This is a genomic window from Elizabethkingia sp. YR214, assembly GCF_003058195.1.
Lineage (GTDB): Bacteria > Bacteroidota > Bacteroidia > Flavobacteriales > Weeksellaceae > Elizabethkingia.
Genome location: NZ_QBUH01000008.1, coordinates 57,672 through 115,342, shown reverse-complemented (window position 1 = coordinate 115,342; position 57,671 = coordinate 57,672). Strand labels below are relative to the sequence as shown.

Genomic DNA, 57,671 nt, shown 5'->3' with positions numbered 1-57,671 from the left:
AAAATGACCAAGAAATACCTGGCCATTTTCTTTTTTTATTTTAGCTGTATGCTAAACTTTCCTTTCTGACTGCCATCAGCCATCAGGCTTTTCCCTACAACCAGACTGTAGTCTCCTTTCTGGTTTAGATTGTATTCAATGTCTTGCCCAAAAGGTCCGTCAATACTCTGATTATTGAGTTCAACATTATTGAACCGGATATTCTGATTTCCGGATTCGGAGATAATCTTCCCTGTAATCTTCATATTTCTCATATTTTTCAAATGTATGATCAGCCTTTGATCTTCGTTGGTGAACTCATCTTCAAATGTTATAGGAAATGTTTGTACGTCTACTTCACGGGTAATTGTATTTCCTGTAACCTGTCGGCTCGGGCTGTGATCTTGTTTTATAGTATCAGTTTTGCTTATACTCACAGCGGAAGAGTCCTCTTTAGGGGGTTGCATTCTATGGGGACTTTTTGAACAAGCCACCATTATAAGCATAAGAGGCAGAAAAGAAGCAACTATCTTTTTCATATTATTTGGTATTAATCGTTTCGTAATAAAGCAACTTAGAAAGGAAGGATTTCTTTTGTTCTTTATTCACCTTATCTAAAACGTTAGATCTTAGCAGGTTATTATGAGAATCATCTGCATATTTTAATAAATAACGTTCATTAAAGTTAACAGAATTCTGGTGATAATCAGCAGAAAAGTCTTTGCGTTTCATATTTTCTCGGGTAACGATACCTCCCCAATTAACAAAACTGATTACCAAAACTGTAGCATAGAAAAACCAGAACATGGTATTAAAAAGGAATGCATTGGTTTTCTTCTTATGAATTTTAATAAATGTTATGCATAAACCTATTGTAGCGAGTATAAGAAAGGCATAAACGCCAAGACGTTTGTAAGTGAGTCCGTAATTGACAATATATTCGGTATTCTTCATCATAGCCGAAAACAGTAAAACAGTGTTCAGGACAATCCAAACTTTTGCCAACAGTTTCATTAATCCGGCTTTTGGATCAAAATTAAAAGATGATTTAAAATAAAACATAATCACAAATATCACCATGATAATGGAGAAAATTACTGCGCCTACTCTTTCATGGGTTTCTTCGGAAAGCTGAACAGGAGTTTTAGGAACCTCATAGAACTGCTCATAATTATAGCTCACAATAAAGAAAACAAGCAGAATATTTAGTAACAAAAATGTCATAACTCCACTCATTCTCTCAGCATCCAAACTAAGGAATGAATAAGTAGGTTTCTGATTTTTCTGAATATTGCTAAAGTCATTATCCAGAATAGACTGTTGCTTGTAGATCAGTCTTTCTACTACAAAATTCCAGTAGTTAAAGGCCAGAAAAAATCCCAGTACCCCCAGACAGAACAACTGCCAGAAATTGATATTCCAATTGATATTGGTAAACAGGTTTGCAAACTGATCACTTCCATAGGTATATACCACAAAAAATATAAAAACAAAAAATGCCGGAATCAGAATAACAGCTAATAATTTCTGCCATGTCCCGGATGAGTTTTTTTGAGGAAGCCATTTGTCAAAACTAAAAAAACGGCACAGAAACGTAAAACAGTTGGTAACAACGATCGGTAATATAAAAAGAGTTTTCAGTTTTCTGCTTTTACCACGAAATGAAAGAAGAATCAATGAGCTTACCAATGCAAGAAAGGACGGAAAATCGCCGTACCATGCAAATGCTCCTGCCGAAAGTATGCTTGTAGTAAATAGTATAAAAAATACACGGGTTTTATTGCGTTTTGGTGTATTGAAAAGGGTAAGTACTGCATAAATAATTGCTAACAAACCAAGATTAAGCCCCATATTTTCATTGTAGAAAATTGTCACGAAAAGGAATGTTGTCAGTAATATAAGATGATGTGTTTTCATAATCAAAGGTGTTGGTTTAATAAAATACGGGTGCTTGTTTCTGATAAATAAAGTTTTTCAAATGGTCAAAATTCTGCCAGAGTAAACTTTCGAAATCCCAATAAAAAAAAGGTTTCATTCGTTTTCCTTTCTGGTATGCTCTTATATATATCTTCAGATATTCCGGCAGTATAAGTGTGCCCAGAAATATTGCAGCAAGAAGATGAGCATTTAGCTTTCCGTTGCCTAAAAGAAGATATTGCATGGCAACTTCATCTTCGAAATTGGTTCCACAACCAGTAATAAGATGGTGTACATCGTGATTTTCCATTTTAGGAATCATGGTGAATCCATGTTGTTCATAAAATTCTCCCAGCCTTCGTCCCAGAGAATCTTTTTCAAAAAGTAGCAGTTGCTCTTCGGTGAATTGCCATTGCCTTTTCTTCTTTTTAAAATATTTTCTGTAGAGTTTCTGGGTATAATGGTATACAAATAGTAAAAATTGAACACGTATTTTTTTCATAATCTATAGTTTTTAATTACATAAGGCTGAGACCTATTAATACATAAAAAGCAGCAATAGGAATATTGATTGAAAGAATTAGAATTGATTTTAAGCAGGATTTGCGTTTTGTTTCATTAAAAAGCCCGTAAATAAGTAAGCCAAGAACTATTAATAGGTTCAGTATTGTCGCATAAATCAAAAGTAAATATCCGCTTGAGGCAAATACCTGGTCTTTCGTAAACAGATATCCGAAAAGACATATATTTCCTAATAAAAATGAAACTCCAAATACAAGCTTCCCTAAAATAATAATATCACGATTTTCCATAGTTTTTTAATTTAGGCCTGGGTAAGTGTAAAAACAGTAATCTCTGGACGCACCATAAAACGAACCTGTCGGGAGTGCCCTATTGCCCGGTTGATATACAACATCCTGCCATCTCGCAAGTCGATTTCTCCGGAAATGTATTTTTTATTTCTGACCGGCAAAACCGGTGTTATAACTCCCGGAATCCGACATTGCCCACCATGGGTATGTCCACTGAGAATCCATCCTTTATAACCATTCCATACATCGAGGTCACATACATCTGGATTATGGCACAAAACCAAACTCGCTTTTGTTTTATCATAATCTTTCATCACCTGAAGAGGATCAAAATTTGGAGACCACAAATCTTCAAAACCTATAAAATTCAGTCCTGAAATTTCTGCTTGTGCATTGTTCAGCATTTGGACTCCTGAATTTTTCATAATATCACAAATATTAATAGCAACATCAGTCTCGCTCCAGTTGAATCCGTAATCATGATTTCCCAATATTCCGAAGGTTGCAATTTTTCCTAATACAGCATGTCTCATCACTTTATGAAGTTGTGTATACTGTATTTCGTTTTCCCAACTTACATAATCGCCTGTGTATACTACAAAATCAGGATTGAAAGCTTTTGCCTCCTGAAAAACATCAATCAGGAAATTCCAATCAAAACGGTTTCCTACATGCATATCAGATATTTGCATTAATCTTTTCCCCTTCAGATGATCGGGCAAATTCTTTACTGGTAATTCTCTCTGAACAAACTCTACCCAGAAGGGCTCTATCTGCCAGGAATACAGCACAGGGAATGCACCAATAGCAGATACCTGCAATAATCGTTTAATAAATGTTTTTCTGTTCATTTGTGAATTATACTTATAACGTTAATTCCCGGCTAATGGAGTCCCGAATATCCCGACAGCTAATTCTGCCCAAATAAGAAATAAAACAATTAGCACTAGTGCTATGCAGATAAACTGAAATGCTTTTATTTTCACTCTGCGCATAATAAGATCTATAGTAAAAGCAGTGGTAAAAAGCAGAAAACCAGCAATAATAAAATCCAGAAGAGACCATTTAATTTCTTTTGAAAGCTGCATCCCGATAAGAGGGATGATTAATAGTAAGGTTGCAACTGAATAAATTGCAAAGCTTCTTTGTTTTGGTGTCATAATCATTATTTTAAGTAATTAAAAATATAAAGTACTTTGTATTTCAAAGTTGATTTTCAAAAAAATATAACTTTATCTCCCAAGCAATTTTTCCAGCGCATTCAGATGTTCTGAAAAAGCTTGTCTTCCGGAGTTAGTAACTCTATAAGATGTCTTTGGTTTCTTACCGATAAATTCTTTCTTTATTTCAATATATCCGACTTTCTCCAGTGCTGTACTATGACTGGCCAAGTTACCATCCGTAACTTCCAGCAATCCTTTCATTTCTGTAAAGTCAACCCAGTCGTTTACCATAAGAACGGACATTATTCCCAATCTCACCCGACTTTCAAATTCTTTATTGAGTTGATTTACTTTAATCATTTTAATATTATTCTGTTAATTCCAAAATAGTCATACAAAGTCCTATTTATTGATTACCCTTTTTAGTTCTGTATTTTCTTCAGTTATCCTATATCTGAAAAACATGAACAAACTACTTTACAGAGAATGGCCGCAAAAATAAGGATAAAAAATTTCCACTCTTTTACATTTTTCCTTTAATCGAAGAAAATCTTATTTCTTATACATGAGTATACCATATACAATGTGCAAAACGCCAAATCCTAAAGCCCAAAAAAGTAATCCATGTCCGGAGAAAAAAAGTGCTATAATTCCTAATATCATTTCAGAAATCCCTAAAAACCTTACAACATCCAGAGTATACTTCTCGGCACAAAATAAAGCTGCTCCATATACAAACAACATCATTGGTGCGAGCAATATATAGTATTGCTGTACAACAAGACCTATACAGAATACCCCGCCTAAAGCTAAAGGAACACAAAAATTGAACAATAGTTTTTTAGTCGCTGCTGTCCAGAAAGGCTGATCGGACTTTTTAATATTTCTCCAGGTAAATAATCCTCCGAAAAATATTGCGGACACTAATACAATCAGTGCAACAATAATAAGATGGGTAACCTTATCTTCTGCTGTATGTATGCTTCTTCCTTCATAATCAAATCCGGTGGCACCTAAATAATTATAAGCATAAGCTGCTCCCAATAAAGCAATAACTCCTGCTACTATTCCGGACATACCACTAAGTGACAGGAAACGTGTGGAACGTTCCATCATATGACGGATATGAGACAAATCTTTATGATAATTCTGATCCATATAAAGAACTTTGAATTACAAAGCTACAATTTATTTTCAATTACAAAAATATTTTTTGAAATTTTTAGTATTGTTCAAAACCAATTTCTCAAATCATTAACTTTAGAAAGCTAAACAACACAGAATGAATAAGGAAATTCTAAGATCATCCATCTTCAGACATTTAGATGGTATTGTTACTGCCCCTGTAGCTGTATCACTAAATAAGGAAGGTATCATCGACCATATATTAGAAAAAGAAACAGTTAATCTTTCCGATCTTACAGAACAATTTAAAACTAATGAAGGTTATCTGAATGTTGCCTTACATACATTGGGTTCGCAGGGATTTATCATTTATAATACAGATAATAACAAGAATACCGTCTCCGTTACAGCAAACAGCAATACCATATTATTAAAGAAATTCTCATTCCTGTATGACAAGATTATTCCCTTTCTGAAAAAGTCTACAGATATTAGGAATCAAATTTTGGAAACTTCATTTATAGAAGAATTTAGTCTTCTTGCAGCAGCTATGAAGAATAATTTTGATCTCGACATTTCTGATAATCCTGAGGAGAAAGGTATTCAGGAACAAATATTAAAACATATTGAAGGCTGTATTATAGGCCCTGTAATTGTATATCTAGGTATGACAGGTATGTTTCATAAATATTTTATGGAAACTTCTTTTCAGGCAGCTGAATTTCATAAAAAAGCAGAAAACTTTGAGGTTATCCTGGACTTCCTGACACATTTGGGATGGTTTAGAAAAAACGGAAGCAATTATAAATTTACAGAAACCGGTGTTTATTATGCTAAACGAGCTGCCTCATATGGAGTTACTGTCTCTTATCTGCCAATGCTAAACAGGTTGGATGAATTATTATTTGGAGATGCATACAAAATACGGGAAATAGCAGAAGGTGATGACGAGATCCATGTTGATCGTGCTATGAATGTATGGGGAAGCGGTGGTGCACATTCTAACTATTTTAAGGTAGCCAATGATTTTATTATTCAGGTTTTCAATCAACCAATCCATTTACAACCCAAAGGTATATTGGATATGGGCTGTGGTAACGGTGCCTTTATTCAGCATATTTTCGAAACAATAGAAAGACAAACTCTGCGTGGAAAAATGTTGGAAGAGCATCCTCTTTTTTTAGTAGGAGCGGATTATAATCCAGCAGCATTGAAAGCAACCCGTGCAAATCTCATCAATAATGATATTTGGGCGAAGGTGATCTGGGGAGATATCGGAAATCCAGAGAAGCTGGCGGAGGATCTTAGAGAAAGCTATGAGATTGAACTTTCAGATTTATTGAACATTAGAACCTTTCTGGACCATAACCGGGTATGGAAAACTCCGGAAAATAAAAACCCGGAAAGAATAAGTACCTCAACCGGAGCATTTGTCTTTCGTGGCGAAAGGCTCTCTAACAATATTGTAGAGGAAAGCCTGAAAGAACATTTGGAGCTTTGGCTTCCTTATATTAAGAAAAATGGATTACTCATAATAGAACTTCATTCCCTAAATCCGGAGCTTACCCAAAATAATCTGGGCAAAACTGCTGCAACAGCTTATGAAACTACTCATGGATTCTCGGACCAATACATTCTTGAAGTTGATGTTTTTAGAAAAATATGCACAGAAACAGGATTAAATATTAGTGCGGAATTTTCGAGAAAGTTTCCTGACTCAGATCTGGCAACAGTTTCTATCAATCTTTTAAAAGCTTAGTAAAATAAAAGAGCGATTATCTTTTATAATCGCTCTTTTATTTATTTTGCTCTCAGACGTTCTTTAATTGCCTCTATATTCTTTTTAGCCGAATCTTCTAAAATAAGGCTGGCACTCATGTGAATTCTGTCCGGCATTAGTATATTAAAATAATCGGTACCATCCCAGGAAACTTTCTTAATCAATGCTAATGCTTCATCACTTCTGGTGGAAAGTTTCTGAAGAAAATCGTCGAGTTTTGTATCCATTTCAGCAATATTTTCAGATACTGAATGGTAAATATTATGCTGCTCAGCCCATTCTGCAGATCTAAACTCTGCATCTATTGCCATTGCCGAAAACTGTGATTTTCCGATTTTTCTTTCCACATAAGGGCCTATTACAAACGGACCAATTCCCAGGTTGATTTCAGTAAGTGCAAGGGTTGCATCTTTGGTTGCAAAACAATAATCTGCTCCACAGGTAATTCCTACACCACCACCGGTGGTCTTTCCTTGCACTCTTACAACAACTATTTTCCCACAATTCCTCATTGCATTGAGTACTTTGGCAAAACCTCCGAAGAACTTCTTAGAAACCTCAAGCTCATCAATGGCTAAAAGCTCGTCGAAACTAGCCCCTGCACAAAAAGCTTTTTCTCCGGCGCTTTTTATAAGGATTGCTTTTACTTCCTTTTTTACACCTTCTTCTAAAATGGTCTGAGCTAATTTTTCCAGAATAGCACCAGGCAGTGAATTGCTTTTCGGTGTTCCAAAAGTAATTTCTGCGATATTATTTTTAATTTCTGATATTACGAATTCGTTCATTGCTATTTATTTATAATAACCTCGTCAAGGTTATATCCTTGACATGGCACATAGTTATTCAAAATCTTCTAAGCCAGATTTGTTTTCGTGGCAAAATACAAAATTATCTTTTCCGCTAAAAAGTTCTATAACTTCATTTCTTTTTAAAAATGTTTCATTATCTCCTAAAAGACTCTGATATGAAGAAAATTTATAATTCCTAAAATCATTTATAATCTCATGATTCTGCGGATTTTGATGAATATATAGTATTGTTTTTATCAGATAATACTCAGAATCTATACATTTTCTTTTAAAAGGAGATTCTATCAATTCTCCATGTCTATTATACATTTTATTGAATGCCTGTGAATAAAAATTGAATACTTTAGAAAATTGTTTTGAAAAATATTCTGTGGAGAATGCAATCCTTTTTCATTTGTTAAGCCAGCCTTGTCAAGGTTTGAAACCTTGACAAGGATCTTGAGCCACTCTTCAGATTTAATTTCTACTAATAAATGAAAATGATTTGGTAAAATTGAATATGTATATATATCACAAACAGCTAAAAGATTTTCTGAAATCTTTTTAAGAAAAAAATGATAATTTGATTCTGCTTTAAAAATAACATTACTATTCACACCTCTATTATAAATGTGATAAAACCTGTCTGGCTCAATTGGTAATGTCCTAATATTTATCATTAAAAAAAATTATTTAACTATTAAAAGCTACAATATACTTATCTATATATATTTCTTTCTCTTTTGATTTGTATTGCTGGATATAACGAGGATGTTCCAGAACAGTGATTTTATCAAATAACCTCTCTTCATTGTTTAGCTTGTGGATAAAGTCTGCATTCTTTTTCCCTAATACAAAAACTTCAGAAGTATCCAGTCCCAGGCTTATATGCTTTTTCAGAGAAGCTATCATAAAGCTTTTTACATCCTCAAAGAGCTGTTTATCATCATAATAATTTGCATTCAGCCAACCATTCTTTGTATTTCTTACAATAGCCAAAGGAAAAGGAGAATTGATATAAAATTCTTTATAAAACTTTTCTACTCCGCCAAAAGCATTGATCATATCATATATAAAGACAGATGAAACTTCATGGGTATGAACTGATTTCATTTCAATACCACATTCACTTTTCAGCCGTTTGGTATCTGTAAAAGGAACTCCTGTTACCCCTGCACCATGTCGACTGGGATTGATTCCAATTATAAATCTGCGCTGGTCTGAATCATTATAATATTTATGATAAAACTTTTGCATCACAACCATCGTTTCAGGATTGTCCAGATAAGGATTTAGTACATTAAATCCTTCCGGTAGTTTTCCCGAATATCGAAGGGTTTTATTAAAATCTATGACTTTATCTGCAAAAGTTTTCTCCACTCTCCAAATATATTAATTTACAATGCTTCGACTATGCTCAGCATGATTCCTGTACTATATTAATCCGAACTGTTCGAAATGATGGGTGAAATGCTTTCTGTGCATTAGCTCCCACATTTCTTTATTGATTTTACCAAATACAAAATGGATATGCTCTGCCTGTGGATTCTCTCTGTAATAGATCAAGAATTCCTGAACTGCATTAAGAAAAGCTTCTTTTGCGGCCTCCAGATTTTTATGCTTTAATTCCGGTAAACTTCCATCCTGAGGAAGGAATGGCGCCGGAAAATCTTTTGGCATTTTTCTGTGATTGTATAAGGAATCCTGATACTTTTCAAGATGTTCATCAGGCGTATAATACTTTTCTGCTTCAGGTTTTCCCATACCATGGTTAACAGTAGTTTCAAGATGTTCCAGCATTTCCTGCGGAGACATTTTACCCCATTGAGGTTTTGAACTTTCCGTTAAGCCATTTAGTATTTTTTTGATATCTCTTACATTCAGATCAATAAAAGGAGACTTTTTAGCTACCAATGTCAGAATTGTTGCCACGCAAACAACTTCTTCTCTTTGATTTACGACCTCAACCAACCACTTTACAACACCACTAGGAATGTTACGGCCTTTTACACCTCTGTTAATTCTCTCTTTGGCAGTCAGATATACAGTAATGGTATCTCCTGCATATACAGGCTTAAAGAAAGCACAATTCTCCAATCCGTAATTTGCAATTACAGGTCCTTTTTTACCGGAAACAAATAATCCTGCTGCAGCAGAAAGGATAAAATAACCATGAGCTACAGTTTTGTCGAAAATTGTTCCATTCAGGCTTGTAGCATCGGTATGCGCATAAAAATGATCCCACGAAACGTTAGAGAAGTTTACAATATCTGCTTCAGTAACTGTTCTTCCGGCTGTTTCCAGTGAGTCTCCAATTTCTACCTCCTCGAAATATTTACGGAAAGGATGCTTATCTGAGTATTTTTTCTCCGCTCCTTGCTGATAAATCTTTGTTATAGCTGTCAGGATATCTGGTGATCCCTGAATAGCCGTTTTTTGCAGGAAGAAATGAAGTCCGCTTAGTCCACCCATTTCTTCTCCACCACCGGCTCTTCCCGGGCCTCCATGCATCAGTGTCGGAAGTGGTGAACCATGTCCCGTGCTTTCTTTAGCATTATCTCTGTTCAGTACATATATACGTCCGTGCTGCGAAGCCATCTTCCAGGAAGTTTCAGCAACGAATTTATCATCGTAAGAAACAATAGAACCTACTAGACTTCCTTTTCCTCTTTTTGCTAAAGCGGCAGCCTCTTCTGCATCTTTATAAGGCATTAAAGTAGAAACTGGTCCAAAAGCTTCTACATCATGAGAGATATTCTTTTCAAAAGGTTTATCATTCAGGAATAATTTAGGACTCATAAATGCTCCTTTCTCATAATCGGCATCTATTAGTTCTTGTTTACCATCGTATACCAGTTCTGTTTCTGCTTTTAGCAGGTTTACTTTTCTCAGAACCTCATCATATTGTTGTTTTCCTACCAGAGATCCCATTCGGGTTTCCCTGTTTAGAGGATTTCCTATTTTTGTCTGATCCAATGCTTTGGAAAGAGCACTCTGAACATCATCAATTAAATGCTCAGGTACAATAATTCTACGGATAGCAGTACATTTCTGTCCTGCTTTTGTTGTCATTTCGTTACGAACTTCTTTAATGAACAAATCGAATTCAGGAGTTCCCGACTTGGCATCCAGTCCTAAAATTGAGCAATTCAGAGAATCTGCTTCCATATTAAAACGAACTGAATTTCCGGCAACCGAAGGCAAGGCTTTCAGTTTTCTTCCGGTACTGGCAGATCCGGTAAATAGAACAGAGTCTCCATCCTGTACATAATCCAGAATATTCCCAGGTTCTCCACAAACCAACTGAACTGCACCTTCGGGCAAATAGCCACTTTCAATCATATCTTGAAAAACTGCATTGGTAAGGTAAGAGCCAGGAGTAGCCGGTTTTACAATACTTGGCACACCTGCCAATAAAGATGTGGATAACTTTTCCAGCATTCCCCAAACCGGGAAGTTATAAGCATTGATCTGTACAGAAATCCCTTCACTTGGTGTAAGGATATGTGTTCCCAGATGTGTTCCGTTAGCTGAGATTTTCTGTGTATCACCATCTACCCAAAATGGTGTATTCGGAAGCATTCTTTTTGCTAGACCTGAGTAAGTGAAAAAAGTACCGAAACCTCCTTCTATATCTACCCAGGAATCCACATGGGTTGCTCCTGTTTTATATGATAATTCGTAATATTTTTTCTTTCTCTCTAAAAGGTAAAGCGCTACTTTTTTCAGCATTTCCCCACGATCATAAAATGTCATAGAGGAAAGGTTTTTATAACCAACAGTTCTTCCGTAGTCAAGAGCCTGTTCGAAGTTTAGCCCTTCTGTATCTGAAACAGCAACCTGCTCTCCTGTAACGGCATTATAAAGCGGAATTTCTTTACCGTTTCCTTCTACCCATTGTCCGTAAATGTAGTTCTTTAGTTTTTCCATATCTATTTTGGATATTTAATACTTAATTTTTTGATTTTTATTAACCTTAGGGTGTTTATCCAATAAATAAAGAATTCTATCAGATTGAGAAAAAGGAATTTTATAGTTATCACAAACACTTTTCAAGTAAACAATATATTCTTTATACAGATTAATTTTCTTTGATTTACTAAATGGAATTTTTAGCTCTTCACCATATAACAGTCTATAAACTCTCTGATCAATTATTTGAAATTGGTCTGGGTTTATGAATCTCAAAAGAGTTGAGGCCATTGGTAAATCAAAACCTTTTGCCTCTAATAATTTAATTAAAATATCATCCGCTAGTGCTTCATCATATTCTTTTCTTAATTTATTAATTTTAAAAATCAAATCATTATTAACTTTAGGGTACCTATTAGTCTTCCAAAGAATAATTTCTAAAAAAGTTTCGTAAGTAAACTCATCTTGCTTATTATCTAATTTTTTAGTTAGTTCTTCTTGATAATTAAAATCCGGAAGATCATCAAGTAATTCTTTTATATTCTGTAAATCATGTATACTCTTGATTATCATATTTCCAAATATATTTTGGTTAATTCATTCTTTGATAATATTAATTATTTGATGTTTCTTTTTTTAATACCAATTGCAAGACTTTTTTACCTCCCAGATATACAAGAAAGAGTACTAATGCAAAATCAATAATAAAGATTGAATCAATAAGAATTGTATAGAAAAAATCTTTTGATTTGAGGTGTCTTTCTATTCTATCGGAATCCACATGTTCCAATGCATCCGAAATGCCGACCATAGCTTTTATTACGAAGTATCCCAAAAAGTGAAGTACACTCAATACAATCAGAACAATATACCAATATCTTTTTAGGAAATTCTGCATTTTAGGCTATAATTATTTTATGTTTTAAACCTCACAGGTTTTAGAGACCCATGAGGTTTAAATTTACTACTTTATTTCAGATCGGCCCAGATGCTATAATCCACTACTTTTGTTGGGGCTTGCTCTGTAAATTCTGTAAAAGGTTCACAAGGAACAATAGCTTCTTTTCCTTCTCTTGCTAATTCCTGATACAGCTTTGTTCCTTCGGTTTTCCAGTGAATCATTTCATCTGAAACATCACGTATAATTTTTGCAGGGCTGCCTACAATCAGCTTTCTTGGTTCACATTTAAAATTAGCGGGAACAAAAGCTAACGCACCAATAATACATTCATCACCAATTACGGCCTTATCCATTACAACCGCATTCATTCCTACAAGACAATTTCTACCGATATGTCCGGAATGGATAATAGCTCCATGTCCTATGTGTGCTGATTCTTCCAAAATGGTTTCAATATTTGGGAATACATGAAGTGTACAGTTTTCCTGAACATTGGCGCCATCTTTTATAATAATCTTTCCCCAGTCACCGCGAATAACAGCATTGGGACCTATATATACTTCTTCACCAATTTCTACATTTCCGATAATCACTGCCTGAGGATGAACATAGGCTGAAGATTTTATAACCGGACGAATACCATGATAGGAGTAAATGTTCATAATATTTAATTTGAAAATTTGAAAATGAGGTAATTTGAAAATGAATAAGACAGTAACTATTCTAAATTTAATGTCTTTGTGCTTTCAATGTCATTGAAAAACAATTTCAAATTTTCAAATCAAACTATTTTCAAATCGATTTATACTTTTTCAATTACCATTGCATAACCTTGTCCGACACCGATACAAAGTGTACACAAAGCATATTTTTTATTTTGTTTCTGTAGTTCCAGAGCTGCCGATCCAATGATTCTGGCTCCTGATACTCCAAGCGGATGTCCTATCGCAATAGCTCCTCCATTTGGATTAACCCTCGGATCATTGTCCGCTATACCTAAGCTTCTGGTTACGGCAAGTGCCTGCGCAGCAAATGCTTCATTTAATTCAATAATATCTATATCTTCCAAAGAAAGATTTAGTCTTTTTAATAGCTTCTGAGTTGCTTCTACCGGACCTATTCCCATAATTCGGGGCTCTACTCCGGCTACAGCAGATCCTACTATCCTTGCTTTTGGTTTTAAACCATATTTTTTCACAGCTTCTTCGCTTGCTAAAATAAGAGCAGCAGCGCCGTCATTCATTCCGGAAGCATTTCCGGCTGTTACAGTTCCTTCTTTCCTGAAAGCAGGACGTAACTTTGATAATACTTCTATAGTTGTTGTCGGCTTAATAAACTCATCTTTATCAAATACAACAGGTTCTCCTTTCCTTTGTGGAATTTCGACTTTTATTATTTCTTCAGCCAATCTTCCGCTATCTTGTGCTCTTGTTGCTTTCTGTTGTGACCACAGTGCGAATTGATCCTGATCTTCTCTGCTGATATTATGCAGGTCAGCCAGATTTTCAGCTGTTTCGCCCATTCCGTCCACGCCATACATTTCTTTCATCTTTGAGTTTACGAAGCGCCACCCGAAAGTGGTATCATACATCTGACTGTCTCTCCCATAAGCTACACTTGGTTTCGACATTACATAAGGAGAACGAGTCATGTGCTCTACTCCACCTGCAATGTAAATTTCTCCCTCGCCTGCAGCTATTGATCTAAATGCATTGGCAACTGCAGACATTCCTGAAGCACAAAGCCTGTTCACTGTTTCACCGCCTGTTTTATAAGGAAGTCCGGCTAATAAAAGTGCCATTCTTGCAACATTACGGTTATCTTCTCCGGCCTGATTAGCACATCCTAAAATAACATCCTCTATTTCCTCAACAGGGACTTCCGGATTTTTTGCAACAATTTCTTTAATGACTACAGCTGCCAGATCATCTGCGCGCATTTCGGATAAACCTCCCTGTAATTTTGAAATGGGAGTTCTTATATAATCTATAATATATACGTTATTCATTTTTTATTTAATTAAGAATTTTCGAAATGTGTAATTCTTTCATCAACCCATTTATCATACCACTGTCCAAAAGTCATTCTATCGTAATTGGCACTTTGTAAAGGAAAAATCTCATTAGTAGAAGCCCTATCATCAACCCACATATTTCCATATTCTTCGCCATTTACAACTAAGAAAATAAAATTACCACATCCAATATGACAAATTCTTATAGTACCATTAATTATAGAATTAGAATTTGATTCAGTAGGTACAAAGTCCTCTTGAAAAATTTTATCTTTTAATAAAAATGGTTTAGTCAAATTATTACCTAAGCTATCTAAATAATGTACATTATGAATTGAATCCCAATATTGTAATGGCATAATTTGAAATGGTCCAACTCCACCATCGAATAATTGCGTAATAAATATTCGAAAATCTGAAGGAAGTTTTATTTGGTATTTTTTTTCAAAATCATAAACTTCATTTTCTGTTAGTGGTTCATTAATAAATTCATACTCACCTTCGGTATCTAATTCTATTAATCTTACTAATTTTTCTTTCAGTTTCTCTATATCCATTTTATATAATTATAAATTGATCACTTTTTTTCCAATTTTATAAACTGTTCCTGTGAATTTTGCTACCAGTTTTTGCTCCTGATTGGTGATATGAATATCGTAAACAGCAGTCTTTCTGGTTTCATTTACCAGTTTACTTTCCGCACGAAAAACATCACCTTCTTTTCCGGCAGTTGTAAAGTTTATCACACAATTCAGTGCTACTGCTGCATCTCCAGAATTATTGGAAGAAAAAGCCAATGCTGAGTCCGCAAAAGCGAAAGTAACCCCACCGTGAACGGTTTTCAAACCATTAAACATTTCCTGTCTGATTGGCATTTCTATTAAACAATAATTTTCTTTTACCTCTATCAGTTTTATTCCCATCCATTTGGAGAATTCGTCCTGAGCGAGCATATAATCTGCGACTTGTTCTGGCTTCATTATTTATTTAATTTAACAATAGATGCTTCGACTACGCTCAGCATGACATATGTTTATTATACTCTTAATTACTTTTATATTTTACTAAACAAAGGGCTTTGTCTGTAGCGTTCTTCCTGGTATTCGTTATAAAGATTCCGGAGTGTTTCAGATATAGCTGTATATCCGATTTCCTTACCCCAGCTTAGTAAGCCTTTAGGATAATTTACGCCTTTCTGCATAGCCAATTCTATATCTTCATCATTTGCAATACCTAATCTCTTCGCTTCTACAGCTTCATTGATTAACATTGAAATAATTCTTATAAAGATTTGCTGATACAACTCTTCATTCTTCTGAGCAATAGGTTTGGAAGCTCCTTCCCGATAGTCATAAAACCCACGGTTTGTCTTTCTACCCAAAAGCTTGGCTTCGGCCATACGCTGTTGTAGTAATGACGGTTTATATTTAGGATCGTAGAAGTAGTCTTTATAAACTGTTGTTGTAACAGCAAAGTTCACATCGATTCCGATAAGGTCCATTAATTCGAAGGGGCCCATTTTAAAGTTCCCAAGACCGGTCATCGCATCGTCCACCTGCTCGGGTGTTGCAATATTTTCTTCAACTATTCTCAGTGCCTCACCGTAATATGGACGTGCAATTCTGTTGACAATAAAGCCGGGAATATCTTTAGCAATCACCGGAACTTTGTTCCAGGATTTCATTAAGTCGTAAACTTTTTGTGGTAATTGTTCATCGGTAAGTAACCCGGGAATTACTTCCACTAAAGGCATCAAAGGTGCCGGATTAAAAAAGTGAATACCTATGAAGCGGTTCGGATTTTTCAGCTCTGATGATAATGAAGTAATAGAAATGGAGGATGTATTGGAACTAATTATACAAGTGTCGGATACATATGTTTCTAACTCAGAAAATACTTTGGTTTTGATCTCTTTATTTTCGATAATTGCTTCAATAACTAAATCAGAATCTTTTAGCTCTTTTAGCTCGGTGCAGAATTTCACTCTGTTGAATATCTGCTCTGATTCCTCGAATGATATTTTCTGTTTTTCCGCAAGTCTTGTCAGTATCTTCTCAAGGTTTTGTAATGCTTTTTCGGTTTGCGATGCATTTGCATCAAACAAAAACACATTACATCCGTTGGAAGCTGCCACCTGAGCTATTCCGATCCCCATCGTTCCTGAGCCGATTACTCCTATATTCATAGTTAAAAATAATGTAGCAATGTATCAGTTTACCAATGTAACAATTTTATAAAAAATTGAGTTTTGCCGAAGCTTATATTTCTATTGGTAATTGTTACATTGGCAGATTGTTATATTAATTTTATTTTCCTTTATAATCTGGTTGCCTTTTTTCCAAAAATGCTCTCACACCTTCCTTGAAATCTTCAGTTTCAGCAGCATCCTGCTGATAAATACCTTCCAAATCCAATTGTTCGCTCAACGTATTGTTATAGGAATTATTGAATGCTTTTTTGGTCAATCCTATTGCCTTTGTTGGCAGATTAGAAATCTGAGCCAAAACTTCACCTGCTTTTGCTTCAAATTCTTCGTCTTTGAAAACATCAGCAATTAATCCTAATTGTTTAGCCTCAGCTGATGAAAGTTTTTTCCCAGTAAATGCCAAATAGCTGGCCAATTGTTTACCTAATAATTTTGGCAGATAATACGTTCCTGCTGTATCCGGGATTAATCCAATATTTACAAATGCCTGAGAAAAGTAAGAACTCTCAGTTGCCAAAGTAAAATCACAGATAAGTCCCAACATCGCACCTGCACCTACTGCTGGCCCGTTGACTAAAGCAATAACAGGTTTTGAGTTTTTTACAATGGCTTTTACCATTGGGTTATAATAATCGATAACCATACGTTGTATGATTCTTTCGTCTTCAGCTTCTTTACCTAATGATAACGCTTCTTTAAGATTCTGTCCGGAACAGAAAGCTTTTCCTCTTCCCGAAATAGCAATACATCTTACCGTTTCGTTTTTATCACATTCCTCCACAAAGTGGCGTATTTCACTCAACATTTTTTTGTTAAGCGAATTATAACTTTCAGGTTGGTTGAGATAAGCTATTTTTAGTTTTCCATCTAGTTTTGATTCAATATCAATTTGAGTATATTCCATAAAATATTTTTTTAGTGTACCAATATAACAATCTAAGTTAATGTAACAATCTAATAGTTCAGTAATCTGGCAACAACATCGTTATGCTCCACATATTCATAAGTTCTATTGGTAAACTGGTACATTGCTATATTGTTACATTAATGGCATTTAAAATAATCAAAAGGTTCCAGACAATCTAAACACTGATAAGATGCTTTACACAATGTAGACCCGAATCTACTGATCTGTTTGGTATGCATAGAACCACATCGCGGACATTCTTTAGGTTTTCCAATATGGTGTTCGTCTGCACCTCTCTCGGGTGGGGTAATTCCGTAAGCTCTCAGTTTTTCTCTGGCTTCATCAGTTAACCAATCGGTTGTCCATATCGGAAACATTTTGGTTACTACTTTTGCATCCCAGCCATTTTCTTTCATGACTTTGGTAATATCTTCTTCAATAGTAAACATAGCTGGGCAGGCAGAATAAGTAGGTGTAATAGTCACTTCGCAAGTACTGGCACCAAGCATCTTTGCCTCTCTTACAATACCCAGTTCCACAATATCGATTACCGGAATTTCAGGATCTGGAATTGTTTTTAATATGTCTAAAAGTTCATTCATTTTCTTATTTTTTATCAAAGTCAAGGACTTTCGCCATTGTTTTTTGATAATCTGCATTATCTGTCATCCCGTTATGTCCCTGATTATTTAGTATAATCAGGCTGTCTCCCTGTTTAAAATTGTTTTTCAGTTTTAGAGAGGCTTTATAATTAATCACCTCATCGGCATTACCATGAAATATAATAACCGGAGATTTCACAGTTTTCAGATACTGATAGGTTTCAAAATTATATTTGAGTAAAAATCCGGGAAGGAAAGAAAACTGTTGCTCCATCTCATCCCTCAGACTATAGTAGGGTGCCTGCAATATCAATAAACGGGCATTACTAACCGAAGCCAGTTTTGCCGCTAATCCGGTTCCTACAGAATATCCCAGGATAATAATTTTATTTTCGGGATACCTTTTCTTTATTTCTTTATATGCGAGTTCTACATCCGAAAATAGCTGATCTTTACTTTCTATATTTCCTTCGCTTTTCCCATAGCCTCTGTAATCCAGTATGAAAACATCATAATTCATACTGTTATAAAGTTTGGCTACTTCGCCCCAGCCTTTTATTGAGCCACCATTACCATGAAGGTAAAAAATAACACCTTTGGAATCCGGGACTCTGAATAATACAGAGCTTAGCTCTTTATTGTCTTTTGTTACAATTGGTATTTCTTGTGTATTTCCTTCAAAATTATAAGTATAGTTCTCCGGCAGTTTTTCCGGATGGAATATTATTTTCTCCTGATAATAGTATACAGCTGCACATAGCACTAAATATACTATCGCAAAAAAAATAATTATTTTCAGAAATACCTTCATTGCTACCTACCATGTACAACCGGGATAGGCTCTTTGCAAATATTGTAATTCACAAAGTATAAAGCCAAAGTATTCTGTATGATATCCGGTTCTGGATTTAAGCTGCATAAAAGGATTTTCCGGATACTCTAATCCAAAATCCTGAAAATCTTTCTGAGTAATACTTATAAATTGTTGGTAAAGTTCATCTGTATTTGGAGCAATATTTAAAGCTATTAAATCTTCTTCTCCTTCTACATGTGCAAACAAACCTTTGGTATATTCCCAGATATTCTCAATAGCATTTGTCAGACGCTCACGACTTTCTTCTGTTCCTTGAGCAAAAATCTTCATCCATGAAGAAGTATGGGTATAATGGTATCTTACCTCTTTCAGAGATTTCTGTGCAATTGCAGACAGTTCTTCATCTACTGATGTGGATAAAGCCTCATACATCAATTTCTGATAGACAGAAAAAACATATACTTTAAGAATGGTTTGCGCATAATCCTCGTTAGGTAGCTCCGTCCAATGCGCATTTACATATTCATGTTCATATCTTAAGAAAGCTATATCATCTTCACTTTTTCCATCATCATTTAGTCGAGATGCATATTGGTAAAAATTATTGGCCTGTCCCAGTTCGTCCAGTGCAATATTTGTCAGCGCAATATCTTCTTCCAGATAAGGCCCTTCACCACACCATTCTGCAAGCCTTTGCCCCATAATAAAGCTATCGTCTGCAAGTTTTAATAAATAGTTATATAATGGATTCATTGTATAGAATTTAGAAACTAGAGGTTAGAAATCAGACTAAATTCTATAATCTAACTTCTCACTTCTATAATTTACATATTTTTTACATCGTTAGGAATTTCATAGAAAGTCGGATGACGGTATAGCTTATCATCCGCAGGATCAAAGAAAGCTTCCTGATCCACTCCTTCGGAGCTTACTATATATTTACTCGGTACTACCCATACACAGGTTCCCTCTTTTCTTCTTGTATAAACATCTCTGGCGTTTTGTAATGCCATTTCCGCTGTGGGTGCCTGTACTGTTCCGGCATGCTTGTGGGATAAGCCCGGTTTTGTCTGAATAAAAACTTCCCACATATCTAATTGACTCATATCTTTATTTAATTTAGCAATGGATCAATGTAACAGTTTACCAATTATTTATTAATACGCATTCTTGCATTGGTACATTGTTACACTATTTTATTGTTACATTGACACGTTATTTTACTGTTACATTGCGATCTGCAAAAGCTGCAGCTGCTTCTTTTACCCAAAGGTTTTCCTGTTGGGCTTTTACTTTAGTCTGTAATCTCTTTTTATTACAAGGTCCGTTACCCTTTAGTACTTCCATAAATTCGTCCCATGGAAGCTCTCCAAAGTCGTAATGACCTTTTTCTTCATTCCATTTTAAATCTTTATCCGGAATGGTCAGTCCTAAAAATTCGGCCTGTGGAACCGTAACATCAATAAATCTTTGACGAAGGCTGTCATTGCTCTCACGCTTTACTCTGTAATTCATTGATAATTTAGAATTTGGAGAATGTTCATCATTTGGACCAAACATCATTAATGCAGGCCACCAGAAGCGATTTAGTGCTGCCTGAGCCATCTCTTTCTGCTGCTTTGTTCCACGACAAAGTGCCATTAGGATTTCATAACCTTGTCTTTGGTGGAAAGATTCTTCTTTGCAGATTCTTACCATTGCTCTGGAATATGGTCCATAAGAATTACCCATCAGCATTACCTGATTCATAATCGCTGCTCCGTCTACAAGCCAGCCTATCGCACCTATATCTGCCCAACTTAGTGTTGGGTAATTAAATATACTTGAATACTTCGCTTTTCCTGACAACATATCATCATAAGTAGCATCCCTGTCGGATCTTATAGTTCCGTTCCCCAATGTTTCCGTAGCTGCATAAAGGTATAATCCGTGTCCGGCTTCATCCTGGACTTTTGCCAATAATGCCATTTTTCTTCTCAACGATGGTGCCCGGGAGATCCAGTTGGCTTCCGGAAGCATTCCTACAATCTCGGAATGTGCATGCTGAGAAATCTGACGAACCAATAACTTCCTGTAATCATCAGGCATTATATCTTTTGGTTCTACTTTATTTTCTTCATGTACGTATTGTACAAATTTTTCTAAATCCATTATTTATATTTTTAACACAATGGCACTAATTATTTTTTTATCCTTAACTACTGTTTTTAAGGCACTAATTGCTTCACAATATTTATATTAAGATATCTTCCCGTTTATAACTCTCTTAATACCATCTTTGAAAATATCTGTCCTAAAATTAAGTAGTAATCCTAATTTTAATCCTGTCATTTTTAAATAGGTTAAAACCTGAGCTTTATGGATATCATTTATAAAATCTACAGTTTTTATCTCCAGAATCAATTTATTCTCAATTATTAAATCTACTCGGAAAGCATTTTCTATCGTGAGAGTTTCATAAACAATTGGCAGATACTTTTGATTTTCAACTTCTAACCCAAAATTTTTAAGTTCATAATACATACATTCTTCGTAGACACTTTCGAATAAAGCTGCTCCTAATTTTTATGGATTTTCAGGCCTAAATCAAATACAATTTTTGACAACTCATTCTCTGTCATATATTTTAAATTTTGAAAATTTTTGATTTTCTTGTGTCTTAAAAAGCATATTTATTTAAAATATAATTTGTGTCTTTGTGTTTATAAGTTCATTCTTTTCCATTTCTTATTTTTAACACAATAGCACTAATCTATATTATTTTGGCAATTAATTATAAATGACCATCACTTAAATCATCTTTCAGATAGATTCCTACCTTAGAGTTGGAAAATTCTCCGGCCACAAAATTTACTTTCTTACCTTTATCTTCAATCACATATTCTTTAAAATAGTAAACATGTCCTTCATAAGGCCCTTTTACTTCTACTTTTTTATTAACACAGTTCCAGTAAAAGCTCCAGATGTTCAGTCCATTAATCTTATATTCTTCATTTTCATCTAATGCTTTTGCGAATTTCCAGTTAGTCATGACTTTTAAATTTAGCGGTTATACTTCTTTACCAATTTAACAATAAACCACTGATTTTCAAGTACAATTAACAGTTTTTAACCGCTATAGCTCACTATTTATAATCAATATAAATTTAAACATCATAATTCAGCATCAATACATTGGTAGTGGGATGGCACTGGCATGTCAGTACAAATCCTCTTTCTACCTCATCTTCTGTGAGTGCAAAGTTCTTTTCCATGAAAACTTCGCCTTCCAACACCTGTGCTTTGCAAGTACAGCATACACCTCCTTTACAGGCAAATGGCACAGGCAGCTGTTCTTTCAATGCCTTATCCAAAATGCTTTCTTTTTTCGAATTAAGATGGAAAGAATATTCATCATCATCAATAATTACCGTTACCATACTCTCCAGATTAGCAATAGCTTTGAACTCCTCACTCATTTCTTCAGCATTTTCGTCATCCGGTGCAGTGAAGTATTCATATAAGACCTGAATTGCAGGAACCTTCTTTTCTTTTTTCAAATAATCGGAAATACTCTTAATCATATCCGCAGGACCACAAATAAAATAAGTAGCCTCCTGAACATCGATATCCGCATATCTTTCAAAAAGTTGTTCCAGCTTTTCGGCTGAAATTCTTCCTTCAAAAACCGGATCCTCGTGTTTCTCCCGACTTACGAGATAAATTACTTTCAGTCTTCCGCCAAAATCTTTTTCCAGCTTATCCAATTCTGCTTTTTTCATCACATGGGCCATACTTCTATTGCTATAAAACAGATAAGCATTACTATTTGGTTCCTGGTAAAGGCTTTCTTTCAAATTGGATAATACCGGACTAATTCCACTACCGGCAGCTAGCCCAATATATGTTTTGGTATTGCTGGGATGGTAAGTTGTATTAAACCCTCCCATAGGTGGCATCACTTCCAACATTTCGTCCATATGAAGATGCTCATTGAAATAGCCGGAAACTTTACCTCCTTCCAGTAATTTCACCAACACCTCCAATACATTGCTTTTCTCACTCGGAGCATTACAAATGGAATAAGAACGACGCTCTTCATTCCCATCAATCATCATTCTGAAGTTGATATATTGCCCCTGCCTGAACCGGAATTTATCTTTCAGTTCCTCCGGAATTTCAACCGCTACATTCACAGCATCCTGCGTATCTTTCTGAACCTTTACGGTTTTTAATTTATAAAATGAGTTCATTCTTTTTTTAGTATTCTTTTTTCAAATTGAGCTATTTTTATTGAAACAGTAGATATGTCTATTTTTTAGATCCCTTTTCTTAGTTTCTCAATTGCACCCTGTGAGACTGTCAATACCGACTTCATGCTCTCCCCAATCCTGCTGATAATATCTTCCCTTGGTCCTTCTTTCCAATCACTACTGGAATAAAAATTCCCTAAAGCAGTCGCCATTGATTTCTCATCATCAAAAGAACGAATCAGATAATAACAGTCTGAATCATGAAGAGAATTTCCATAAGATACTACATCAATCCCATTATGACTGTGCAAAGGGACACTAATCTCCTTCATAATCTGATGAAATTCTTCTCCTGTACCTTTCTTTAAAGTATACTGTAAAATTTCTATAATTTTATTTTTCATAATAGTCAATCAATATTTGCAGAATTGTCTACCGACTATCCTGCATTTTTTATTTCTTCAGAATCCTATTAATTTTTCCGCCTTCGCATTTTGGAAGAGAATCCTGAGCATGGATTTTTACTTTTGTGGTAATCCCTACTCTTCTTTTTATTTCTCCTTCCACACTTTCAGCAAAATTGTGGATAAAGTTGGTATAGTCGTTACTGTTTATTTCAAATTGCTGTGCCTTGATCAGTTCATCATTTATTTCTACATCTACTTCAAGGGCTACACACATATGTTCTTTTTCAATGGGTTTAAGATAATAATTGGGGACCACTCCTTTGATGCCGGAAAATGCATCCTCAATCTGACTAGGATATACATTCACACCTCTTACAATCAGCATATCATCGGCTCTTCCGACTATAGGTTTCATCTTCACCATTGTCCTTTTTGCATTGGTATCGTAATAAAGACTTGTAATATCATTGGTCCAGTAGCGTAAAAGCGGCATTGCCTTTTTGGTGAGAGTCGTAATGACCAAAACTCCTTCTTCACCATACGGAACAGGCAGCTTCGTTACAGGATCCAATATTTCCGGGTAAAAATGATCTTCCCAGATATAAGATCCACCTTTTTCCTCCCAGTCTTCCATAGAAACTCCGGGACCTATAATTTCGCTTAACCCATAAATATTAGTTGCGTGGAGACCCAATCTTTTTTCAATATGTCCTCTGATAATTTCTGTCCAGGGCTCGGAACCTAGTACAGCATACTTCAAGCTTATATCTTCTGCCGGAACTCCTCTGTTAGCCAACTCATCTGCAATTGTAAGGGCATAAGATGGCGAACAGCAAATAACTTCGGGTTTAAAATCCATAATCAGATCCACCTGCCTTACCGTCATCCCGCCTGAAATAGGAAGGACACTCATCCCCAGTTTTTCAGCACCATAATGCAAGCCTAAACCTCCAGTAAAAATTCCGTAACCGTAGGCATTATGCAACAGCATTCCTCGCTGTGCGCCCGCAGCATTCAGAGATCTGGAAACTACTTCACTAAAGAGATTTACATCTTCTTTTGTGTAACCTACAACAGTTGGTTTACCTGTTGTTCCACTTGAACAATGAATTCTCTGCAGTTCACTTTTGGGAACAGTAAATAATCCGAATGGATAACTATCTCTTAAATCCTGTTTGTAAGTTATTGGAAGTTTTGAAATATCTTCAATCGACTTTATATCCTGAGGAGCCAAGCCGGATTCATTAAATTTTCGTTTATAAAACTCCGATCTCTCATCCAGATAAGCAACCAAATTCTTCAGCCTTTCTGACTGAAGTTTCCGCAACTGATCTAATTCTAAATGTTCAACTGAAAAATACATAATCTAACTAACATTCGTTAGTTGTAAAAATAAAAAGAATTTTTATTCTGGCAAATTTTTTATGACTTCCATCATGTTTTTAAATTCCCCAGAAGACCATAAAGTATTTTATCCCTGATTTCATCGGTAATTTCGGATGTAGATTCTATATTTCTTTTGAACCAGAAATAAGAATTATTCAGTGTATGAAGAATAAATTTAGTAGTAAATGTCGGAGATTTTAGCTCCCAGTTTTCTTCCTGATAAATTTCCGATATAAGTTTTTCCACTTCTCTTTGGTATTGCTTTCGGAGTTCTACAAATTCAGAAAGCCTTTCCTCCAAATGCTTCCACTCGTTAGAATAAATGTGGGTAACATCCGGATTTTCCAAGACAATGGAAATGTGCTTTTCGATAAATAGATTCAAGCGTTCTTTAGCCGGAAGTTTTGCATTCTTTACTTCATTTAGTCCTTCGAAAAATCTTCCTGCAATACTAAAGCATATCCATTCCAGCAATTCATCTTTTGAACGAATATGTGCGTAAAGTGAGGCTGCCTTTATATTCAGACTGGCAGCCAGATCACGCATAGATGCGCCAACATAACCTTTTTCTTTGAAAAGTTCTATGGCTACTTCTAATATTTCAATTTGCTTTTTTTTCAGCTGCATTGATTAGTTTTTTTTTGCAAAAATACTAACTAACTATTGTTCGGGCAATGCTCTCCACCTTTTTATGTATTTTGAAAGGAAGAAAAAGGAAATAACAACCAATATAAAGTTATAACCAAACATTTCTGTCTTATTTATATAGAACCAATCTTTCTGATCTGCTAAAAAACAAAAAACAGGAACAAACCACATGAAAGTAAACAAAAACATACAAACAAATATTCCCGAATGTGCCTTTACTTTACTATTAACAAATACCGAGCAGAGATAAACTACAATAACACCAAAAGTAAGCAGCATCATAACCATATATGTTTCCCCTCCGGTAATAGCATTAAACAGTCCGAAAACAATATTCAATATACCCAGTGCTACCAATGCAATAAGCCAACTCCTGCCTGATGTAGTCCTAAAAGCAAAAATCATAAATGATAACACCAGTGAAAAATAGAATATGAAAATAGCAAACTCAGTTTCTATAATAGGTCTGCTGTGTGCCTCTTTTAAAGTTGCAAAGTTACTTTTCAGTAAAGCCTGCTCAACATAAAAATTGGAATAGCTTTTCTCACCGGTGGCATTTCTTACAGCAGACTCCATATCTCGCGGATACATGGGATTGATGAGCTGATAATCCATATAACCACTTTCCGGATGATAATTGAGAGCAAGTAAGCGTTCCGGCGTAAGATTGGTTTTTAGCTTCACCGATTTTACTAATGCAAAATAATTCTGAAACTTCTTTTTGATCTCCACTTCATTTCTGTCTGCCAGTAGCTTTTTCATAATGGCATCATTTGGTTCCGGATTTATGGATGTAAATTTATCGTAATACCTATCCTGGACTTCTCTGTTGATTAATGCATTTTTGTGGTATTTCTTCCCCAGAATTGTAACTGAATCTTTATAGAAGTAACCATTTTCTTTAATACGGGTACCATCTTTTTGCAACCCCATTTGTAATGAATCCAATTCTCCTTCAGCAAACGGAGCATCAATAAAATAATCCATCTGAGTAATCAGATTTCCTTTTGTTACAATATCCTGATAGCTATAATAAGACCTCTGATGGCTTACTTTTCCCCATTGGAAAAAGAAATAAAAAGAAGAAAGCAGTAAGACAATAATGAAAGTATGGATCCATTCATAGAATAAGGCATTATTACTCTTTGGATAAAAAGCCTTAAAACTATTATTTCTAAAGTAGAATACCAGCCATACTATAAGTGCCAGAATGGAAATAATTACAGAAAAAGTAAAAAATGTTACATCATCACTATACTGATAGATTTCCGTAAAATTTACGGCTCCGGTCATATAACCTATTAAGAAATAAATAGCATTGATTACAACGCCCAATATAAGCATCGGAATCAATTTCGTGTTCCACAATAGTGGATATTTTAACAATAGTTTTGTTTGTATTTTATCTAGCATGGCTTTTATTTAATGAAGAAACGACGGGTTGAATGGGTAATATTACGGAAGTATACCAACTGGATATTTTCTTTAAGAACTGTTTCCAGAAAAACTTGAACCGTAGTATGCATCGGAAAATGCGCTACAAAGGTTCCTCCGTTTTGTTCGAGAGATACCAAAGAGATAGAAGATAATTTTTCTTTCAGATTACTCAATGTATCGTCAGTCTCAAATTCAACAATGAACTGTACTTCTTCCGCCTCCTGAGACTTCAGATTTCTTTGAGATCCATTTTTAAGGAAAACAACCTGCTGCGAGGTCTTTTCAACTTCATACAATTGCTGGGAACTCAGTACTATTGCAATAGGACGATAGGGCGAACCTGCAATATTTCGGAAATCATCCAGAATAGTTTGCTGTGCAAGAATATCGAGATTGGCCAAAGGTTCATCTATTAGTAGGATTTTAGGCTTTCTCAACAACATTCTTGCTAATTCAAATCTCATTTTATAACCAGAAGAAAGGCTGTTCCATGAATGCTTACGGAAAGGGCGAAGTCCTAATCTGGTAATAACAAGGTCTACTACAGCTTTGTTTTCTTCAGGTTTATAACCATAATTAGCTGCCGTAAAAACAAGATTCTCATACATACTTCCTCTCCAGGTATCTGTTCTCTGCGGAATATAAACGAGTTTTGTTCTCAGGTCATAATCGTCCTTACACGGAAAATTATATTTAATACTTCCGGAAGTAGGCTTCAGATCGCCACATAAGCTTCGTAGTAAAGTTGTTTTACCATTTCCATTCTCACCTACCAGTCCTATAATTTCTCCGGACTTCACTTCCAGATCAATAGGTCCAAGTGTAAATCCTGCTCCATATTTTTTAGTAAGTCCTTTTACAGAAATTACAGCCTGAGGTTCTGCAATTGGTTTTCCGGATAATTCTTCATTAAGTTTCTGCAGCAAAGCATTTAGCTTTTCTATAACAGCATCTTCAGAAGGCTTTGCATCCAGCCAGTCCAAGAAATCATTTGTTTCTTTATAAAACTGAAGATTCTCGGTATCCAGAGTAATATCTATAATTCTTTTTACTGCCCTATCCAGATCTTTAAAAAGAATTAATTCGCGTATTTCTTCAAAAACTAAGTTTTGTGTTCTCATCATTTTTATTTCTGCGGTGTAAATAACAAATTTTATGGCATATAATAAAATTAATTTCTTCGCTAATTCGGAAAATTTGTCTCAAAATTAACATTTCCAAAATTTAAAACAGGAAAATTTGTCCTAATTTTATAAATAAATCAAAATAGAACACATTTTGAGAATAAAACACCAGAATTAAATGATTAAACCGAAATCTGAGATTTGGTGTAATTACGAGTCGAAACTCTGGCAATAGCTAAAGTGATTCGAAAGAGCCAAATCTCAAGTTTCAAACCCAAAAGAAAAATTACAAAACAATTAACGAATATGAATTTAAATCAATATACCGTAAAATCACAAGAAGCCATTCAGGCTGCACAACAAGTAGCTTTGGAGTTTGGCAACCAGAGTATTGAACCTCAACATTTACTTGAAGGTATTTTTCAGGTAGATGAAAATATATCTCCTTTCCTTTTAAAGAAATCCGAAGCAGACGCTGCTCTGGTAAGGGAAAGAAACCGTGAAAGCATAGAAAGCCTTCCTAAAGTACAAGGTGGAAATATTTATCTTTCTCAGAATGCAAATAAAGTATTGCTAGATGCCCCTAATATTGCAAAGAAAATGGGCGACGAGTTCGTAACCATCGAACATTTGTGGCTAGCATTAATTGAAACCAATTCTCCGGTTTCTCAAATGCTGAAAGACATGGGTGTTACCCGAAAATTACTGGAGGGCGCCATTAATGAACTTAGAAAAGGCAGCAAAGCTACTTCTGCAAGTTCGGAGGAAACTTACCAGTCATTGAATAAATATGCTAAGAATTTCAACGAATTAGCCGCTGAAGGCAAATTAGATCCTGTTATCGGGCGTGATGAAGAAATAAGAAGAGTTCTTCAGATCTTATCCAGAAGAACCAAAAATAACCCGATTCTGATTGGTGAACCGGGGGTTGGTAAAACGGCAATTGCAGAAGGTATAGCACACAGAATAATCTCCGGAGATGTACCGGAAAACCTGATGGACAAAACTTTATTTTCACTGGATATGGGAGCTTTGATCGCCGGAGCAAAATACAAAGGTGAATTTGAAGAGCGTTTGAAATCCGTTGTAAACGAGGTTATAAAATCTGATGGACAAATCATCCTTTTCATTGACGAGATTCACACTCTTGTAGGTGCCGGAGGCGGAGAAGGTGCAATGGATGCTGCTAATATCCTAAAGCCTGCATTGGCGAGAGGAGAACTTAGAGCCATTGGTGCAACTACATTAAATGAATATCAGAAATACTTCGAAAAAGATAAAGCCTTGGAACGCCGTTTCCAGAAAGTAATGGTGGAAGAACCAGATACTGAATCTGCAATTTCTATCCTTCGTGGTATTAAAGATAAATATGAAGCTCACCATAAAGTGAGAATAAAAGATGAGGCTATTATTGCTGCAGTAGAAATGTCACAAAGATATATCTCCGACCGTTTCCTACCGGATAAGGCGATTGACCTTATTGATGAAGCTTCTGCAAAACTAAGAATGGAGATCAATTCCAAGCCGGAAGAGTTAGATGTTCTGGATCGGAAAATAATGCAGATGGAAATTGAACTGGCTGCTATTTCCAGAGAAGGGAATCAGGTAAAAATAGATCATCTGAAAGAAGATCTGTCCAGAATAAATGAGGAGCGTAATACAATAAATGCTAAATGGCTAAAAGAAAAACAAAAATCTGAGGATTTAACTCAGATCAAAAAAGATATTGAGTCACTGAAATTAGAAGCTGAAAGAGCTTCCAGAACTGGTGATTATGCAAAAGTAGCCGAAATCCAGTATGGAAAACTTCGTGAAAAAGAAGAAGAGCTAAGCAAAGTAGAACTCGAAATGCAGAATCACCAGAACGAACTTATAAAAGAGGAAGTTACTGCAGAAAACATTTCGGAAGTTATTGCTAAGTGGACAGGTATACCGGTGACTAAGCTGATCCAGTCTGAAAGAGAAAAGTTACTTCATTTAGAAGATGAGCTTCATAAAAGAGTTGTTGGACAGGAAGAGGCTATTCAGGCAGTATCAGACGCCATTAGAAGAAATCGTGCCGGGCTTAGTGATGAAAAGAAACCTATTGGTTCATTCTTATTCCTGGGAACTACCGGTGTTGGTAAAACAGAGCTGGCAAAAGCTCTGGCCGAATTCCTTTTTGATGATGAGAACAATATGACCAGAATCGATATGAGTGAATATCAGGAACGTCATAGTGTTTCCAGATTAGTAGGTGCCCCTCCGGGATATGTAGGCTATGATGAAGGCGGACAATTAACGGAAGCCGTAAGAAGAAGACCATATTCTGTTGTCCTTCTGGATGAAATTGAAAAAGCTCACCCTGATGTTTTCAACACATTACTACAGGTATTAGATGACGGTCGTTTAACAGATAACAAAGGACGTGTGGTAAATTTCAAAAACTCAATTATCATTATGACTTCCAATCTTGGATCTCATCTGATACAAGAGAATTTTGAAAACCTTACTGATGAAAATCACGAAGAGGTAATTGAGAAAACAAAAAATGAAGTTTTTGATCTTCTAAAACAAAGTCTTCGTCCTGAATTTTTGAACAGGATTGATGAAGTAGTATTATTCCAGCCTTTAAGCAAAAAAGAGATCGGAAAAATTGTACAATATCAATTAAGAGGATTCAATGAGATGCTAGCGAAACGTAATATCATTATGACAGCTACTCAGGATGCGATTGACTATCTGATGAACAAAGGTTACGACCCTGCATTCGGAGCAAGACCTCTAAAAAGAGTAATCCAACAGGAAGTATTGAATAAACTTTCCAGAGAAATTCTCGCAGGAAATGTTAATGAGGGAGACAGAATTACATTAGATTACTTCGAAGAAAGCGGATTGGTATTTAGACCAACAGACCAGTAAGAAAACATTTTTTCATATATCATATTTTATTTATCGGATTACGCCGCAGGCATTGCTTGCGGCGTAATCTTTTATCTATTAAACACTTAACAATAAAAATCTTCAATATATAAACATGATAAATATCATATTTTTACTATATTAGCATTTCATCAAATAACAACCAAATATTTAATTATGAAAAAATTAAAAAGAAATTCACTGAAAGCTATTTCAGGTGGAAAATTAGACTGCTCATGCAGAAGAATTATCTATCCGGACGGTTCCACAAGCGGTAATTGTGCAACTGAATTCTGTACCCAAATAAGTTTTTCTTGCGGGCAAAGAGACTGCTGGCCAACACCTATTGAATAATTAAAATAATCTATCATGAAAAAGTTAGTAAGAAGTTCTTTAAAAACAATTCTAGGAGGCAAACTAGATTGCAGATGTGTCAGAATTATTTATCCAGACGGATCAACAAGTGGAAATTGCGCTACTGAAACCTGTACACAGATAAGTTTTTCTTGTGCACAAAAAGAATGCTGGCCAACGCCTATCGAATAATCAAAAATAAACCCATCATGAAAAAATTAGTAAGAAAAAGTTTAAAGCAAATTAGTGGCGGAGCTGCTATTACAGAATGCCAGGAAGATATGTCTTGTCCTAGAGGACTATGCTGTAGTACAGGCAATATTTGCAGAGATCCAAGAAAATATATGTGCATTTAATATTTCGGATATGAAAGAAAAATCATTAAACCCATTAAAAAGGAATGCACTAAAGGAAATTATTGGAGGATCTGGTCCAACACCCGGTTATCAGATTTGCATGATTATAGCAGATGATGACGGTCACATTATTGATGATAAAGTTTGCCCTGCCAGAACCTGCTGTAATTCAAACAACGAATGTGTTCCATTACGCTTAAATCAATGTTAAACACAAATTCTATTTTATAAAAAACGCTGCCAATGGCAGCGTTTCTTTTATTTTTCAAACTTCAATTCCGCAAGTACCGGAAAGTGATCCGAGGGATAAAGCAGATTTTCTCTTCTGTCATTGATATGTCTTTGTGATAAAACTCTGAAGCCTTTCACAAAAATATAATCGATGCGGTCCTTGGCCGGAACATTTATATTAAAGTCCTGAAATGTTCCTTTCGGGCCATATTGTTTTTTTTCGCTATTGTAAAAAGAATCCTTCATTTCACCAGCAATAATTTTCAATGGCTCCGTTTCTTCGGTAAGATTGAAATCCCCGGAAAGTACTACAGGATAATTTTCCTTATTCAGTTCTTTCATTTTCTTCAGAATTAGCTTTGAAGACTGCTTTCTGGCCTCATTTCCGATATGATCGAAATGCAGATTGAATGCCCAGAATTTCTTTTGGGTTTTCAGATCCTGGAACAGTGCATAGGTACATATTCTGTTTAGTGCAGCATCCCAACCTTTTGAAGGTCTATCCGGAGTTTCCGATAACCAGAAAGTATTTCCCTGAAGTTTTTTTAGTTTCTTAGTATCATAAAAAATTGCAGAAAACTCACCTTTGTCTTTACCATCATCACGACCAACACCTACATAATCATAGTCAGCCAGTCCATTTTTGATATCCTTCATCTGTTCCGGTAAAGCTTCCTGAACGCCTAAGATTGCAGGATGGTAGTAATCCATAAGATGCAAAGCTTCTTCTTTACGATTCTTCCATGAATTATCTTTATCCGAATCCGTAGACATTCGTATATTAAAGCTCATTACTTTTAGCTCCTGTCCAAAAGCTGATAAGGAAAGTCCAAACACTAATCCTAAAAAAATATTCTTCATTTATTTCTCTTTCGTAAATCTGTAATTCTTTTGACTCCTATCTGGTTTACCCTTTCCAAAAATTATTAGAAGGATTAATATCCGGTAAGTTTCCATCCGGATCAATAATCACGGTTTGAATTTCTTTTGTCGTCGGAACTTTAAATGTCCATTCTGTATTTCTTCTCCAGATTTCTACAGGTAAAGACATATCCTGCTGGCTTCCGTCTTTAAACTGAATTCTCAAATCTACAGGCATTGGCATTTTCTCCAGATTCTGGATAGTTATTACAGCACCTTTAGTATAGTTATTATCCACATATTTAACACCTGAGATTGCCTGATCCAGTTTCCAGTTATTTTGGATCCAGCTTCTCCAGAACCAACCCAGATCTTCTCCGGCCACATTCTCCATAGTACGGAAGAAGTCATCCGGAACCGGGTGTTTGTAAGCCCAACGATTAATATATTCTCTGAAAGCTTTATCAAACCTCTCCTTACCTATCACATTATTACGCAAGATCTTAAGTGCTGTTCCCGGCTTGTAATAAGCTAAAGCACCAATACTAGATTCTCTCATTGCATCTGGTGGTGTATCTACAGGTTCCAGTTTATCACTAAACAGATATCCTGTCATACCACGTGCAGAACCTTTTCTATAGTATTCCCCATTATTAAAAGCTTCCGTAGAAATACCATTGATAAATGTATTGAAACCTTCATCCATCCACGCATGCTTTCTTTCATTAGATCCTACAATCATCGGGAACCATGTATGTCCAAATTCATGATCGGTTACCCCCCATAGTCCGGCACCTTTTGAGGTATATTTACAAAATACAATCCCGGGATATTCCATACCATTTGTTATACCTGCGACATTCACTGCATTTGGGTAAGGATATTCGAACCATTGCTTAGAGTAATGCTCAATAGAAGCTTTTGTGTATTCTGTGGACCTGCTCCATGCACCCTGTCCATCACTTTCCACAGGATAAGCAGAAATAGCTAGTGACTTTTTACCGGACGGAAGATTAATTCTTGCAGCATCTAAAATAAATGCCGGTGATGCTGCAAAAGCAAAGTCACGGCTTTGTTTCATCTTAAATTTCCAAATTTTATTCCCACTTTTAGCAGTATTTTCTCCCACCTCTGAGGCTGAGCGAATCACTACAGCTTTTTCACTATTTTTAGCATCATCCCATTTTTTCAACTGCTGAGAAGAGTATACATCTTTAGGATTCTGCAGTTCTCCTGAAGCAACTACATAAAAATTATTTGGAGCAGTAATCGTAACATCAAAATCACCATATTCCAGATAAAACTCTGAAGGCCCTAAATACGGGACTGTATTCCAGCCTTTGATATCATCATATACCTCAACACGCGGATACCACTGTGCCATTGTATAAATCTTACCATTTTTCGTTTTCAGATATCCCATTCTGTCTGCTCCGTCTTCCGGAGAAACAAAAGAATAATCGATCTTAACTTTTACAGAGCCTCCGTTAGATTTCAGTTCCTTAGGCAAATCTACCTGCATTCTGGTATCTGTAATGGTATATTTTACTTCTTTACCATCTACTTTTACTGACTTTATAGCATAACCACCTTCAAAATCTGAGTTACTTGATCCATATCTTGAATTGTTAAGCGGAATCATTGCACTTCCGCGGGATTCTTTTTTGAATAAATTCTGATCGAGTTGAAACCAAATAAACTTCAGTTCATCCGGACTATTATTGGTATACTGAACTTCAGCACTCCCTGTAAAAAGATTTTGGGTATCATCTAAAGTTACATTTAAAACATAGTTAGCATGGTTTTGCCAGTATTTAGTACCCGGCTGGCCACTTGCTGAACGAAACTCGTTACCGTTATAGGTATAGAAAGGCTCTTTAAAAGCTTCTTTATAATCATAATTTGAGGCTTGTTGAGCATTCAAATTTGATACAGCTAAGAAATACGCTGAAATTGTAAAGATCTTAACAATATTTATTTTCATATATTAATTTTCCTCTAAAATTATGGAAGTTATTCTGTTACAACAAATTTTAAAAAAGAATTAAGTAAAATATAAAAACTGCTAATTCCTTATTTCAGAATTTTCTCCTGTAATAATTTCATTTGAGAAGTATTTGTTTTCTTAGGGGCATACATATTCTTTCCTTTAGACCATTCTACTTCCATATTATAAAAAACTGCAGGATCAGTAATTACCCCCGCTTGCGCTTTGTCAATAAATACTTTCCATCTATTATAGTATAAGGAACCCAATAAACCATTCCATTCTTTATGAGCATAATCTCTAAGATCTGTTTTAGGATTATTATCCGGTCCCCAGTAAGTAAGCTGGGACTTGGCATTAAACATTACATTTTGAGCATCCGGAAGTTTTTTTCCGAAGCGGTCCGCTTCTTTCAGCCATCTGTTTAAAGTAAAATGTACATTATTTCCTAAAAGCATATTCTGAGTGGTAATCATTTCCAGAAACTGACTCCCTGATTTCTGAATTTCTGAAGCCTTTTTTGCATTAATGGCTTTTACCAGCTCATCATAAACAACATCTCCTTTATTAGCCCATACCTGTCGCAGAAAATCTGTTTTATCTGTCTGATAAGTTTCCGAATCTTTAAAATCAGTGTCAGCTTTTACAAAGATCTTTACTGCTTCTTTAAATCGGTCTTGATCATAATTTCGTTTTCGTGTACCCCATGAAGATACCGGATTAACATTCAAGGAAGGCCTTGCACAGTAAATACTTTCCGATGGTCCTTCCTGATACACATCGGGACTGCTATAGATGGTCTGGGCAAATTCTTTCCACGCCTGTATTACATTCTGATTTTTCTTCCCATACCTATATTTAGTGTATTCGGCAAGCCATTGGTCGAGGGCAGGCTTCTTACTATACCATGCTATATCCAGCATAAGATCATAAGCCACAGGATTATTAAAAATACCTTCCGGAATAATTCCGATCCCTTTCAGATTTGTACCATAAACACTCTCTTTAGCTCTGAAAACCTCATCGAGAAAACGTTGTAGTTTACCATACAATCCATTTTTCTCTCCGAAGTTACTCACATTAGACCAGATAAAACTGGTTCCACCATATCCTTTTCTCTTTTCCCAATTAGCAGTATTTTCCCCAAAGAGTTCAATAATAAGTGTATTTTCTTTTTTCAGTCCCGACAACAAGCCATCTGATGGATTTTGCTGCCAACCTTGCAGAACCCAGGTACTGTTAGGGTAATTTTTCTGCATAGAGGCCTGAATATTTTCTGCAACATTTTTCAGATCCAGGCCATTTGTTTTTCCACCTTCATGAAATGGCTCACCTCCAAAATAATGAATATCTTCTCCATACAGATTTTTCATTTCAGTATAATAGGTATCTGCAATTTTAGAAAACAATTTGGTTGTAGGGTCTAAAATCCCGGGACGTTGAAATCCTCCGGCCCATTTCCCTTGTTCGATAACTGTTGCCTCACTTATTTTATTATTCAGATCATGTGGTACCATTCCATAGAACCCCTGCAATATTGGTTCAATTCCCAACTCTTTCATTCTTTTAAGAATCTTCTTTTGAAGTTCTGCCTGTTGATTCATCATATCCACACTTACCGGACCGCCCCATCCTTCAAGATTTCCCATAAGCCACCATGCTGTGAAAGCAGGCCCTGGAACAAAAGCTTTTGCTTCTGCATCTGTATAGCCCAATTTTAGTAAAGTATTATACCATACCAACTCTGTTCCCACTGGTGCTAACATTATATTGACTCCATTCAGAGCCATCCAGTCCAGTTCCTTTTCCCAATCCTCCCAGGTGTAAAAGCTGAAAGAATAGTTAATGGTACAATAGTTCAGGGCATAACGATACGGAACTAAAGAAGTCTTTTTCAATAAAGGGCTAACTACCGGAAGCTTATTTATATTTCGGATATTATTTCCAAAATGAGAAATACTCTGATGCACATAATGCTTCACATACCAATCAAGTCCTCTGGATGCTGCGCTGGCTGATGATGCAGAAATATATAATTGATTATTTCGGGTTTCTAAGGTAAAAACATCTGCCTCCTTTTCTTTTGGAATAGATTTCAGAACTAACTTACCCGAAAGCCAGGGAAATTGCCTTTGTGCAAGATTATTCACAGATTTAAAATCCTGAGCCAAACACAGCTGACATATATTCAACACGAAAACGAGTGTGGTTAAAAGAGATTTCATATTGGTTATTAAGTTTTTATGGTTGTCAAAAATAAACAAACTTGTTCAGAATAAACTTACTAACATTTTATAGCCTGCTTAAATCATATATAAAATGGCTCTATATCGATATTTATCCATAATCGATATTTTTTAACTATTCTGATTCACAAAAGTGATTGAAAAAAAATATCAGATAATCTATCTACTTTTTTTCTGTTAAATTTTAGATAATTTATGTTCAAAAATATTTTTTTCAAGAAATACAACAATCCCATAAAAACAAAGAATAGTATAAACAATCTACACATATACATTGATATATTAAAACAATTATACAGTAAATAACATTTTTTATGACATTGTATTGAAATTTCTATATATTCGCTAGACTAAATCAATCAAATTTTATTATGAAGAAATTATTCTTAGGAATGACAGCATTAGTTATGCTTGCTTCCTGTAAAAATGACCCTGAAACTGAGATGCCAGCAAACTCTCAGAACCAAACAACTCTTAATGCATCTACAGATGCAACTGCAAGACTTTGTCCATCAGAAGAAATCAGACAAAACTTGCTAAAAACAGATGCTAGCGCACTTCGCCGTTATAACAGCATCGAAGCTATGTCAGCAAATTTCGAAAAGCAAGCCAGCACAGGCAGACAACTTAGTGGCATGGCTGTTCTTCCGGACGGCACCGTGGAAATACCTGTAGTTTTCAATGTTATTTACAAAACTACAGCCGATAATCTTTCTGACGCGATCCTACAAGAACAAATTGATATTCTGAACAAAGATTATTCAGCTACAAACTCAGATATTACAAAAATTCCTTCGGAATTCCTTCCTGTAGCTGCCGGAGATGTAAAAGTAAAATTCAAGTTAGCAGCTGTTAACAGAAAACAAAGTAGCAAAAATAGCTGGAGCTATACAAACGATGCAATGAAGAAAACATCAACAGGTGGTATAAATGCAACTGACCCTTCTAAAAATCTTAATTTCTGGATTGTAAACACAATGCCTTCTCCTCAAGGTGAAATCTTGGGTTATGCTACATTCCCGGAATCTGCTGGTTTATGGAATGATGGTGTTGTACTAGGCCGCAGATATGTAGGTAAAACTGGTGCCAGCGCTCCATTTAACCTTGGAAGAACTGCAACACATGAAATCGGACACTACCTTAACCTAAGACATATCTGGGGCGATGGTTCCGGATGTGCTACAGACTATTGTGATGATACTCCGGTACAACCAACTGCAAGCACTGGGGATCCGGTATATCCAAAATACGGAACTTGCGGTGGTGTACAACGTTCATTAATGTTTATGAACTATATGGACTATTCTAATGATGGTTCGCTTTACATGTTCTCTGCAAATCAGAAAGCACGTATGCAGGCAACTACAGCATCTAACGGACCAAGAGCAGGTTTAAGATCTTAAAAAAATATAACACAGCTTCATAAAAAATCGGGATTTTACAATCCCGATTTTATTTTTTCTAACCTAAAAAGATTAGCTTGATTTTTTTGCTTTTATCATTGCCTCCAACTGATCCCACATTTCCTGCGGAATAGCTTCCAGCATATTGAATTCACCAGCGCCCTGCAACCATTCACCGCCATCTATTGTAACAACTTCTCCATTGATATACGCAGAGAAATCAGAAACCAGATAAGCTGCTAGGTTTGCTAACTCCTGATGATCCCCTACTCTTCTTAGCGGAACTTTTTTTGTCATATCAAATTTTTCCACAAGATCCCCAGGCAACAATCTCTCCCATGCACCTTTTGTGGGGAAAGGTCCCGGAGCTATTGCATTGAAACGAATTCCATATTTCGCCCATTCCACCGCAAGACTTCTTGTCATGGCCAGAACACCTGCCTTAGCGCAAGCCGACGGTACCACATAAGCAGATCCCGTCCAGGCATAAGTAGTTACAATATTCAAAACTGTACCTGGTGTTTTCGAATCTATCCAGTGCTTACCAACAGACAGTGTACAGTTTTTAGTTCCTTTCAGTACAATATCCAAAACAGAATCAAATGCAGAATGCGTTAACCGTTCCGTCGGGGAAATAAAATTACCGGCTGCATTATTTAGTAAGACATCTATTTTTCCAAACTCCTTTAGTACAGCTTCTTTCATCGCTTCCACTTCATCCCAGTTGCGGACATCACAGGAAACACAAAATACTGTACCTCCGGTTTCTGCTTCTAATTCTTTAGCTGTATTCTGAAGTTTTTCCAAATTTCTGGAAGTAATAGTAACCTTTGCTCCCAACTGCAGAAAATATTTTGTCATAGCCTTTCCAAGACCACTTCCACCTCCTGTCACTATGATAACTTTATCTTTCAATGCATCATCTTTCAGCATCGACTGTGTATATGTACTCATATTTTTTCTTTTTGGTTAAAAATACTAAATTATTCAACGGGAAAATATACCAGATTTATTTTAACACCATGTTATAAATAATACTTCGGGAGTTTTATTTACTTTTATATATTGAAAATCATTAACCAGTGCAAAAAACTAAATTCACCTTCCTTTTATTTCTTCTCACTTATTTCGGAATCAATGGACAACAATTACAAAAACTCACTCCCTACGTTCACCCCTTAATCGGAACCGAAAAAATGGGTCATACTTTTCCCGGCGCCACAGCTCCGTTTGGTTCAGTACAATTAAGCCCTGAAACCGATACAATATCCTATGAGCTGAATGGCAAATACAATGGTGATGTCTATAAATACTGTGCAGGTTACCGATATGAAGACAAAACTATTACAGGATTCAGCCATACTCATTTTAGTGGTACTGGCCATTCTGATTTAGGAGACTTTCTCGTGATGCCTACTACCGGACAGTTAAAACTAAATCCCGGCACCGCTTCTAATCCTGAAAGCGGTTATCGTTCCCGTTTCTCTCATAACGATGAAACATCCGAAGCTGGTTATTATAAAGTAAAGCTCCAGGATTATAATATCCTGGCAGAACTAACCGCTACCACACGTGTCGGTGTTCATCGTTATACTTTTCCAAAAACCGATCAGGCACATATTATTTTAGATCTTATGGCCGGAATCTACAACTATAACGATAAAAATGTATGGACCTATGTCCGTGTAAATGATGACAGGACACTTACAGGCTATCGACAAACCAACGGCTGGGCACGTACACGTACTGTTTATTTCGCCATGAAGTTCTCCAAGCCTTTCAAATCTTATGGACAAAAAAACTACGATGGCAAAAGAGTCTATAACGGCTTTTGGAGAAAATTCGATCAGAATAAAAACTTCCCGGAGATCGCAGGCAAGCAAATACGCATGTATTTTGATTTTGATACTCAGGAAAACGAAGCTATAGAAGTACAGTTAGCTATATCGCCAGTGAGCCAGGCAAATGCAATGGAAAATCTGGAAAAAGAGGCTGGCAATTTATCTTTTGAGCAAATTAAAACAAAGGCACAGGAAAACTGGAACAAAGAGCTGAATAAAATAGTCATAAAAGGCACAGAAGACCAGAAAGTTAATTTCTACACTGCCATGTACCATACCTTCATTAACCCGACTATTTACATGGATGCTAATGGAGAATACAAAGGTCTTGATCAGAACACTCACCAGGCACAGAGTTTCACCAATTATACAACCTTCTCTCTGTGGGACACCTATAGAGCACTCCATCCGTATTTCAATATTATTCAGCCTAAGAGAAATGCAGACATGGTGAAATCTATGATGGCTCATTATGAACAGTCTTCTCTCAAAATGCTGCCAATCTGGTCGCATTACGCCAATGAAAACTGGTGCATGAGTGGTTATCATAGTGTAAGCGTTATAGCTGATGCTATTATAAAAGGAAATTATACCGGCGATGCAAAAGCTGCTCTTATGGCATGTGTAGCGACTGCAAACAAACGTAACTATGAAGGTATTGGAGATTATATAGACAAAGGTTATATCCCGGCAGAAAAAAATGGAACTTCTGTTTCCAATACATTAGAATATGCCTACGATGACTGGGCAATTGCTCAACTGGCGAAACATCTGGGTGAGGCCGAAATCTATAACCAGTTTATAAAACGTTCTGAAAACTGGAGAAATAATTTTGACAAGACTACGGGCTTTATGCGCCCCCGAATGGCAGATGGCAGCTTCAAAAAAGATTTTGATCTCCTAAGCACGCACGGACAAGGCTTTATAGAAGGAAATTCTTGGAATTATAGCTTTTTTGTCCCTCACAATCCGGATGGGCTAATCCAGCAAATGGGTGGAAAACAGAAATTTGTCTCAAAATTAGATCAGTTATTTTCCATGCATCTTCCGGATGAATTCTTTGCAGACACCGAAGACATTACCCGCGAAGGTATTATTGGCGGTTATGTGCATGGGAACGAACCGGCACACCATGTGGCTTATTTTTATAACTGGGCAGGGCAACCATGGAAAACTCAGAAGCAAGTCCGCCATATTCTTGAAATGCAGTATAAATCTACGCCGGATGGATTAGGAGGAAATGATGATACCGGACAAATGAGCGCATGGTATATACTAAGTTCCCTAGGCTTTTATCCTGTTGCACCAGGATCAGAAGATTATGCTATCGGGAGCCCGGCTATAAACAACGCTGTTCTTGCACTGGAAAATGGAAAGAATTTTGAAATTGAAGCCATTGATCAGAGCCCGGAAAATGTCTATGTAAAAAAGATTCTTCTAAACGGAAAAGAGATTAAAAACTTCACTCTAAAACATTCGGATATTATGAATGGTGGAAAACTAACTTTTTATATGGGTAATAAACCAAAGAAATAGTTTTCAGTAAGAAAAAAGGCTTCGATAGTTCGTCAAGCCCACTATAAACTCAGCTCAGCCTGACACCTATGAGCTAACAGTACTGAACTCAAGTTAGAGACTGGCTCGGAGTCAATACAATGAATTATTGAAGAATACTAATGATAAAGTCTTTAATAAAATTCAAACAGGTTCTTAGTTTAACCCTAAAAGCTTATTTCACTTTTGTGATTAAGGAAATAATATATAAAATGGCCGGAAAGTATTTCCGGCCATTCTTATTGTTGATTAATATTTTTTATTTCTTATGCTTCAAAAAGCAATCTTTCCCCAAACTTACCTTCTGCAACTTCTTCATTCTCAAAAGCTAGTTGTCCGTTTACAAAGGTGTGTGTAACTTTCGAATGGAAGTTTGCTCCTTCCAATGGGCTCCATCCACATTGATACAAAAGATTGTCTTTAGCTACTGTCCAGTTTTCATCCAGATCTACCAATACCAAATCGGCTTTGTAACCCTCTTTTACATAACCACGTTTTTCTACTTTAAAGAGTATGGCAGGATTATGACACATCTTTTCCACAATCTTTTCCAAAGAGATTTTTCCATTGTGGTAATTTTCCAACATTACAACTAATGAATGTTGTACCAAAGGTCCACCGGACGGGCATTTTGTATATACATTTTGCTTTTCTTCAAATGTATGTGGGGCGTGGTCTGTAGCGATAACATCAATACGATCATCCAGCAGAGCTTCCCATAATCCATCTTTGTCTTTCTGAGTTTTCACTGCAGGATTCCATTTGATCAGAGAGCCTTTTGTCTCGTAATCATCATTGGTAAAAGTAAGGTGATGTACACATACTTCTGCCGTAATTTTTTTATCTTTTAATGGAATATCGTTTCTGAATAATTCTGTTTCTTTAGCTGTTGACAAATGGAAAATGTGCAGTCTTGCTCCTGTCTTTTTCGCCAGCTCAATAGCCTTTGATGAAGATTTATAACACGCCTCCTCACTACGGATCAGATGATGGAACTTCATCGGGATATCATCACCATACTCATCTACGTATTTTTGAGTATTTGCTCTAATTGTAGCTTCATCTTCGCAATGAACTGCGATAAGCATTTGTGTATTGCTGAAAATATTCTCCAGTGTTTCTGGATTATCAACCAGCATATTCCCTGTAGAAGAGCCTAAAAACAATTTAATTCCCGGAACATTTCTCGGATTCGTTTTCAAAAGTTCCTCTAAATTATCATTGGTACCACCCATCATAAAGCCATAGTTGGCATAGGCTTTCTCCGCTGCAATTTTGTACTTATCTTCCAATAATTCCTGCGTAACAGCATTAGGAACCGTATTGGGCTGATCTATAAAACTGGTAATTCCTCCGGCAACAGCTGCGCGGCTTTCGGACTCAATATTTCCTTTATGCGTTAGTCCCGGTTCTCTGAAATGCACCTGATCATCGATAATACCCGGCAGCAAATATTTTCCTTTAGCATCTATTACCCGATCTGCTTCTGTTTCCGGAATATTTGCTGATATTTTGGAAATAATATCATTTTCAATTAACAGGTCATTTTCAATAATTTGATTTTCATTGACGATTCTGGCATTTTTTATCAGGACTTTCATCTGGTAGCAATTTATTTAATTATCAGATAAAACTTACCAACATTGCGGTCTTCTTTCATAAAAAATCGCTAGGGAGGCTTGTTTCATTTTTATTTTTTAGATTACAACAAATGTAAGGCTTCATCCTAAAAATAAGAAATCAAAATCTATTTTTATCTTTGCGGAAATTTTTGAGCTTTGTACAAGAAACTTTTAGGGCAAACTGTCATTTATGGAATAGGCGCTATAGCACCAAGAATTATACTATTTATCCTAAATCCAATTCTGATCTACAAAATTCAGAATGATGACTTTGCTATATTCACAAACCTTTATGCTTTAATATCTTTTGTGAATATCATACTCTCTTTTGGATTTGAGACGGCGTATTTCAGATTCTCTGCAGAAAAGGACAATGAGAAAAAAACCTTCAATACTTCATTCTGGTTTTTATTCCTCACTTCCACTGTATTTCTTGGCCTTTGCTATCTTTTCAACCAACCCATTGCCAATGCTCTGGGATATCATAATAATCCGGAATACATCAAATGGTTTGCACTAATTGCATTTTTCGATAACCTTTGTGTTATTCCTTTTGCATGGCTCCGTTACAATAATATGCCTATAAAATATTCGGCAGTCAGAATTGTTCAGTCTGTCTTTCAGGCTATTTTTACAGCGGCTTTATTCTTTTGGATTCCGGAAGTATTTTCAAGAAGCATAGGATTAGACCAACCTGTAGATTACCCATTCTTCAGTAATCTTGTGGCAAGTATATTAGGATTTGCATTATTGCTCCCTATTGTAGCAAAAGTACGCCCCCAATTCGTCACCAGCCTATTTTCCAGAATGATAAAATATTCATGGCCCTTGATGTTGGCAGGACTGGCATTTATGTTTAATGAAAATTTTGATAAATCTATCCAAATTAGATTCATTTCAAAAGAAGAGGCCGGTGCCTATGGTGGCTGTTACAAGCTTGCAGTTCTGATGACTCTTTTTGTTACTGCATACAGAATGGGGATTGAACCTTTCTTCTTCAAACAAATGGATAAGGGTGATGCTAAAAAAACCTATGCAAATGTGACTGAGTATTTCACATTCTTTGCTGCTACTGTAGCAATGGGAATCATCGCTAACATATCGTGGCTGAAAAGTATTTTTATCCCAAGCAAAACTTACTGGATCGCCATAGACATTATTCCGATTATTGTTATTGCCAATCTTTGTTTCGGTATTTACTATAACTTTTCCACATGGTACAAAGTTACAGACCGTACACAAATGGGAACTATCATTTCATGGACAGGAGCTATTATCAATATTGTATTCAACATTGTAGTATTAAAATATATGGGAAGTATGATAGGCTCTGCCTGGGTCACATTTGCTGCTTATTTTGTCATGATGCTTCTCTCTTATTTCCTGGGTCAGAAATATTATCCAATTCCTTACAGAATAAAAAAAATGAGCTTCTTCCTGTTTCTACTGGGGGCGTTCAGTATTATAATAGTAAAAGTTTTCAATTATAATTTTTGGTTAAGCAACCTTTTATTTATAATTTTCGCCGGAATTTTACTCTATAGTGAGAAAAAAATGATCCTTTCAAAAATAAAAAAGTCATAGTAATGAAAATAAAAGTAATTAATAAATCTAAACACGATTTACCAAAATATCAAACCACACAATCAGCAGGAATGGACCTTTATGCAAATATCGAGGCTCCTATTACCCTACAATCTCTGGAAAGAAGAATTATCCCAACAGGATTATTCATTGAGCTTCCGGTAGGATATGAAGCTCAGGTAAGACCAAGAAGCGGACTAGCTTTCAAAAACGGTGTTACCTGCCTGAACTCTCCGGGAACAATTGATGCTGATTACCGTGGAGAAGTTGGCGTTATTCTGGCTAATTTATCTAAAGATGAATTTACAATCAACGACGGAGACCGTATTGCTCAGTTAGTAATTGCTAAGCACGAAACAGCGGAATGGATTCCGGTAGAAAGTCTTGAAGAAACGGAGCGTGGCGCCGGAGGATTCGGAAGTTCTGGCGTTGCTAAAAACTAGTTTTCTGGTTTAGCATATTTTAACATTCACTATTTTTTTGGTCTGATTTTCGCCGGTAATTTTAAAACCTTCAACATGAAAAATCCAATTCTGTATATTCTTGTAGCAGCCTCTCTGGCATCTTGTGCATCCAGAAATATCGCAAAAGAAACTACACCTAAAAATACGCACGAATCTATAAAAGACAATGCATCTTTTTTTTCACACATCCAGCAGCCATCAGCTTTTGATGCTGTGAAAATCTCCAGTAAAATCAATATAGAAAACGGAAAAATTATCCCACAGCTTAATGCTGTTTTTTATATAGAGAACAATAAGAAAGTATGGGCGAACATTACAGCTCTTTTTGGCTTAACAGGTGCACGCGGAGTTGCTACTCCGGAAGGTATTAAAGGTTATGAAAAAATAAACAGAACCTATATCGATTCCGATTTCACCTATCTGAATAATCTTTTGGGTGTAAACTTCATCAATTATCAGGCGCTGCAAAACCTACTAACAGGAAGAACTTTTGTTCCTGTGAACGATAAAGATTTCACCCTTACTCAGAATACACAGGGCTACAATCTGAAATCAGTAAAACCGCAGGAGGTTACCGTAGACGGGAAAGTTTCTGCCTATAACGTAAGCATAGATTACGATTCCGGATTCAGACTAAACAAGGTGCAGATTAATGATGCTAAATCTGATAATCAGTTAGAAATTAATTATTCAGACTGGGTTAGTGCAAACAATGAAAACTTCCCTAAGAATGTTAAAATAATTATAAAAAATAAAAAAACCGATCAAATTTTGATCGAAAATACGACCTTTGATTTTTCCAGGATGGATACACCGTATTCTGTGCCGTCTAACTATACAAAGAAAGAGATTAAATGACACAAAAGAAGCTATACTTTCTCCTATTTTCCATCATAAGCTTAGGTGCTTTCGGGCAGCAAAAAGAAAAACTCCAACAACAGAATGCTGATCTTAAAAAGCAAATTGCCACACTAAATTCAGATCTGGCAAAATCGCAAAAAGAATCCCGCCTTTCCGTTGCTTATTTGCAGAACCTAAACCAGAAAATTGGTTTACGTGAGAAACTGTACACCAATACCCAGAAGGAGAAGCGCTTCATAGAAGATGACATTTACAGACGTCAGCTGGAAATCAATAAATACAACCGTGAATTAGGTGTTCTTAGAAAAAATTATGCTGATATCCTTGTAAAAGCTTATAAAAACAAAGGTGTTCAGAATAAGGTAACCTTTATTCTTTCTTCTAAGAATTTGGGAGAAGCCCTTAGAAGAATTCAGTATTTAAAACAATATTCAGATTTTCAGGATAAAAAAGCAGCTGAAATTACAGCTAAAACCAATCAGGTAAAATCGACTGTTTCATTGCGTGAAAAATCTAAAAAAGATAAGGAGATTCTGATGCTGAATCAGCAGAAAGAGCTTAAAACAATCAATGTTGAGAGAGAACAAAAAGAAGTTCTTTTAGCTGAATTTAAACAAAATGAGGCTAAAATCGCTACTGAAATCCGCCAGAAACAGGTAGAATCTAAAAAGCTTGAGGGCGAGATCAGAAGAATCATTAATGAAGAAATCCGTATTGCTAAGGCTAAGGCTGAGGCAGAAAGAAAAGCGGAAGAAGAGAGACGTCGTTTAGCCAGAATCGCAGCTGAAAAAGAAAAAGCTCGTATTGAAGCTGAAAACCGTGCTAAAGCTGAAGCTCTGGAAAGAGAAAGAAAAGCTGCAGAAGCTGAGGCAAGAAGAGCTGCTGAATTAGCAGCGAGAAAGGCAGCGGACGAGAAGAGACGTGCTGATGAAGCTGCAAAAACTGAAGCTAATGAGAAAGCGACAGCTAAAAAATTAGCAGCTGAAAAAGAATCCCGCGAGGCAGCAGCGAGAGCCAAAGCAGCTGAAGACAGAGCTGCAGCAGCGAGAGATGCAGAAGCAAGACTGGCAAAAGCAAGCAATGATGCTAAGAAAGCAGCTGAAGATAAAGTGATGAAAGATTATGGTGCAAACACTACCTCAGGATCTAATTTTGCAGATAACAGAGGTCGTATGCCATTCCCTGTAAGAGGACAAATCACACACCGCTTTGGACGTCAGCCCCACCCTGTATTCAAGAATATTCAGGAAGAAAACTCCGGAATTAAAATATCTGTACCTGCAGGTTCAGTTGCAAAATCTGTATTCCCCGGGGTTGTAACCAAAATATTATATGTCGGAGGTTCTAAAACCGTAATGGTAAGACACGGTTCTTACTTTACGATCTACTCCAACCTAAGTTCAGTATCTGTATCTCAGAACCAACAGGTCTCTACAGGTACTCCAATCGGGCAGGTAGGACTGGATCTGGATGGCACCTATACGCTTGAATTCCAGATCTGGAACGGAAACTCTCCGGTTGATCCACTTGGATGGATTTCGAACTAAATTATATTGTATCTTTGCAGAAATAAATAATCCAAAAAATGAACAATTTAGCAATCATATTACAGCTATCTATTACCCATGTTCTTATTGTACTGGTAATCCTTCTATTGTTATTCGGAGGTAAAAAAATCCCTGAATTAATGCGTGGTATGGGGTCTGGTATTAAAGAATTTAAAGACGCGGTAAAAGAAGAGGATAAAAAACCTGAAAACCAGGATAACAAACAAGCATAAGATATGTCCCTGACAAAAACAGCCTGGGATATTTTCAATCAGTCTATTATCCAGTATCATATTCAGGATCATGTAGATGCACCCGAGCAAAATCCATTCTCAGAAGGAAGTTTGGAACGGCTTTTGTATTCAAAGAATTGGATCGATACCGTTCAGTGGCATCTTGAAGACATTATCCGCGATGAAAATATTTCTCCAGATGAAGCTCTTCTGATAAAAAGAAGAATAGATGCCTCTAATCAGAAAAGAACTGATCTTGTGGAATATATAGACAGTTATTTTTTTGAAAAATATAAAGATGTTCCGGCAAAAGCAGATGCAAAACTGAATACAGAAACTCCAGCATGGGCCGTTGACAGGTTATCAATTTTAGCATTGAAAATCTATCACATGGACCAGGAGGCTAACAGAGAAACTGCAAGCATAGAGCATCGCGAAAAATGCGCTGCAAAACTAGCTGTACTAAAAGAACAGCATATAGATTTATCTTCAGCCATAGAACAGTTGCTTACTGATATAAGTAGCGGATCGGTTAAAATGAAAACTTATAAACAGATGAAAATGTATAATGATGAGAGTTTGAACCCGATCTTATATCAGAAAAAACAGCAAAATGGCTAAAAAAAACATTGGTCTTTTTATACTTATCGGTTTACTAAGTGTTTCATGTTCTGTTGAGACACTTAATTACGTATCCCGTTCGAATAAGGATCAAATGCCCAGTTCTTTGGTGTCTAACTTCGACAACCATTATGTCGAGAGCAAAGCAGCTTCAACTGAAATCAGTATTGAAAAAGTAAAGTACGTGTCGGATTTATCTAATCTTATTACGGTCTTTCCTAAATTTAAAAACTCGACGGTAAATGCTGAAGTAAAAAAATTAAAGGCTGCAGTTCAGTCTTATATCTATGGTACCACGGAAGGTAATTCTAAACAGAAAAGACTGGCCTATCGTGATTATGCTACTTCTTATAAGACCCTCCAGACATTAAAAAAATATATGAATCGTGACGATATTGAGCTTATCGATCGTTATCTGACGAGAATAAAAGCCAATATCAATTCTTTAGAATATCTTAAGTAATTCAAGATGATCAAAATACAGGCGGAATCTAATGTCCCTACAGAATACGGACAATTCCGGATGATTGCTTTTGCTGAAAATGAAAATGACTGGATGCCTCACATGGCAATCGTAGCCAACAATACAGACCTCAGCCAAACCGTAAATGTAAGATTTCATTCAGAGTGTATTACGGGGGAAGTTTTCCACTCCAGAAAGTGTGAATGCGGACAGCAGCTAGATGCTGCAATGCGATACACAAATGAGCATGGCGGGGTAATTATCTATCTTCGTCAGGAAGGTCGTAATATAGGTATTATCAACAAGCTAAAAGCTTATGCTCTTCAGGAAAAAGGTCTGGATACAGTACAGGCAAATCTTCAACTGGGTCTTCCGGCCGATGACCGGGATTTTAGTGTTGCCATAGAGATACTGGATCTTCTAGGTATAAAATCTATCAATCTGATTACCAACAACCCGCTTAAAATAAAAGCGGTGGAAGAAAGTGATATAAAGCTTGTAGACAGAATCCCTTTACAAATGGAGGCTACACAAGAAAGCAAAGACTACCTCAACGTAAAGAAAACTTACTTTGGCCATTATCTGGACGAACAAAAGTAATCCGTTTTTTTTCGCATAAAATATTGTAAATTTGTTCATATACTCCCGTTATATGAACAAATTCTTTTTTTATACCATATTATCAATATCCACTTTTATATCCCCTCAGTATTTTTCTCAGTATCAGCCTAAAAACCTTAATCAGAAAGAACGAGAAAAAGCTCAGCAATGGGTAGACAAAACCTATAACTCTTTAACACAAGATGAAAAGCTTGGACAGCTTTTTATCACCGCTTTATATACTAATAAGGACCAGAACCATATCAATTTTGTTCGTCAGCTGGTTAATAAAGAAAAAATTGGTGGTATTATCCTCATGCAGGATAATGCTGCTCAGGAAATAGACCTTGTTAATGAGTTCCAGGCGTCATCAGGAGTTCCGCTTCTTATAGGGATGGATGCAGAATGGGGGCTGTATCAAAGAATTGCTACAGCACACAAATTTCCATGGGCTATTACACTAGGTGCCATTCAGGATGATAAGCTGGTGTACGAAATGGCTTCCAAAATTGCTGGTGATGCAAAAAGAATGGGTGTAAACTGGGATTTCGCCCCGGTTGTAGATGTTAACACCAACCCTTCTAATCCTATTATTGGCAACCGCTCTTTTGGTTCGGATGTACAAAATGTGATCAGAAAAGGACTTGCCTATACAAACGGACTTCAGGACAACGGAGTCTTGGCAGCGATTAAGCATTTTCCGGGACACGGAGATACCGATAAAGATTCCCATCTGGATCTTCCGGTTGTAAAACATAATATTGACAGGTTAAACAATACCGAACTCGCTCCTTTTAAAGCTTTAATGGATAAGAATGTTGGCGGTGTTATGGTCGCACATTTATATGTTCCGGCCCTGGAGTCTAAATCTGGAGTACCGGCATCTGTATCCTACTCTATCATTACGGATCTTTTAAAGAAAAAATTCGGTTACAAAGGACTTATCATTACAGATGCTCTAAATATGGGTGCTGTAGCCAGCAGGTATAAAGCCGGAGAACTGGATAAAAAAGCTTTTGCTGCCGGAAATGATATCATGCTGTTTTCGCAGGGAGTATCCGACGGAAAGAAACTTATTCAGCAGGCCATTGATAACGGTGAAATACTACAGTCCCGTATAGAGGAAAGTGTAAAGAAAATACTGCTGACCAAATACTATTTGGGTCTTCCAAATTTCAAGAAAATAAGTACTAATAATATTAACAATGATCTCAACAACGAGAGCCATGCTCAGCTTTCAGAAAAGCTATATGCCAGCGCACTTACCTTACTGAAAAACGATCAGAAATTGCTGCCTTTACAAAAGAATGAAACAGTATACTATGTTCCGCTGGAAGAAGCACCTTACAAGACTTTTGCCAGTGAACTGGGGAACAATATCAACCTTATTGTAAAGAAAGCAAACGAAATTAGCAGTATTCCTTCCGGTGCAAAGGTTATAGTTGGTTTCCACAAAGACAATTCTACAGCTTATAAACCTTACAAAATTTCGGCAGTCAGTAAAACTGTTTTAAATAAGCTGTCGGGAAATACAAAAGTAATATTAGATGTCTTCGGAAGCCCGTATGCGCTAATGGATGTGGATATACAAAATATCCCTGCAGTGCTGGTTTCGTATGAAAATAATGAATATTCCCAAAAAGCTGCAGCTAAAGCTTTTACAGGGCAAACCAAAATAAACGGACGCCTCCCTGTATTGATCAACAATCAACTGAAATACGGAGACGGACAGGACCTTTAAAAAAACGAGAATAAAAAATGAAAATAGGTATTCTTTGCTATCCCACTTACGGAGGAAGCGGGATTGTTGCAACAGAGCTCGGCATGCTATTGGCCGACAAAGGTTATGAGGTACACTTCATGAGCTCCAGTATGCCGGCGCGACTGGACATGACCAAACCTAATATATATTTCCATAAAGTAAATGTAGAAATCTATCCTTTGTTCAAATATCAACCTTATGATATTGCACTCTCTTCTACTATTTATCATGTGGTGAAAATATACAAACTGGATCTTATTCATGCCCATTATGCCATCCCCTATGCATATGCAGCTTATATGGCCAAGCAAATGCTGAAAGATGATGGTATAGAAACTCCGCTTATCACAACACTGCACGGAACCGATATTACATTAGTAGGTCAGCATCCAAGTTATAAGAAAGCGGTAGAATTTTCCATTAATAAATCTGATGTTGTAACCTCTGTATCAGAAAGTCTGATGAAGGACACTTACATTAACTTCGATATTAAGAAGGAGATTCAGGTAATTCCTAACTTTATAGACAACGAGATTTTTACAACATTCAATAACTGTTGCAGATCTCAGTTTGCAGAGGACAATGAGCGTATTATGATTCACGTTTCTAACCTTCGTGAGGTTAAGCGTATTCAGGATGTTCTGGAAACTTTTAAAAGAGTACAGGAGGAAATCCCGACACGTCTTATTATTATCGGAGAAGGTCCGGAAATGGAGCGTATCAATACTTTCCTGGAAAACAATCCGGAATTGATTTCCAAAATCAGACTAATGGGTAAAGTAAATGATCTTTACCAGATTCTGGCTTATGCAGATGTATTTATGCTTCCGTCTCAGCAGGAAAGCTTCGGCCTTGCCGCTCTGGAAGCAATGGCAGCCGGAACTCCGGTAATCAGTAGTAATGCAGGGGGAATACCAGAAGTAAACAAACACGGAGTAACCGGATTTATTGCGGATGTTGGCGATGTAGATGCTATGGTGGAATACACCAAAAAACTATTTTCTGATGAAACCCTTCTGGCAAAAATGAAAATTAGTGCCAAGGAGAATGCGCTAAAATTTGATATTGCTAACATTCTTCCGCTATATGAAGAGCTTTACAAAGAAGCATTAATAAAAGTAACTTAAAAAATACAAAGTACAATGAAGCATATTCTTTCTGCTCTTTGCCTGCTGGCTGTAGGTCTCTGGTCACAATTGTATTATACACAAACCCCGGATGCTTATGTAGAAGTATTGGGCGTTGCACAGGACGGAGGCTTTCCGCATATGGGATGTAACAAAGAAGGATGCAACCTGGCATGGGAGCATCCGGAATTAAGAAAGAATGTGTCTTCTCTGGCTTTGGTAGATCCTGTCCAGAAAAAATGGTGGCTCTTTGATGCGACACCGGATATCAGACAACAATTACACGACTTCTCACAAAGACATAAACAAGAATATCCTTATTTGCCGGAAGGTGTATTTATTACACATGCACATATCGGCCACTATACCGGATTAATGGAATTTGGGAAAGAGGTTATGAATACCAAACAAGTTAAGGTATATGTATTGCCCAAACTAAAAAGCTTTCTGGAAAATAATGGACCATGGAGTCAGCTTGTGAGTCTGAAAAATATAGAAATTATTCCTTTAACTGCTGAGCAGGAAGTAAACATAGGCAATTCTGTTACTGTAAAGGCTTTTACAGTACCTCATCGGGATGAATATTCTGAAACAGCCGGTTTCAGGATGCTAACACCTAAAAAACGTTTCCTCTTTATTCCGGATATCGATAAATGGAGTAAGTGGAATAAAAGCATTATTGAGGAAGTAAAGAATGTTGATTATGCATTCCTGGATGCCACTTTCTACGATCAAAATGAAATGGGCAACAGACCCATCTCTGAAGTTCCACACCCACTTGTAACAGAAACAGAGGATTTATTCCAAAAGGAACCTGCAGCGGTAAAAAAGAAAATTCATTTTATCCACTTTAATCATTCCAACAGAGTATTATGGGATAAAACCATTCAGGGGAAAATAAGGGCGAAGGGCTTTAATATTGCTGAAGAAGGCCAGCAATATTGAAAAGAAGATATGCAACTCACCTGAAACTCCCATTTATTAAATTAAACTTAATTATTTTATTTTACGTATATTCATTTTCATAAAACACCGAAAATGAATGAAAAATATTTACAACATGTTTGGTATTACAAAAAATTCAGTAATACCAATTTCCATACATCTGATGGGGAGAGTATTGAGATTTTAGATTTTGGCGAATGGAATATGAATGCCGGTCCGGATTTTCTATTCGCAAAAATTAAGATAGGTACTACAATCCTCGCAGGCAGCATAGAGATTCATGTAAGGTCTTCAGACTGGCATTTCCACCGGCATTCCGGAGATATTGCCTACCAAAATATTATCCTTCATGTCGTTTATACAGATGACATGGATATTGGTGAGCTTCTGGATAAAAATGTACCAACGCTTATCTTAAAAGATTACATTGACGAATCCTCATTCAATAATTACTCGGAGAAAAGCTTTATTCCCTGCGAGCATCTTTTTACACCTTCAAAAATCCCGGTACAATACGAGGAAGAAGTCCTCTTACAAAAACTGGAAGCCAAAACTATTATCTACAACAGAATACTGGAGCAAAATAAAAATAATTTTGAGGCTTTGCTTTTTCAGCAATTGGCTTACGTTTTCGGACTAAAGATAAATGCCGGCATCTTTCATCAGATGGCTTATGCTATAGATTTCGGTGTCATTAACAAAATCCGACAGAACAAAACCCAACTGGAGGCTTTATTCTATGGAATGTGTGGCTGGCTGGAGGAACCTGTAGATAGCACGATGGAATTATGGAATCGTGAATTCAGATTTTTACAATCTAAGTTTACATTATTAGATGTTCGTTTTTCTCCAAAGTTTTCACGTCTGCGGCCAGCAAATTTTCCCACAATAAGGCTTTCGCAACTGGCCAACCTATATGCGGAACGGCAGAATCTATTTTCAATACTGATTCAGACTCCCGATTATCAGAATATCCGGAATCTACTGTCTTCCCTTTCCGCATCTGAATACTGGACGGATCATTTTAGTTTTGGAAAAAAGGCCCAGATTAGTTTTGTAAAGAAACTAAGCCCTGAATTTATCAACCTGATGTTTATCAATTGTATTCTGCCTCTTCAATATTTTTTTCAACAGCTAAACTCGGAATCTAAAGTCAACCATATTATTGATTCATACCGAAATATTCCTCCGGAAAAGAACCAGATTATAAAGCAATGGGAAAATTTGGGGGTAAAATTTCAGAACAGCCTGCAAACCCAGGCATTTCTCTATCAGTACAAAACTTTCTGTAAAGCAAAAAAATGCTTAAATTGCGCTATCGGATTTCAAATTCTGAAAAATGCTGAGCAACATAAGACATAAAATGGAGAGACAATGGTTTGGAGTATTAACCCGTATGGGAGCCAAACTGGGAATTCCTGTGTCTAAACTCCGCGTATTCTTTATCTACTCTACTTTTGCTACTGCAGGAGTATTCTTCCTTATCTATTTAGGCCTTGCATTTACCTTATGGATAAAAGATATGTTTATTACCCGAAGACCTAGTGTTTTTGATTTGTAGATAATAAAAAGCACGGATTTGTAATCCGTGCTATCGACTTTCATTCTCCTGTTTCAATCCATTTATCTGTTTTCTTTTTTTGATTATAATAATCATCATTATTTTCTCCGTATCTCAGATAAAAAAACTTTTTCCTTTTAATTCCTTCTTTGCTACCAAACATAAAATTTGGAAAAGTTGAATAATATTTATTAAAATCTAAAACATTAGAATTGTACTCGTCAACAATTTTATTTAATTCTTCTGCATTTAGCTTTAATGGGGTTATCTTAAGTTTATTATCAGGTTGTTCTTCAATACATTTCTCTAAATTTAAATAAGCCTTATTGACTTCGTATTCCAAATTCCATAATTCATCTACTTGCTTTAGGCTCCTATTAGCTTTATTTTTGTCAATAGTACTATCAATGATAACTTTATCACAATTTGAATTATTTGCGAGGTTTTCTATTGCCAAAATACGAGATGAACTTTTCTGGTACAATGAATTCCATATTTTTTCAATCTGGCTATCTTGCTGTTTTAACTTCACTAAAATAGATGATTTGTAACCATCAAATACAACAAAGCCAAAAACCAAGAATAAAATAATACTGGCTAAAAATATTAATAAGAACTTTTTCATTTTCTATTTTGTCATTTTCCTTTACCACCACCTCGATGTCGCGGATTTGTAATCCGCAGCTTCATCTTATTCAATATAAACAACTTCAATTCCCAAAATACTATCCAACCCCGAATCGTTTCTCACAGAACTAAAATAATAATTTTTCAGATTTGAAAAGGTACGGATTACGCTTTGCTAACAATAAACCAAGAAAAATTTATGCTTCAATAAACTGCCAATAATAAGCTTTTTTATATTCCCGCTTTGACTGAATTATATCAAAAATAAAACGCTGTAACTTTCGAAAATCTTTTACTTTAGAATTGTTAGTACACTTTTCTTTAGTTAAATTGTCTTTAGAATCATTTAAAAATTTTATAGATGATTCATTAATATAATTATTATAAATCTTAAATTCACAAGGTAGTAGAGGTTTATATAACTTATACTGTTCATCAATTTTCTCTAAATCTGCCTGGGATAATTTTAATAAAAACTTTATGGATGGTCTTTGTGAATTTTGCTCACTTTTATAATAGGTATTAGTTTCTTTAAAAATCATTGTTTTACTATTATACGATATCTCTCTTTTTGAGATAGAATCCGCAATATAGATATCCTTCAATTCAAAATCCTTACTGGTTATTATGCTCTGAGAAGAATAAGAAATAAAAAATAAACTAATGAATATTGCTGCTAATATTTTTTTCATTTTTGATATTGTGAGTATGTTATAGATTGACAATAATTCCATAAACACCGCCCAAAATCATTATTATGATCAATGCCCAGCCAGGAATTATATACCTGGCAAGATCATATATATAGTCTTCATCATTTTTATCATAAAGGTCTTTATATGGAAATTTATTGTTAAATCTTAAATAAAATAAAAGAACTCCTATTGAAAGTATTATAATTGGTGCCAACATATTTAGTTCTCTTTCGTTTTTGTATCCAAGATTTTCAAAATATCTGGTATTCTATATTTTCCTTTCATTTGTTCTACTTTTTTCATTGCAATAGCTGTATTAATTCCAATAGAAGATATGAATAAGGGATTCTTACTTTCTCCTCTATATAAGGGTAGCGTAACTTCTTCTGTATTGTAAAATGATTTTTTTGCAACACCTATTATAGGAATTGTCTCTCTTAGTGATTCATATAAATGTCCGCCCAAACCAAATTCCCGCTCATTATTTATATATACATGGCCATCAACTATTATTATATCTAACGTTTTTACGTCTATCTGTTCTAATAATTTTAAAATACAAGGCAATTCCCTTTTGTAGAACTGTCCTGGAATATATTCTTCAACTTCAGGTATATTAACCGATTTTATGTCTATTGGGGATTCACTATCCCAATGAAATAATACACCAACAGTTTTAGCATAGTTCTCTTTATAATGAACATCTATAGCTAATATTTTTTCTTTTAATAAATTCATAGTTATCTCCGCTTCTTTAGTTTTTTTTTATCATTTCGTGTAAGCATTTCCAGACGTTCCGGCAATATTTTTATTCTCTTCGTAAGAAAGATGTTGAGTTTTGGAGTATGACAAAAATAAAAGAAAAAAGCAGCCATTTCTGACTGCTTAATAATTATTTGATTTTTACTCCATCTTTCCACTCTGTTGTTGAGATAAGATTACCTTCTTTATCCCAATCCCTATATATTCCGTGAAGTTTATTATCTTTTTTGAAACATTCATATTCTATTTTTCCATTTTCATAATAAACTCTATCTACACCTTCTTGATATCCATTTATATATTCTGTCT

Annotated in this window: 62 protein-coding genes (1 of these 62 only partly in view); 20 read left to right on the top strand and 42 right to left on the bottom strand. The window is 35.9% G+C overall.

Annotated elements, in window-relative coordinates; genetic code table 11:
* Positions 1-35: 35 nt before the first annotated feature.
* The 7 genes from C8J95_RS15590 to C8J95_RS15555 all read right to left on the bottom strand — a co-directional run bounded on the left by C8J95_RS15590 (position 36) and on the right by C8J95_RS15555 (position 5,029).
* Positions 36-518, bottom strand: coding sequence for a hypothetical protein (locus C8J95_RS15590; RefSeq protein ID WP_107809663.1), 483 nt, complete (start codon positions 516-518; stop codon positions 36-38).
* A 1-nt stretch (position 519) separates the two neighbouring features.
* Positions 520-1,896, bottom strand: a complete 1,377-nt coding sequence (locus C8J95_RS15585; RefSeq protein WP_107809662.1) for a DUF4173 domain-containing protein — start codon at positions 1,894-1,896, stop codon at positions 520-522.
* Positions 1,897-1,912: 16 nt separating this feature from the next.
* Positions 1,913-2,398, bottom strand: a complete 486-nt coding sequence (locus C8J95_RS15580; RefSeq protein WP_107809661.1) for a Coq4 family protein — start codon at positions 2,396-2,398, stop codon at positions 1,913-1,915.
* A 321-nt stretch (positions 2,399-2,719) separates the two neighbouring features.
* Entirely contained in the window at positions 2,720-3,559 is an 840-nt protein-coding gene (locus tag C8J95_RS15570) for a metallophosphoesterase (protein WP_107809659.1), read from the bottom strand.
* A gap of 21 nt (positions 3,560-3,580) precedes the next feature.
* On the bottom strand, positions 3,581-3,868 hold the full coding sequence (locus C8J95_RS15565) for a hypothetical protein (protein WP_107809689.1): 288 nt from the start codon (positions 3,866-3,868) through the stop codon (positions 3,581-3,583).
* Between the two features lie 72 nt (positions 3,869-3,940).
* Positions 3,941-4,231 (bottom strand): transcriptional regulator, encoded by a 291-nt coding sequence (locus C8J95_RS15560; RefSeq protein ID WP_107809658.1) that lies wholly within the window; start codon positions 4,229-4,231, stop codon positions 3,941-3,943.
* 192 nt (positions 4,232-4,423) lie between these two features.
* Positions 4,424-5,029, bottom strand: a complete 606-nt coding sequence (locus C8J95_RS15555) for a hypothetical protein (protein ID WP_107809657.1) — start codon at positions 5,027-5,029, stop codon at positions 4,424-4,426.
* A 124-nt stretch (positions 5,030-5,153) separates the two neighbouring features.
* Between C8J95_RS15555 and C8J95_RS15550 the strand changes: the two genes are divergently transcribed.
* Positions 5,154-6,755 (top strand): class I SAM-dependent methyltransferase, encoded by a 1,602-nt coding sequence (locus tag C8J95_RS15550; protein ID WP_107809656.1) that lies wholly within the window; start codon positions 5,154-5,156, stop codon positions 6,753-6,755.
* A 41-nt stretch (positions 6,756-6,796) separates the two neighbouring features.
* Here the strand turns inward: C8J95_RS15550 and C8J95_RS15545 are convergent, their stop codons facing one another.
* The 25 genes from C8J95_RS15545 to C8J95_RS15425 all read right to left on the bottom strand — a co-directional run bounded on the left by C8J95_RS15545 (position 6,797) and on the right by C8J95_RS15425 (position 28,151).
* The gene (locus C8J95_RS15545) at positions 6,797-7,561 is read right to left on the bottom strand and encodes an enoyl-CoA hydratase/isomerase family protein (protein ID WP_107809655.1); all 765 of its coding nucleotides are present in this window, start codon (positions 7,559-7,561) and stop codon (positions 6,797-6,799) included.
* A 54-nt stretch (positions 7,562-7,615) separates the two neighbouring features.
* Positions 7,616-7,894 carry a hypothetical protein gene (locus C8J95_RS19030; RefSeq protein WP_255412838.1) on the bottom strand — a complete coding sequence of 93 codons (279 nt, stop codon included), beginning with the start codon at positions 7,892-7,894 and terminating at the stop codon, positions 7,616-7,618.
* 363 nt (positions 7,895-8,257) lie between these two features.
* Entirely contained in the window at positions 8,258-8,944 is a 687-nt protein-coding gene (locus tag C8J95_RS15535) for an SMUG2 DNA glycosylase family protein (protein ID WP_107809654.1), read from the bottom strand.
* Between the two features lie 54 nt (positions 8,945-8,998).
* On the bottom strand, positions 8,999-11,494 hold the full coding sequence (gene paaZ, locus C8J95_RS15530) for a phenylacetic acid degradation bifunctional protein PaaZ (protein WP_107809653.1): 2,496 nt from the start codon (positions 11,492-11,494) through the stop codon (positions 8,999-9,001).
* 15 nt (positions 11,495-11,509) lie between these two features.
* Positions 11,510-12,049 (bottom strand): hypothetical protein, encoded by a 540-nt coding sequence (locus tag C8J95_RS15525; protein ID WP_107809652.1) that lies wholly within the window; start codon positions 12,047-12,049, stop codon positions 11,510-11,512.
* Positions 12,050-12,089: 40 nt separating this feature from the next.
* Positions 12,090-12,374, bottom strand: coding sequence for a hypothetical protein (locus C8J95_RS15520; RefSeq protein ID WP_107809651.1), 285 nt, complete (start codon positions 12,372-12,374; stop codon positions 12,090-12,092).
* A gap of 71 nt (positions 12,375-12,445) precedes the next feature.
* Positions 12,446-13,039 (bottom strand): transferase hexapeptide repeat family protein, encoded by a 594-nt coding sequence (locus C8J95_RS15515; protein WP_107809650.1) that lies wholly within the window; start codon positions 13,037-13,039, stop codon positions 12,446-12,448.
* A 140-nt stretch (positions 13,040-13,179) separates the two neighbouring features.
* On the bottom strand, positions 13,180-14,385 hold the full coding sequence (gene pcaF, locus C8J95_RS15510; protein WP_107809649.1) for a 3-oxoadipyl-CoA thiolase: 1,206 nt from the start codon (positions 14,383-14,385) through the stop codon (positions 13,180-13,182).
* 11 nt (positions 14,386-14,396) lie between these two features.
* Positions 14,397-14,948 (bottom strand): SMI1/KNR4 family protein, encoded by a 552-nt coding sequence (locus C8J95_RS15505; RefSeq protein WP_107809648.1) that lies wholly within the window; start codon positions 14,946-14,948, stop codon positions 14,397-14,399.
* 9 nt (positions 14,949-14,957) lie between these two features.
* Positions 14,958-15,371, bottom strand: a complete 414-nt coding sequence (locus C8J95_RS15500; RefSeq protein ID WP_107809647.1) for a PaaI family thioesterase — start codon at positions 15,369-15,371, stop codon at positions 14,958-14,960.
* 74 nt (positions 15,372-15,445) lie between these two features.
* Positions 15,446-16,576, bottom strand: a complete 1,131-nt coding sequence (locus C8J95_RS15495; protein ID WP_107809646.1) for a 3-hydroxyacyl-CoA dehydrogenase NAD-binding domain-containing protein — start codon at positions 16,574-16,576, stop codon at positions 15,446-15,448.
* A gap of 121 nt (positions 16,577-16,697) precedes the next feature.
* A complete protein-coding gene (locus C8J95_RS15490) occupies positions 16,698-17,501 on the bottom strand; it encodes an enoyl-CoA hydratase/isomerase family protein (RefSeq protein WP_107809645.1) in 804 nt (267 codons plus the stop codon).
* Between the two features lie 140 nt (positions 17,502-17,641).
* Positions 17,642-18,106: a 1,2-phenylacetyl-CoA epoxidase subunit PaaD gene (gene paaD / locus C8J95_RS15485; protein WP_107809644.1), complete on the bottom strand. Its 465-nt coding sequence runs from the start codon at positions 18,104-18,106 to the stop codon at positions 17,642-17,644.
* Between the two features lie 4 nt (positions 18,107-18,110).
* On the bottom strand, positions 18,111-18,917 hold the full coding sequence (locus C8J95_RS15480) for an alpha/beta hydrolase (RefSeq protein WP_107809643.1): 807 nt from the start codon (positions 18,915-18,917) through the stop codon (positions 18,111-18,113).
* Between the two features lie 6 nt (positions 18,918-18,923).
* Entirely contained in the window at positions 18,924-19,673 is a 750-nt protein-coding gene (gene paaC / locus C8J95_RS15475) for a 1,2-phenylacetyl-CoA epoxidase subunit PaaC (protein ID WP_107809642.1), read from the bottom strand.
* 71 nt (positions 19,674-19,744) lie between these two features.
* On the bottom strand, positions 19,745-20,026 hold the full coding sequence (gene paaB, locus C8J95_RS15470; protein WP_024565362.1) for a 1,2-phenylacetyl-CoA epoxidase subunit PaaB: 282 nt from the start codon (positions 20,024-20,026) through the stop codon (positions 19,745-19,747).
* A 109-nt stretch (positions 20,027-20,135) separates the two neighbouring features.
* The gene (gene paaA / locus C8J95_RS15465; RefSeq protein ID WP_107809641.1) at positions 20,136-21,071 is read right to left on the bottom strand and encodes a 1,2-phenylacetyl-CoA epoxidase subunit PaaA; all 936 of its coding nucleotides are present in this window, start codon (positions 21,069-21,071) and stop codon (positions 20,136-20,138) included.
* 87 nt (positions 21,072-21,158) lie between these two features.
* The gene (locus C8J95_RS15460; protein WP_370446833.1) at positions 21,159-21,443 is read right to left on the bottom strand and encodes a GxxExxY protein; all 285 of its coding nucleotides are present in this window, start codon (positions 21,441-21,443) and stop codon (positions 21,159-21,161) included.
* A gap of 250 nt (positions 21,444-21,693) precedes the next feature.
* The gene (locus C8J95_RS15455; RefSeq protein ID WP_034870702.1) at positions 21,694-21,951 is read right to left on the bottom strand and encodes a hypothetical protein; all 258 of its coding nucleotides are present in this window, start codon (positions 21,949-21,951) and stop codon (positions 21,694-21,696) included.
* Positions 21,952-22,066: 115 nt separating this feature from the next.
* Entirely contained in the window at positions 22,067-23,152 is a 1,086-nt protein-coding gene (locus tag C8J95_RS15450; protein ID WP_107809640.1) for a 2Fe-2S iron-sulfur cluster-binding protein, read from the bottom strand.
* A 65-nt stretch (positions 23,153-23,217) separates the two neighbouring features.
* Complete coding sequence (locus tag C8J95_RS15445) at positions 23,218-23,556, bottom strand: NIPSNAP family protein (protein WP_107809639.1); 339 nt, start codon at positions 23,554-23,556, stop codon at positions 23,218-23,220.
* Positions 23,557-23,605: 49 nt separating this feature from the next.
* A complete protein-coding gene (locus tag C8J95_RS15440; RefSeq protein WP_107809638.1) occupies positions 23,606-24,922 on the bottom strand; it encodes a phenylacetate--CoA ligase family protein in 1,317 nt (438 codons plus the stop codon).
* A 71-nt stretch (positions 24,923-24,993) separates the two neighbouring features.
* The gene (locus tag C8J95_RS15435) at positions 24,994-25,572 is read right to left on the bottom strand and encodes a TetR/AcrR family transcriptional regulator (RefSeq protein ID WP_107809637.1); all 579 of its coding nucleotides are present in this window, start codon (positions 25,570-25,572) and stop codon (positions 24,994-24,996) included.
* Between the two features lie 33 nt (positions 25,573-25,605).
* Positions 25,606-27,006, bottom strand: coding sequence for a hypothetical protein (locus C8J95_RS15430; RefSeq protein ID WP_107809636.1), 1,401 nt, complete (start codon positions 27,004-27,006; stop codon positions 25,606-25,608).
* 5 nt (positions 27,007-27,011) lie between these two features.
* Entirely contained in the window at positions 27,012-28,151 is a 1,140-nt protein-coding gene (locus tag C8J95_RS15425) for an ATP-binding cassette domain-containing protein (protein WP_255412837.1), read from the bottom strand.
* Positions 28,152-28,460: 309 nt separating this feature from the next.
* On the opposite strand from C8J95_RS15425, the gene clpB reads away from it, so the two are divergent.
* The 4 genes from clpB (at position 28,461) to C8J95_RS19020 (ending at position 31,976) form a co-directional block, all read left to right on the top strand.
* Positions 28,461-31,055, top strand: a complete 2,595-nt coding sequence (gene clpB, locus C8J95_RS15420) for an ATP-dependent chaperone ClpB (protein WP_107809634.1) — start codon at positions 28,461-28,463, stop codon at positions 31,053-31,055.
* Positions 31,056-31,232: 177 nt separating this feature from the next.
* Positions 31,233-31,409, top strand: coding sequence for a hypothetical protein (locus C8J95_RS18805; RefSeq protein WP_165689201.1), 177 nt, complete (start codon positions 31,233-31,235; stop codon positions 31,407-31,409).
* 209 nt (positions 31,410-31,618) lie between these two features.
* A complete protein-coding gene (locus C8J95_RS19025) occupies positions 31,619-31,765 on the top strand; it encodes a hypothetical protein (RefSeq protein ID WP_234108086.1) in 147 nt (48 codons plus the stop codon).
* Between the two features lie 10 nt (positions 31,766-31,775).
* The gene (locus C8J95_RS19020) at positions 31,776-31,976 is read left to right on the top strand and encodes a hypothetical protein (RefSeq protein ID WP_255412836.1); all 201 of its coding nucleotides are present in this window, start codon (positions 31,776-31,778) and stop codon (positions 31,974-31,976) included.
* A gap of 47 nt (positions 31,977-32,023) precedes the next feature.
* On the opposite strand, the gene C8J95_RS15410 is transcribed toward C8J95_RS19020, so the two are convergent.
* From C8J95_RS15410 to C8J95_RS15400, 3 genes are all read right to left on the bottom strand, one after another.
* The gene (locus C8J95_RS15410) at positions 32,024-32,857 is read right to left on the bottom strand and encodes an endonuclease/exonuclease/phosphatase family protein (RefSeq protein WP_107809632.1); all 834 of its coding nucleotides are present in this window, start codon (positions 32,855-32,857) and stop codon (positions 32,024-32,026) included.
* Between the two features lie 46 nt (positions 32,858-32,903).
* The gene (locus tag C8J95_RS15405; protein ID WP_107809631.1) at positions 32,904-34,841 is read right to left on the bottom strand and encodes a M1 family metallopeptidase; all 1,938 of its coding nucleotides are present in this window, start codon (positions 34,839-34,841) and stop codon (positions 32,904-32,906) included.
* 89 nt (positions 34,842-34,930) lie between these two features.
* Positions 34,931-37,069, bottom strand: coding sequence for an alpha-N-acetylglucosaminidase (locus C8J95_RS15400; protein WP_107809630.1), 2,139 nt, complete (start codon positions 37,067-37,069; stop codon positions 34,931-34,933).
* Between the two features lie 392 nt (positions 37,070-37,461).
* On the opposite strand from C8J95_RS15400, the gene C8J95_RS15395 reads away from it, so the two are divergent.
* Complete coding sequence (locus C8J95_RS15395) at positions 37,462-38,493, top strand: zinc metalloprotease (RefSeq protein ID WP_107809629.1); 1,032 nt, start codon at positions 37,462-37,464, stop codon at positions 38,491-38,493.
* A gap of 72 nt (positions 38,494-38,565) precedes the next feature.
* On the opposite strand, the gene C8J95_RS15390 is transcribed toward C8J95_RS15395, so the two are convergent.
* Entirely contained in the window at positions 38,566-39,447 is an 882-nt protein-coding gene (locus C8J95_RS15390; protein WP_078722303.1) for an SDR family oxidoreductase, read from the bottom strand.
* Between the two features lie 128 nt (positions 39,448-39,575).
* On the opposite strand from C8J95_RS15390, the gene C8J95_RS15385 reads away from it, so the two are divergent.
* Entirely contained in the window at positions 39,576-41,870 is a 2,295-nt protein-coding gene (locus C8J95_RS15385; protein ID WP_107809628.1) for a GH92 family glycosyl hydrolase, read from the top strand.
* 284 nt (positions 41,871-42,154) lie between these two features.
* Here C8J95_RS15385 and C8J95_RS15380 read toward each other — a convergent pair whose 3' ends face one another.
* A complete protein-coding gene (locus tag C8J95_RS15380; protein ID WP_107809627.1) occupies positions 42,155-43,489 on the bottom strand; it encodes a dihydroorotase in 1,335 nt (444 codons plus the stop codon).
* Positions 43,490-43,666: 177 nt separating this feature from the next.
* On the opposite strand from C8J95_RS15380, the gene C8J95_RS15375 reads away from it, so the two are divergent.
* The 13 genes from C8J95_RS15375 (at position 43,667) to C8J95_RS15315 (ending at position 55,278) form a co-directional block, all read left to right on the top strand.
* The gene (locus C8J95_RS15375) at positions 43,667-45,094 is read left to right on the top strand and encodes an oligosaccharide flippase family protein (protein WP_107809626.1); all 1,428 of its coding nucleotides are present in this window, start codon (positions 43,667-43,669) and stop codon (positions 45,092-45,094) included.
* Positions 45,095-45,096: 2 nt separating this feature from the next.
* Positions 45,097-45,537, top strand: coding sequence for a dUTP diphosphatase (dut, locus tag C8J95_RS15370; RefSeq protein WP_107809625.1), 441 nt, complete (start codon positions 45,097-45,099; stop codon positions 45,535-45,537).
* 75 nt (positions 45,538-45,612) lie between these two features.
* Positions 45,613-46,416 carry a DUF4292 domain-containing protein gene (locus tag C8J95_RS15365; RefSeq protein ID WP_107809624.1) on the top strand — a complete coding sequence of 268 codons (804 nt, stop codon included), beginning with the start codon at positions 45,613-45,615 and terminating at the stop codon, positions 46,414-46,416.
* A complete protein-coding gene (locus C8J95_RS15360) occupies positions 46,413-47,966 on the top strand; it encodes a murein hydrolase activator EnvC (RefSeq protein WP_107809623.1) in 1,554 nt (517 codons plus the stop codon). The genes C8J95_RS15365 and C8J95_RS15360 overlap by 4 nt, the downstream gene beginning before the upstream one ends.
* 38 nt (positions 47,967-48,004) lie before the next feature.
* Complete coding sequence (locus tag C8J95_RS15355; RefSeq protein WP_009089111.1) at positions 48,005-48,199, top strand: twin-arginine translocase TatA/TatE family subunit; 195 nt, start codon at positions 48,005-48,007, stop codon at positions 48,197-48,199.
* A gap of 3 nt (positions 48,200-48,202) precedes the next feature.
* Positions 48,203-48,820 carry a DUF4254 domain-containing protein gene (locus tag C8J95_RS15350; RefSeq protein ID WP_107809622.1) on the top strand — a complete coding sequence of 206 codons (618 nt, stop codon included), beginning with the start codon at positions 48,203-48,205 and terminating at the stop codon, positions 48,818-48,820.
* Positions 48,813-49,283: a hypothetical protein gene (locus C8J95_RS15345; protein WP_107809621.1), complete on the top strand. Its 471-nt coding sequence runs from the start codon at positions 48,813-48,815 to the stop codon at positions 49,281-49,283. The genes C8J95_RS15350 and C8J95_RS15345 overlap by 8 nt, the downstream gene beginning before the upstream one ends.
* 6 nt (positions 49,284-49,289) lie before the next feature.
* Positions 49,290-49,883: a GTP cyclohydrolase II gene (gene ribA, locus C8J95_RS15340; RefSeq protein ID WP_034870683.1), complete on the top strand. Its 594-nt coding sequence runs from the start codon at positions 49,290-49,292 to the stop codon at positions 49,881-49,883.
* Between the two features lie 52 nt (positions 49,884-49,935).
* Positions 49,936-51,624, top strand: a complete 1,689-nt coding sequence (locus C8J95_RS15335) for a glycoside hydrolase family 3 protein (protein WP_107809620.1) — start codon at positions 49,936-49,938, stop codon at positions 51,622-51,624.
* A 17-nt stretch (positions 51,625-51,641) separates the two neighbouring features.
* A complete protein-coding gene (bshA, locus tag C8J95_RS15330) occupies positions 51,642-52,772 on the top strand; it encodes an N-acetyl-alpha-D-glucosaminyl L-malate synthase BshA (protein ID WP_107809619.1) in 1,131 nt (376 codons plus the stop codon).
* A gap of 15 nt (positions 52,773-52,787) precedes the next feature.
* Entirely contained in the window at positions 52,788-53,717 is a 930-nt protein-coding gene (locus tag C8J95_RS15325; RefSeq protein ID WP_107809618.1) for an MBL fold metallo-hydrolase, read from the top strand.
* 93 nt (positions 53,718-53,810) lie between these two features.
* Positions 53,811-55,079 carry a DUF2851 family protein gene (locus C8J95_RS15320; protein WP_107809617.1) on the top strand — a complete coding sequence of 423 codons (1,269 nt, stop codon included), beginning with the start codon at positions 53,811-53,813 and terminating at the stop codon, positions 55,077-55,079.
* Positions 55,057-55,278, top strand: coding sequence for a PspC family transcriptional regulator (locus C8J95_RS15315; protein ID WP_021347045.1), 222 nt, complete (start codon positions 55,057-55,059; stop codon positions 55,276-55,278). Before C8J95_RS15320 ends, C8J95_RS15315 begins: the two co-directional genes overlap by 23 nt.
* A 40-nt stretch (positions 55,279-55,318) precedes the next feature.
* Here the strand turns inward: C8J95_RS15315 and C8J95_RS15310 are convergent, their stop codons facing one another.
* From C8J95_RS15310 to C8J95_RS15290, 5 genes are all read right to left on the bottom strand, one after another.
* Positions 55,319-55,903, bottom strand: a complete 585-nt coding sequence (locus C8J95_RS15310; protein ID WP_107809616.1) for a hypothetical protein — start codon at positions 55,901-55,903, stop codon at positions 55,319-55,321.
* Between the two features lie 199 nt (positions 55,904-56,102).
* Positions 56,103-56,597, bottom strand: coding sequence for a hypothetical protein (locus C8J95_RS15305; RefSeq protein ID WP_107809615.1), 495 nt, complete (start codon positions 56,595-56,597; stop codon positions 56,103-56,105).
* A 19-nt stretch (positions 56,598-56,616) separates the two neighbouring features.
* Positions 56,617-56,817, bottom strand: coding sequence for a hypothetical protein (locus C8J95_RS15300; protein WP_107809614.1), 201 nt, complete (start codon positions 56,815-56,817; stop codon positions 56,617-56,619).
* Between the two features lie 2 nt (positions 56,818-56,819).
* Positions 56,820-57,338, bottom strand: coding sequence for an endonuclease V (locus tag C8J95_RS15295; RefSeq protein WP_107809613.1), 519 nt, complete (start codon positions 57,336-57,338; stop codon positions 56,820-56,822).
* 154 nt (positions 57,339-57,492) lie between these two features.
* Positions 57,493-57,671: the 3' portion of a toxin-antitoxin system YwqK family antitoxin gene (locus C8J95_RS15290; RefSeq protein ID WP_107809612.1), read on the bottom strand. The gene runs 142 nt beyond the window's last position; only the last 179 of its 321 coding nucleotides appear in the window; its start codon lies off the right edge, out of view; the stop codon is at positions 57,493-57,495.

Excerpts from the sequence above, each read along its gene's own strand:
- C8J95_RS15590 (WP_107809663.1), bottom strand. The coding sequence starts at position 518 with ATGAAAAAGATAGTTGCTTCTTTTCTGCCTCTTATGCTTATAATGGTG.
- C8J95_RS15585 (WP_107809662.1), bottom strand. The coding sequence starts at position 1,896 with ATGAAAACACATCATCTTATATTACTGACAACATTCCTTTTCGTGACA.
- C8J95_RS15580 (WP_107809661.1), bottom strand. The coding sequence starts at position 2,398 with ATGAAAAAAATACGTGTTCAATTTTTACTATTTGTATACCATTATACC.
- C8J95_RS15570 (WP_107809659.1), bottom strand. The coding sequence starts at position 3,559 with ATGAACAGAAAAACATTTATTAAACGATTATTGCAGGTATCTGCTATT.
- C8J95_RS15565 (WP_107809689.1), bottom strand. The coding sequence starts at position 3,868 with ATGACACCAAAACAAAGAAGCTTTGCAATTTATTCAGTTGCAACCTTA.
- C8J95_RS15560 (WP_107809658.1), bottom strand. The coding sequence starts at position 4,231 with ATGATTAAAGTAAATCAACTCAATAAAGAATTTGAAAGTCGGGTGAGA.
- C8J95_RS15555 (WP_107809657.1), bottom strand. The coding sequence starts at position 5,029 with ATGGATCAGAATTATCATAAAGATTTGTCTCATATCCGTCATATGATG.
- C8J95_RS15550 (WP_107809656.1), top strand. The coding sequence starts at position 5,154 with ATGAATAAGGAAATTCTAAGATCATCCATCTTCAGACATTTAGATGGT.
- C8J95_RS15545 (WP_107809655.1), bottom strand. The coding sequence starts at position 7,561 with ATGAACGAATTCGTAATATCAGAAATTAAAAATAATATCGCAGAAATT.
- C8J95_RS19030 (WP_255412838.1), bottom strand. The coding sequence starts at position 7,894 with ATGTATAATAGACATGGAGAATTGATAGAATCTCCTTTTAAAAGAAAA.
- paaZ (WP_107809653.1), bottom strand. The coding sequence starts at position 11,494 with ATGGAAAAACTAAAGAACTACATTTACGGACAATGGGTAGAAGGAAAC.
- C8J95_RS15525 (WP_107809652.1), bottom strand. The coding sequence starts at position 12,049 with ATGATAATCAAGAGTATACATGATTTACAGAATATAAAAGAATTACTT.
- C8J95_RS15520 (WP_107809651.1), bottom strand. The coding sequence starts at position 12,374 with ATGCAGAATTTCCTAAAAAGATATTGGTATATTGTTCTGATTGTATTG.
- C8J95_RS15515 (WP_107809650.1), bottom strand. The coding sequence starts at position 13,039 with ATGAACATTTACTCCTATCATGGTATTCGTCCGGTTATAAAATCTTCA.
- pcaF (WP_107809649.1), bottom strand. The coding sequence starts at position 14,385 with ATGAATAACGTATATATTATAGATTATATAAGAACTCCCATTTCAAAA.
- C8J95_RS15505 (WP_107809648.1), bottom strand. The coding sequence starts at position 14,948 with ATGGATATAGAGAAACTGAAAGAAAAATTAGTAAGATTAATAGAATTA.
- C8J95_RS15500 (WP_107809647.1), bottom strand. The coding sequence starts at position 15,371 with ATGAAGCCAGAACAAGTCGCAGATTATATGCTCGCTCAGGACGAATTC.
- C8J95_RS15495 (WP_107809646.1), bottom strand. The coding sequence starts at position 16,576 with ATGAATATAGGAGTAATCGGCTCAGGAACGATGGGGATCGGAATAGCT.
- C8J95_RS15490 (WP_107809645.1), bottom strand. The coding sequence starts at position 17,501 with ATGGAATATACTCAAATTGATATTGAATCAAAACTAGATGGAAAACTA.
- paaD (WP_107809644.1), bottom strand. The coding sequence starts at position 18,106 with ATGAATGAACTTTTAGACATATTAAAAACAATTCCAGATCCTGAAATT.
- C8J95_RS15480 (WP_107809643.1), bottom strand. The coding sequence starts at position 18,917 with ATGAAGGTATTTCTGAAAATAATTATTTTTTTTGCGATAGTATATTTA.
- paaC (WP_107809642.1), bottom strand. The coding sequence starts at position 19,673 with ATGAATCCATTATATAACTATTTATTAAAACTTGCAGACGATAGCTTT.
- paaB (WP_024565362.1), bottom strand. The coding sequence starts at position 20,026 with ATGAGTCAATTAGATATGTGGGAAGTTTTTATTCAGACAAAACCGGGC.
- paaA (WP_107809641.1), bottom strand. The coding sequence starts at position 21,071 with ATGGATTTAGAAAAATTTGTACAATACGTACATGAAGAAAATAAAGTA.
- C8J95_RS15460 (WP_370446833.1), bottom strand. The coding sequence starts at position 21,443 with ATGTATTATGAACTTAAAAATTTTGGGTTAGAAGTTGAAAATCAAAAG.
- C8J95_RS15455 (WP_034870702.1), bottom strand. The coding sequence starts at position 21,951 with ATGACTAACTGGAAATTCGCAAAAGCATTAGATGAAAATGAAGAATAT.
- C8J95_RS15450 (WP_107809640.1), bottom strand. The coding sequence starts at position 23,152 with ATGAACTCATTTTATAAATTAAAAACCGTAAAGGTTCAGAAAGATACG.
- C8J95_RS15445 (WP_107809639.1), bottom strand. The coding sequence starts at position 23,556 with ATGAAAAATAAAATTATAGAAATTTTACAGTATACTTTAAAGAAAGGT.
- C8J95_RS15440 (WP_107809638.1), bottom strand. The coding sequence starts at position 24,922 with ATGTATTTTTCAGTTGAACATTTAGAATTAGATCAGTTGCGGAAACTT.
- C8J95_RS15435 (WP_107809637.1), bottom strand. The coding sequence starts at position 25,572 with ATGCAGCTGAAAAAAAAGCAAATTGAAATATTAGAAGTAGCCATAGAA.
- C8J95_RS15430 (WP_107809636.1), bottom strand. The coding sequence starts at position 27,006 with ATGCTAGATAAAATACAAACAAAACTATTGTTAAAATATCCACTATTG.
- C8J95_RS15425 (WP_255412837.1), bottom strand. The coding sequence starts at position 28,151 with ATGAGAACACAAAACTTAGTTTTTGAAGAAATACGCGAATTAATTCTT.
- clpB (WP_107809634.1), top strand. The coding sequence starts at position 28,461 with ATGAATTTAAATCAATATACCGTAAAATCACAAGAAGCCATTCAGGCT.
- C8J95_RS18805 (WP_165689201.1), top strand. The coding sequence starts at position 31,233 with ATGAAAAAATTAAAAAGAAATTCACTGAAAGCTATTTCAGGTGGAAAA.
- C8J95_RS19025 (WP_234108086.1), top strand. The coding sequence starts at position 31,619 with ATGAAAAAATTAGTAAGAAAAAGTTTAAAGCAAATTAGTGGCGGAGCT.
- C8J95_RS19020 (WP_255412836.1), top strand. The coding sequence starts at position 31,776 with ATGAAAGAAAAATCATTAAACCCATTAAAAAGGAATGCACTAAAGGAA.
- C8J95_RS15410 (WP_107809632.1), bottom strand. The coding sequence starts at position 32,857 with ATGAAGAATATTTTTTTAGGATTAGTGTTTGGACTTTCCTTATCAGCT.
- C8J95_RS15405 (WP_107809631.1), bottom strand. The coding sequence starts at position 34,841 with ATGAAAATAAATATTGTTAAGATCTTTACAATTTCAGCGTATTTCTTA.
- C8J95_RS15400 (WP_107809630.1), bottom strand. The coding sequence starts at position 37,069 with ATGAAATCTCTTTTAACCACACTCGTTTTCGTGTTGAATATATGTCAG.
- C8J95_RS15395 (WP_107809629.1), top strand. The coding sequence starts at position 37,462 with ATGAAGAAATTATTCTTAGGAATGACAGCATTAGTTATGCTTGCTTCC.
- C8J95_RS15390 (WP_078722303.1), bottom strand. The coding sequence starts at position 39,447 with ATGAGTACATATACACAGTCGATGCTGAAAGATGATGCATTGAAAGAT.
- C8J95_RS15380 (WP_107809627.1), bottom strand. The coding sequence starts at position 43,489 with ATGAAAGTCCTGATAAAAAATGCCAGAATCGTCAATGAAAATCAAATT.
- dut (WP_107809625.1), top strand. The coding sequence starts at position 45,097 with ATGAAAATAAAAGTAATTAATAAATCTAAACACGATTTACCAAAATAT.
- C8J95_RS15365 (WP_107809624.1), top strand. The coding sequence starts at position 45,613 with ATGAAAAATCCAATTCTGTATATTCTTGTAGCAGCCTCTCTGGCATCT.
- C8J95_RS15360 (WP_107809623.1), top strand. The coding sequence starts at position 46,413 with ATGACACAAAAGAAGCTATACTTTCTCCTATTTTCCATCATAAGCTTA.
- C8J95_RS15355 (WP_009089111.1), top strand. The coding sequence starts at position 48,005 with ATGAACAATTTAGCAATCATATTACAGCTATCTATTACCCATGTTCTT.
- C8J95_RS15350 (WP_107809622.1), top strand. The coding sequence starts at position 48,203 with ATGTCCCTGACAAAAACAGCCTGGGATATTTTCAATCAGTCTATTATC.
- C8J95_RS15345 (WP_107809621.1), top strand. The coding sequence starts at position 48,813 with ATGGCTAAAAAAAACATTGGTCTTTTTATACTTATCGGTTTACTAAGT.
- ribA (WP_034870683.1), top strand. The coding sequence starts at position 49,290 with ATGATCAAAATACAGGCGGAATCTAATGTCCCTACAGAATACGGACAA.
- C8J95_RS15335 (WP_107809620.1), top strand. The coding sequence starts at position 49,936 with ATGAACAAATTCTTTTTTTATACCATATTATCAATATCCACTTTTATA.
- bshA (WP_107809619.1), top strand. The coding sequence starts at position 51,642 with ATGAAAATAGGTATTCTTTGCTATCCCACTTACGGAGGAAGCGGGATT.
- C8J95_RS15325 (WP_107809618.1), top strand. The coding sequence starts at position 52,788 with ATGAAGCATATTCTTTCTGCTCTTTGCCTGCTGGCTGTAGGTCTCTGG.
- C8J95_RS15320 (WP_107809617.1), top strand. The coding sequence starts at position 53,811 with ATGAATGAAAAATATTTACAACATGTTTGGTATTACAAAAAATTCAGT.
- C8J95_RS15315 (WP_021347045.1), top strand. The coding sequence starts at position 55,057 with ATGCTGAGCAACATAAGACATAAAATGGAGAGACAATGGTTTGGAGTA.
- C8J95_RS15310 (WP_107809616.1), bottom strand. The coding sequence starts at position 55,903 with ATGAAAAAGTTCTTATTAATATTTTTAGCCAGTATTATTTTATTCTTG.
- C8J95_RS15305 (WP_107809615.1), bottom strand. The coding sequence starts at position 56,597 with ATGAAAAAAATATTAGCAGCAATATTCATTAGTTTATTTTTTATTTCT.
- C8J95_RS15300 (WP_107809614.1), bottom strand. The coding sequence starts at position 56,817 with ATGTTGGCACCAATTATAATACTTTCAATAGGAGTTCTTTTATTTTAT.
- C8J95_RS15295 (WP_107809613.1), bottom strand. The coding sequence starts at position 57,338 with ATGAATTTATTAAAAGAAAAAATATTAGCTATAGATGTTCATTATAAA.